Annotated in this window: 36 protein-coding genes and 2 pseudogenes (1 of these 38 running past the window's edge); 12 read left to right on the top strand and 26 right to left on the bottom strand. The window is 55.6% G+C overall.

Translation table 11 applies throughout. From position 1 onward, the window contains the following. Positions 1 to 118: 118 nt before the first annotated feature. From HEP89_RS19845 to HEP89_RS19830, 4 genes are all read left to right on the top strand, one after another. Positions 119 to 1255, top strand: coding sequence for a hypothetical protein (locus tag HEP89_RS19845; RefSeq protein WP_168692897.1), 1137 nt, complete (start codon positions 119 to 121; stop codon positions 1253 to 1255). A gap of 186 nt (positions 1256 to 1441) precedes the next feature. Continuing rightward, a complete protein-coding gene (locus tag HEP89_RS19840) occupies positions 1442 to 2620 on the top strand; it encodes a DNA repair exonuclease (RefSeq protein ID WP_286201061.1) in 1179 nt (392 codons plus the stop codon). Continuing rightward, positions 2617 to 6021, top strand: coding sequence for an AAA family ATPase (locus HEP89_RS19835; protein ID WP_168692896.1), 3405 nt, complete (start codon positions 2617 to 2619; stop codon positions 6019 to 6021). The genes HEP89_RS19840 and HEP89_RS19835 overlap by 4 nt, the downstream gene beginning before the upstream one ends. A gap of 39 nt (positions 6022 to 6060) precedes the next feature. Further along, complete coding sequence (locus HEP89_RS19830; protein WP_168692895.1) at positions 6061 to 6555, top strand: hypothetical protein; 495 nt, start codon at positions 6061 to 6063, stop codon at positions 6553 to 6555. Between the two features lie 159 nt (positions 6556 to 6714). Here HEP89_RS19830 and HEP89_RS19825 read toward each other — a convergent pair whose 3' ends face one another. Continuing rightward, positions 6715 to 6861: a hypothetical protein gene (locus HEP89_RS19825; RefSeq protein ID WP_168692894.1), complete on the bottom strand. Its 147-nt coding sequence runs from the start codon at positions 6859 to 6861 to the stop codon at positions 6715 to 6717. Positions 6862 to 7113: 252 nt separating this feature from the next. After that, a complete protein-coding gene (locus HEP89_RS19820) occupies positions 7114 to 7383 on the bottom strand; it encodes a hypothetical protein (RefSeq protein WP_168692893.1) in 270 nt (89 codons plus the stop codon). 148 nt (positions 7384 to 7531) lie between these two features. Here HEP89_RS19820 and HEP89_RS19815 point away from each other — a divergent pair, with 148 nt between their 5' ends. Next, a complete protein-coding gene (locus tag HEP89_RS19815; protein WP_168692892.1) occupies positions 7532 to 7747 on the top strand; it encodes a helix-turn-helix transcriptional regulator in 216 nt (71 codons plus the stop codon). A 1217-nt stretch (positions 7748 to 8964) separates the two neighbouring features. Here the strand turns inward: HEP89_RS19815 and HEP89_RS19810 are convergent. The 6 genes and pseudogenes from HEP89_RS19810 to HEP89_RS19800 all read right to left on the bottom strand — a co-directional run bounded on the left by HEP89_RS19810 (position 8965) and on the right by HEP89_RS19800 (position 11754). Next, positions 8965 to 9234 (bottom strand): hypothetical protein, encoded by a 270-nt coding sequence (locus tag HEP89_RS19810; protein WP_168692891.1) that lies wholly within the window; start codon positions 9232 to 9234, stop codon positions 8965 to 8967. 117 nt (positions 9235 to 9351) lie between these two features. Further along, entirely contained in the window at positions 9352 to 9585 is a 234-nt protein-coding gene (locus tag HEP89_RS29910) for a hypothetical protein (protein ID WP_286201060.1), read from the bottom strand. Between the two features lie 12 nt (positions 9586 to 9597). Then, a pseudogene (locus HEP89_RS29985) lies at positions 9598 to 9714 on the bottom strand (transposase); the annotation flags it as partial. Between the two features lie 374 nt (positions 9715 to 10088). After that, positions 10089 to 10235 carry a hypothetical protein gene (locus tag HEP89_RS29675; RefSeq protein ID WP_197923255.1) on the bottom strand — a complete coding sequence of 49 codons (147 nt, stop codon included), beginning with the start codon at positions 10233 to 10235 and terminating at the stop codon, positions 10089 to 10091. A 93-nt stretch (positions 10236 to 10328) separates the two neighbouring features. After that, a complete protein-coding gene (locus HEP89_RS29905; RefSeq protein WP_286201059.1) occupies positions 10329 to 10457 on the bottom strand; it encodes a hypothetical protein in 129 nt (42 codons plus the stop codon). Positions 10458 to 10821: 364 nt separating this feature from the next. Further along, entirely contained in the window at positions 10822 to 11754 is a 933-nt protein-coding gene (locus HEP89_RS19800) for a hypothetical protein (RefSeq protein ID WP_168692889.1), read from the bottom strand. A gap of 154 nt (positions 11755 to 11908) precedes the next feature. On the opposite strand from HEP89_RS19800, the pseudogene HEP89_RS19795 reads away from it, so the two are divergent. Further along, a pseudogene (locus HEP89_RS19795) lies at positions 11909 to 12193 on the top strand (transposase); the annotation flags it as partial. 122 nt (positions 12194 to 12315) lie between these two features. On the opposite strand, the gene HEP89_RS19790 reads toward HEP89_RS19795, so the two are convergent. From HEP89_RS19790 to HEP89_RS19735, 12 genes are all read right to left on the bottom strand, one after another. Then, positions 12316 to 17769, bottom strand: a complete 5454-nt coding sequence (locus HEP89_RS19790; RefSeq protein WP_168692885.1) for a hypothetical protein — start codon at positions 17767 to 17769, stop codon at positions 12316 to 12318. Positions 17770 to 17893: 124 nt separating this feature from the next. Next, a complete protein-coding gene (locus HEP89_RS19785; protein ID WP_168692884.1) occupies positions 17894 to 27421 on the bottom strand; it encodes a hypothetical protein in 9528 nt (3175 codons plus the stop codon). 628 nt (positions 27422 to 28049) lie between these two features. Next, positions 28050 to 28211 carry an IS3 family transposase gene (locus HEP89_RS19780; RefSeq protein WP_168692882.1) on the bottom strand — a complete coding sequence of 54 codons (162 nt, stop codon included), beginning with the start codon at positions 28209 to 28211 and terminating at the stop codon, positions 28050 to 28052. Positions 28212 to 28403: 192 nt separating this feature from the next. After that, a complete protein-coding gene (locus tag HEP89_RS19775) occupies positions 28404 to 29621 on the bottom strand; it encodes a site-specific integrase (RefSeq protein WP_168692880.1) in 1218 nt (405 codons plus the stop codon). 293 nt (positions 29622 to 29914) lie between these two features. After that, complete coding sequence (locus HEP89_RS19770) at positions 29915 to 30895, bottom strand: glycosyltransferase family A protein (protein WP_168692878.1); 981 nt, start codon at positions 30893 to 30895, stop codon at positions 29915 to 29917. Further along, a complete protein-coding gene (locus tag HEP89_RS19765) occupies positions 30892 to 32109 on the bottom strand; it encodes an FAD-dependent oxidoreductase (protein WP_168692876.1) in 1218 nt (405 codons plus the stop codon). Before HEP89_RS19765 ends, HEP89_RS19770 begins: the two co-directional genes overlap by 4 nt. Before the next feature lie 120 nt (positions 32110 to 32229). Next, a complete protein-coding gene (locus HEP89_RS19760) occupies positions 32230 to 32499 on the bottom strand; it encodes a hypothetical protein (protein ID WP_075284752.1) in 270 nt (89 codons plus the stop codon). Positions 32500 to 32565: 66 nt separating this feature from the next. Continuing rightward, positions 32566 to 32871 carry a cytochrome o ubiquinol oxidase subunit IV gene (cyoD, locus tag HEP89_RS19755; protein ID WP_168692874.1) on the bottom strand — a complete coding sequence of 102 codons (306 nt, stop codon included), beginning with the start codon at positions 32869 to 32871 and terminating at the stop codon, positions 32566 to 32568. Positions 32872 to 32880: 9 nt separating this feature from the next. Next, positions 32881 to 33474: a cytochrome o ubiquinol oxidase subunit III gene (cyoC, locus tag HEP89_RS19750; RefSeq protein ID WP_023001143.1), complete on the bottom strand. Its 594-nt coding sequence runs from the start codon at positions 33472 to 33474 to the stop codon at positions 32881 to 32883. Between the two features lie 11 nt (positions 33475 to 33485). Beyond that, positions 33486 to 35525 (bottom strand): cytochrome o ubiquinol oxidase subunit I, encoded by a 2040-nt coding sequence (gene cyoB / locus HEP89_RS19745; RefSeq protein ID WP_168692872.1) that lies wholly within the window; start codon positions 35523 to 35525, stop codon positions 33486 to 33488. Then, positions 35525 to 36457: a ubiquinol oxidase subunit II gene (gene cyoA / locus HEP89_RS19740; protein WP_168692870.1), complete on the bottom strand. Its 933-nt coding sequence runs from the start codon at positions 36455 to 36457 to the stop codon at positions 35525 to 35527. Before cyoA ends, cyoB begins: the two co-directional genes overlap by 1 nt. Before the next feature lie 159 nt (positions 36458 to 36616). Next, entirely contained in the window at positions 36617 to 37858 is a 1242-nt protein-coding gene (locus HEP89_RS19735) for a Zn-dependent hydrolase (RefSeq protein ID WP_168692868.1), read from the bottom strand. Between the two features lie 147 nt (positions 37859 to 38005). Between HEP89_RS19735 and HEP89_RS19730 the strand changes: the two genes are divergently transcribed. The 5 genes from HEP89_RS19730 (at position 38006) to HEP89_RS19710 (ending at position 44563) form a co-directional block, all read left to right on the top strand. Then, complete coding sequence (locus tag HEP89_RS19730) at positions 38006 to 39565, top strand: ABC transporter substrate-binding protein (RefSeq protein WP_035908743.1); 1560 nt, start codon at positions 38006 to 38008, stop codon at positions 39563 to 39565. Between the two features lie 280 nt (positions 39566 to 39845). After that, positions 39846 to 40790 (top strand): ABC transporter permease, encoded by a 945-nt coding sequence (locus HEP89_RS19725; protein ID WP_023001138.1) that lies wholly within the window; start codon positions 39846 to 39848, stop codon positions 40788 to 40790. After that, the gene (locus tag HEP89_RS19720; protein ID WP_168692867.1) at positions 40790 to 42727 is read left to right on the top strand and encodes a dipeptide/oligopeptide/nickel ABC transporter permease/ATP-binding protein; all 1938 of its coding nucleotides are present in this window, start codon (positions 40790 to 40792) and stop codon (positions 42725 to 42727) included. The genes HEP89_RS19725 and HEP89_RS19720 overlap by 1 nt, the downstream gene beginning before the upstream one ends. Next, entirely contained in the window at positions 42724 to 43731 is a 1008-nt protein-coding gene (locus tag HEP89_RS19715) for an oligopeptide/dipeptide ABC transporter ATP-binding protein (protein WP_168692865.1), read from the top strand. The genes HEP89_RS19720 and HEP89_RS19715 overlap by 4 nt, the downstream gene beginning before the upstream one ends. A gap of 37 nt (positions 43732 to 43768) precedes the next feature. Further along, positions 43769 to 44563 (top strand): FCD domain-containing protein, encoded by a 795-nt coding sequence (locus HEP89_RS19710; protein WP_168692860.1) that lies wholly within the window; start codon positions 43769 to 43771, stop codon positions 44561 to 44563. Here HEP89_RS19710 and HEP89_RS19705 read toward each other — a convergent pair. The 4 genes from HEP89_RS19705 to HEP89_RS19690 form a co-directional block, all read right to left on the bottom strand. After that, positions 44560 to 45828, bottom strand: a complete 1269-nt coding sequence (locus HEP89_RS19705; protein ID WP_168692858.1) for an amidohydrolase family protein — start codon at positions 45826 to 45828, stop codon at positions 44560 to 44562. The genes HEP89_RS19710 and HEP89_RS19705 overlap by 4 nt on opposite strands. Continuing rightward, positions 45825 to 48296, bottom strand: coding sequence for a branched-chain amino acid ABC transporter ATP-binding protein/permease (locus tag HEP89_RS19700; protein WP_168692901.1), 2472 nt, complete (start codon positions 48294 to 48296; stop codon positions 45825 to 45827). Before HEP89_RS19700 ends, HEP89_RS19705 begins: the two co-directional genes overlap by 4 nt. 57 nt (positions 48297 to 48353) lie before the next feature. Beyond that, the gene (locus tag HEP89_RS19695) at positions 48354 to 49229 is read right to left on the bottom strand and encodes a branched-chain amino acid ABC transporter permease (protein WP_023001132.1); all 876 of its coding nucleotides are present in this window, start codon (positions 49227 to 49229) and stop codon (positions 48354 to 48356) included. An 85-nt stretch (positions 49230 to 49314) separates the two neighbouring features. Beyond that, on the bottom strand, positions 49315 to 50502 hold the full coding sequence (locus HEP89_RS19690; RefSeq protein WP_055656609.1) for an ABC transporter substrate-binding protein: 1188 nt from the start codon (positions 50500 to 50502) through the stop codon (positions 49315 to 49317). 234 nt (positions 50503 to 50736) lie between these two features. On the opposite strand from HEP89_RS19690, the gene HEP89_RS19685 reads away from it, so the two are divergent. Next, positions 50737 to 51150 (top strand): nuclear transport factor 2 family protein, encoded by a 414-nt coding sequence (locus HEP89_RS19685; RefSeq protein WP_168688140.1) that lies wholly within the window; start codon positions 50737 to 50739, stop codon positions 51148 to 51150. On the opposite strand, the gene HEP89_RS19680 is transcribed toward HEP89_RS19685, so the two are convergent. Together HEP89_RS19680 and cysG are read right to left on the bottom strand one after the other, a co-directional pair. Continuing rightward, a complete protein-coding gene (locus tag HEP89_RS19680; protein WP_023001129.1) occupies positions 51147 to 51836 on the bottom strand; it encodes a GntR family transcriptional regulator in 690 nt (229 codons plus the stop codon). The two genes, HEP89_RS19685 and HEP89_RS19680, sit on opposite strands and share 4 nt — an antisense overlap. A 40-nt stretch (positions 51837 to 51876) precedes the next feature. Continuing rightward, on the bottom strand, positions 51877 to 52216 hold the end of the coding sequence (gene cysG, locus HEP89_RS19675; RefSeq protein WP_168692900.1) for a siroheme synthase CysG. Its footprint extends 1205 nt past the window's final position; 340 of the gene's 1545 nt are visible here — the last part of the coding sequence; the start codon falls outside the window, past its right edge; the stop codon is at positions 51877 to 51879.

Raw genomic sequence — 52216 nt, 5'->3', positions numbered from 1 at the left:
ACGCTGGCTATGGACATACAACAACGAGCGGCCCAACATGGCCATCGGCGGTATAACGCCTGCAATGAAACTGAAAACAGCAGCCTGAAGTCCAGTTTTAAAACCCACCAAAAATGGGATGATTACCCAAGAAGTAGCGCTTAAAACGCTCGATGACGGCACGATTGAAACCCCTGAGAGCCGAGAAGGTAGCGTAGTCCTGCTGTATGATTTTGCTCCAGAAAAAATAGACACGGGCGAGAAATCAGCAGATCGGAAATCCAATGCCGCGTTGTTTCGTGAAGCGCTCGATGATCTCGTTGCACGAGTAAGCCAAGATTTTCCGGGCTACGTTCAGCTAAAGCTCACGAACAAATCGATTGCTAACGATGTGGGATTTGGGCAGCTCTATCAGATATTTGATGATCGGTACTCGGAGCCTCGAGACCGAATGCGCAAAACGCTCGATAGATTGCAGTTTGATGAAATAGTTAATCTAACGACACTTCATCAGAGTTTGCCAGGGGACAGGCGCGCCTACAATCGCTTGATCACTGGTCTTCGAAAGCGGGGTTTTTCGATTTCCTCGGTCTCTGACAAAACCAAGCTTGACGAGATGCTACGCGCATTCACTGCCGAAGACCTTTCCGCTTACAAAGCTGTCGAATTCGCCGCAAAGGCCGGGTTGATAAAATTTTCAGAAAGCCACGCAGCTGTTTTAACGCGCCGTGACGAGTTGTTAACGCGTCTTAAGGCCGATCCTGTATTCGCGGCTTTTGAAACGCTACACGCTAGCGGTCACCGAACAAAAACGCAGATGCTCAAGGAAATTGAGGCTGCGCCCAAAAAGAACCTCGATGCGGATCTAATCGAATCCGAATACGACGACCGAACGAAGGAACTTAAGCAAAAGGCATTCTTCACTGCATTGTTTTCAGACGAACTTCGCTTCGATGAAGTCTTGTCCTTCTATGACTATGAGGAAAATGACGGCAGTTTCGCCACGATGCACAAGACGAAAGGGACCGGGATAGAGAACGTGCTTCTCGTAATAGACGAGTACGGATGGACGACGGAATACGATTTCGTAAATTGTTTTACGGATGAGGTCCCATCTACGAAAAGAGATATTGCGTCGAGGAAGCTTCTATATGTGGCAGCTTCCCGAACGAAAAAGAACCTTGTTTGCGTCAGATTGATGAATGATCAAGCAGAGTTAAACCGAATATCTCCATATTTTCCACAGGCAGTTCAGGTGAAACGCGCTTCTGATTAGGTGGAACAGGTCACGCCTAATGAGGTGGGTTTGGTTGGGTGCTTCGTCGGCATTAGCACTAGCGGGTTGACAATTTATCGGCTTAGAAATCTGACATACGGCTTGGACAAAAATGGTTTCACAACCTATCGTTTTAAAAACGGACTTTGGTCTGGCTAATTGATATTGGGAGATAACTGATTTTATATGCGTGTCCTCGTTTCAGCCGACATTCATCTGGGTTCGCCGATCCGCTCGGCCGCGATGCGTAATCCGGAACTCGGCGATCAACTGAAACAGGCAAGTCGGGACACGTTCATCCGCATTGTCGGTCTGGCCATTTCGGAAAATGTCGAAGTTCTGGTTCTCGCTGGCGACATCTTTGATAATGACCAACCGGACCTGAAGTCGCGGGCATTTCTGATTTCGCAATTGGCACGCGCCGCTGACGCGGGTATTCCCACAATACTGATCCGTGGCAATCACGATGCCCTTCTCGATCACAGAGCCCACGGAGACCTTGGCCCGAATATTCATCTGCTGCACAAGAACGAGCCCAGCGTGGAGATCGGTGGCGTGTGGTTCCACGGATTGTCGTTCGACGCGGCTCATGTCTCAAAGAGCTTCCTGCCCGACTACCCCGCACCGGTGACTGGCCGGAAAAACGTCGGACTGATGCACACGTCGCTCGATGGCTCGCCCGCACACGATCCCTATGCTCCCTGCTCCGAGCAGGATCTGATGGCACATGGTTATGACCTTTGGTGCCTCGGCCACATTCATGCGCCGTTCGAGCGCACATCAGGCCCGGTTCTCGCTGTCATGCCGGGCATTCCGCAGCCACGTCATTTCGGGGAACGTACCGGCGGCACCGTCGCGATTGTCGAGCTCGATGACGACACGCCCAAAATCGAACGGCATCACGTCGGACATCTGAGATTTACCGAATGCGCTCTGGATCTCAGTCAATGCTCCGATGTTCAGGAGGTTTTGAGCACACTTCGGTCTGCACTCCAAGGGGCGCAGCATCCCGAACACCACACAGCGGTGCGCCTGCAGGTGACCACAGGCCATCATACAGCCGACATGCTTACAGCCTTTGCAAACGAGCTGCTCGACAACATCGAGCGCGTGTATGTCGACAAAGTCAAAGTGGCTGCCCCCAAACAGCAGGTCGACGCAAAAGCGGATGACCTGGTGCGGCTGATGCGGGCCGAGCTCACCGAACCGGGCTTCCAGCTGGCCGCCGAAGAGATTCTCGAAGAGCTCAGAAACACTTTGCCCCGCGAAATTGTCGACGAATTATCTGAAGATCCCTTGGATGACCTTTTGGAGGAGGCCATCGCTGAAGTCACGCTGTCTCTGCACTCAGGAGCCGCGGAATGAGACTGAACCGGCTTGATCTCATTCGCTATGGCCGCTTTGACGGTGCCGAAATCGTGCTCCACCGTCCTGCCGACGGCACCCCGGATGTCACCATAATCTACGGACCGAATGAATCGGGAAAATCCACGGCCTTCAACGGGTTTCTGGAACTTCTCTTCGGTATGAAGGCGGGGACCCACCCGTACGCTTTCAGGTTTGAACGCAACGACCTTTTGGTCGGAGCGGAGCTGGATATCCCCGGGCGCGGCGTGACGGTTCTTCGCCGCAACGGCAAACGCACCCAGTCCCTGCTCGATCACCAGGACCGCCCGGTTGACGAAGCCATCCTCTCGAGTGCGCTCCATGGCCTATCCATGGAGGGTTATGTCGAAAGGTTCTCACTCAACGATGAAGGACTCCGCAAAGGCGGTGATCGGATCGCCGAGGCAAAAGGCGACCTGGGCCAGCTGCTGCATGCAGGTGTGTCGGGTCTGACCAGCATGGCGGCGACATTGGAAGACATGACAGCCCGCGCCGAAAAGTTCCATAAGAAGAGCGGTCGAGGTACGGCGCTCAAGACCGGCAAAGACCGCCTGAAAGTGATCCATCAGGCACTGCGAACAGAACGCCTCACGCCGGATCGGGAGCGTGCCCTTCGGAAAGACAAAGAGACGGCTCAAAAGGCGTTCGAACAGGCGGACACCGACCTCACGCGGGCCCGAAAACGACAGGCAGCGGGAAGTGCGGCGCAGACCTGGTACGACAAATCGGAAGAAATTCGGAAAATCGACGAATTTCTTGCCGGTTTTCCGGAAGGTCCGAGTTTGAAGAAGGGCACGGATGGGCAAGTCGCCACACTCGTGACAACCCTGTCGGAGAAAGCAGAGAGTATCGCAAGCGCCGATGACAGAATTGCACGCCATGAAGCGGTCATTTCAGAAAACGAGGCTGACCCGGCTGCCGGTCATCTCGAAGCAGAACTCACAGAGCTGGATCAAATCAGGATCGATGGAGCTTCCCTCACCTCGCGAGCGGATACGGCCAGATCGGATCTGGAAAAGCGCACCGGTGAGCGCGATGACGCGGCACGCCAGATAAAACAGATTCTGACAGCGTTGGCGGTAAGTGACGAGCCTCCAGAGGCCTTGGTCCTGACGACCGAAGAACTGGAAACGCTCGCAGATGCGGTGCAGGCGTGTCAGACCACGGAAGGCGAGCTGCGAGCTGCATCAAACGTATTGAAGACCGCACGTGATCAGTTGGGGGATGCTCCAACCGAACCGAAGGACCTGTCTCACCTGCAGATCGCGTTTGACGCATGGCAGAAAGTTTCCGACGTGTCAGGTCTTGAACACAACCTCGCATCGGAACGCGTCCGGCTAGCCAAAGCAGTGTCGGGTTTGCCTGCTTCCTGGCAGACACTTATCGAGAACGGTCTGCCTGCCCGTGAAGGTATCGAGGAGGTCCTCAGGGAATGGAACACCCTGACTGCCAACATCGCTTCCGCCACCGAAGATTTGGAAGGTCGCGAAGCGGACTACAAGGCTGCGCGCGCGAAACGCGAAGCCGACGAAACCGCACCGGATTCGATTGACGCGGCAACGACAGAAAAAACCCGTCGTCAGCGTGATACAGCCTGGCAATCCCATCGTGGCAGTCTCTCCGACGAAACCGCAGAGCGTTTTGAGGAGGCCATGTATGCTGATGATGGCGCCCGAACGAGTTATCTGATGGGCACGGAGACGCGAAAACAGCTTGCGAACTCGCGCGCACAGGAAAGCACCGCAAAAGCCGCACGTGACACGGCAAAAGACAAACTTGAAGCACTCACCGGAAAACACGACGCCTTGACCAAGCGGGTCGGCTCACTCGCGACGGCCCTGGGCTTTCCCGCCGATACGGGGCCGGCTGCGTTTGCTGCGAGACTGATCGACCTGACGGCAGCGGCTGAGATCGCAACAGATGTCACGATTGCGGAGAATGCCTTGGAAGAGCGCACCAAGCGCCGCAAGACAGCCTTTAACGATCTGCTCGCGGCAGCCCGCCTTGTCGACATCGAAGGTGAAGAAAGTGACCTTCCTGAGCGAGTCGGCAAGGCTCTCACACTTCAAGAGAACGTCCGTCAGACATGGGAGAACTGGCGTCGTGGAGAACGCAGCATTGCCGACTACGAAAAAGCCGAAACCCAAGCCGAGAAAGATCATCAGGCAGCCTTGAACCGACTGGAAACGCTGACCTCGGCGTTGTCTCTTCCTCATCGCTCGGCCACCGGCGTAAAGACAGTGCTGCCGCAGCTGCGCACGCTGCAACAGGTTCACAGCAATCACAAGAACCTGGCGGGGCGTGTTGAAGCCCTCGAACGCGCCGTTGCCACCCTGGCAAAGAGCGCCGCACGATTGTCGGAGATCCTCGGGGAGACTTTCAATCCGAAGGACGATCCCCTCCCCGTCATCACTCGCGCTCGTGCGCGTGTAACCAAAGCCGCTGAAGCGGATCGTGTGAAAAAACGAGAAGAAGAGCTTCTCGACAAGGAAGTCACAGGCCAAAAGCGTGCGATAGCTGCCCGCGACGAAGCGCAAACCCAGCTGGAAAACCTGTTTGAAGGGCAAGGCGGTGAGGGTCTTTCACCAACGGAGCGCGTGGTGACTCTGGCCGAGCGCGACGAGTTGCGCGAAGATCGGGCCAGTGCGGACACGAGCCGTCATCAGGCGCGCGACGGCGTGGATCGTACGCTCTTCGACGAAGAGTTGTCGCGATTGCCCGATGTAACGCGAGAAGCGGAACTGCAGCAAGAACTTGACGATGCGCAAACGTTACGAGATGCCGCTTTGAAGGAAATGAACGAAAAAGAACGTCTCTACGAGGAAGCTTTTCATGCCGCTGACAACAGCGATCTGATCACCGAACAGGCCACGATCCTCGAAGAGTTGCGAAACGGTGCAAGGCAGGCGGCTGTCGCAAGGCTCGGGATACTGGCTGCGCGGGGTGCCCTGAAGCGCCTGGCTGCCGAACGAAGCAGCGCAATGCTGAAAGACGTGGAAGAAGCTTTTGTCACCATGACATCCAAGGAATGGGAAAAAGTCGTTGTCTGGAGTGAAGCCGAGGGCGAAAAGCTGGTCGGCATCAAACCCGGCGGCGTCCCCGTGAAGGTCGAAAACATGTCCACCGGAACCATGGGCCAATTATATTTTGCCCTGCGCCTGGCCGGTTACCGCAGCTTCGCGCGTGAGCCGGGCCCCCTCCCCATGGTTCTCGATGATATTATGGAAACCTTCGACGATACCCGCGCGTCTGCCGCATTGAATCTCTGCGCGGAGATCGGACGGAGCGGTCAGGCAATCATTTTCACGCACCATGCGCACTTGGTGGAACTGGCTCGTAAGAGCATTCCGGGTGTTTCCGTCGTGGAGATGCCGCATTAGCATCCCGCTGTTCACTCTTTCACCTGAAGTCTGATGACTATGAAACAGCTCTTCAAAAAATTTGGACCGCTTTGGTTGTCGGCAAAGACCTGGACGATTGTCGGAGGCGCTGCCGCGATTTTCTCGCTGTTGTTGAGCGCCATGTTCTTCTACTCAGGCGCTGCATTGACAAAGCGCACGCTGATATCAGGGCTCGCACTTCAAGCTCATGAAGACGTTTACAATTTTCTTGCCCAAGTGAACGAACACTACAGCGGAAATCGCGATTCCGAAGGTCGGTTTCTTGTCAAACCGGGGGATGACATCGCGCCAGAGATTCGCATTGCGCTTGTCCAGGCAGAAGGAGCAATCGCACGGGCAAAGATTATCGACGATGCCGATATCAGTGCCTGTCTTGATGCAATGTACTATTTGATGGGGAGCTTGGTTGAAGCGCCTATGTTTCAAGGAATTGATTCAGCATTGAGGAGTACGTCTTGGAGCTGGACGGCTTTCCCGACATGGTGGGGCGCTATCTTGAAGGCAAACAGATGACTGAAGAGCAAACCCGGACATCTCGTTCTACTTCCGTTTCTGAATGTGGGCCAATGCGCTTCGACCTTCCCGGTAAACAAGAACTTGGAACGAGCCCCAATCCTTGAGCTGAACAATGGACGGTCCAGCCAGCATCATTGGAAAGTGACACGCAACGTGTCACCCTCCGATCAGGATTAAATTGTGCTCAAGTTCGGTGATGTCGCCACCTAGCACCACGTCGAGACTAAGCCGTTCGTAGTCGATGTAGAACGCAAGGTTTGGCCTGCTGTCGGTTTCGTGGACGCCGAGTTTAGCTAATCCCACATCGTTTTCAAATTCCATTGGCTTACATGGGGACTGTCCGCTTTTGGTGCCCTTCCCTGACCCCTCAAACGACTGAAATGGGGGCGCAAAGCGGTCACTTATTGAGCGGGGCATCTAAAAGGAATGGGCTTCAATCAACGTAAAAAAATCTATGGTCACCAGCGCCAACTCGTAACAGTCGATATCAATCGTAGGCGCTGACGATTTCACAAGTTTTCAAAATTTATTCCCCAGCTAGGCAGTTGCAGCAAGTCAGCGATCCATTTCCAACTGAACAGTGAAGAGTTCTTTGTACCCTTCGAGGAGTATCCAATTCGCGCGATCAAGGTGGCTACGAACCATCTTTCGTGCAATCTCTGGATCACCGTCCAGATCAAGTTCAAATATCGACTGTGCTATTTCCAGTTCGTTTGCGCCGTCCGAAGACACGCTCAACAGATTCATGAAAAGCGAAAAATGTTCCAGGTCATATTGGGTGATGCTCTCCGACCAGGGCACATCTTCCTGAATTTCCTTGCTCATCACGCACCTGCTTTCAAGCAAAAGAATGACCCTCGGCTCGGCAATCCAGCCGGCTCCTGGCCAAACCGAGTGTCAAACCATGAGCACTATAGCGAATAGGAACTATCGTTCCTAGAACGATAGTTCCACTTTTGATCCTCATGTCGCAATGGACCTCAATGAGGTTATGGCGATAAACATGCGTCGATTGCGCCATGATCAAAATTTGACGCAAGAGGAACTCGCAGCGCGTGCTGACGTCAGCATGCGCTACCTGGGCTCGATAGAACGCGCCCGAGTCTCGGCAAGCGTTTCAGTTTTGGGCAGACTTGCTGATGCACTCAAAGTCGATCCATGCGAGTTGATAAAGCGCCCGAAGCGGTAAGCCAAAAACCAGCATTCCTCATCCCAATCTTTGCGTGAGACATATAACGGCAATGACGGTTTGAGGTGGTTTGTGTCCCCTCGCCCTGTCTTGGGGATCAAACCACCGTACGGATCAGTCCGGACACGCCTCGAAAAAACATCATTGCGAAGTACAGATCTGCGCGCGCTTGGTGACCTACTTAGTCCTCAATTTGGTCGGCCGTCACCCGAAAACAGCTGCGATTGCTTTCCACCAATTGCCGGTTTTTGAAGCTCAAACTGGCTTAGGTTGAGACCCAAGATAACCTGATCGGAGGACGATTTTCGGCCACGCAAAACGATCACAATGATCATCGATCCGGCGTAAATTCCGACGAAAAAGCGATGGAGAATTGATCAATTCCTCGCGCAGGGAATGCCCTGGCTGGCCAAGAAACAGGGTACTTCGATATCTTGCATGCGCCTGAAATCCGTTGCGACGCCATCGCAATTTGAGCACGCGTAGCGCTTGGACTGCCCTATTTCGTTCATCTGATGAAGAGCGTCGGCCGGCCAAAACCAGTCTGGAAATGGGTTTTTCATCGAGCTCGGAATAGCGCGTAAACCGTCCGACCGCACAGCCCAAACCGGCCGAAAAGAGAGCCCTACTTTGGCATTGGAGAGGGAAAACGGCTGCGTGAGCGATCCAGAATGAGGAAGGATGAACCATGAAAAGTCAATGGGATAGTCATGTATTTAGGAGGGCAAGATAAAAGGAACCTGTGCAAGCCCCCTCCCCATGTCAGTTTGCACATAGGGTTTCACTTGCACCTGACCAAATGCTCGGTGTGCAGGCTTCTCGAGGTAACCCTTTGAACTGTCATCAGAATTTGTGGCGCATTCAGAAAACCTCAAGCCCGTCAACTCCTGCTGCAGGTCTGGAGAAACGGTCTTTTTGCAGATGCCATTCGTCGTTTCACAAATAGGGCTAAACCCCTTGCCTGATGCTCTCCACGTTTGCGTAATTTGGCGCACGTTCCGAGCAACAGGCTAAAGATTGTAATGATGCAATTCGACAGGTGAAGGACGAACTGTATGCCGACGAAATACGTTCGTCGGGAATTTTTTCGGATCGGACAATTACTCTCACGAGAAATTGGCGTGCGACGGGCCGCCAGAGAAAAGAAAAAATCACTGCGCACGGTTCTAGAAAGCAAGTAGATAAGTCAGCGCAAAAAACGCCGATTTGTTGTGTTCTTAGCTAAATAGAAAATCGCTCTGGTCCAGCGTGGAAATCTGGACGCCCTTAAGTCTGATGGTCGTGCCGTAGAAATGGATCAATGCGTCGTCGCCAAGAAGCTTTATTGCAAGATCCGCGAAACTGTCCGCTCCGCTCTCAATTTGGATACGATCCGTTCCGTCGGCGATGCCCGTGTCGCGGTCGGTGCCAAGTTCGTCTGCTAAGACGAAGGCATCAACCCCTGCGCCACCGGTGAGGATTTCTACGCTGGATGTACCTCGGGTCAAGTCGCTGCCAGGAGTGCCAGTGAGCGCGAGCGTGCCGTCTCGTTGACGATTGATATCGGAGAGTGTTGTCCCATCGGCAAACTCAAACCGTTCAGTATGGCTGCGCGGCCTGATTAGCTACCGGTCGCCCGACGGTGGCCGAATTCTGAAATATTCGGTCTCCAACCTGGCACTGGTTGGCACAAGGCCGTCTTCGACGAACCGCCAAAGCGCGATGGCCAGCTTCAGCGCCAGTGCGACGATGCCCACTTTGCCAGACCGTCCGGACTGCCCGGCGAACCGCCGACGATACCACAGTGCGAGCTGGCTCTGCGGCTGGTATCGGAGCCAGCACCATGCAAGTTCAACCATCGTCACCCGCGCCGGCTTGTTGCATGTTTTGCCAATGCTCTGATCGCGTGAGAGATCACCGCTAGCGTAATGGCTCGGAGCGAGGCCAAAGTAGGAGGCGAGATGCCTTCGGTTCTCGAAGCGCGGCAGAAGACTTCCGCGACCAAGGTCGACGCACCACCTTCCCCGACACTACGCAGCCGCCTCAGCATGTCGATCTTCTGGTCACAGAGCATTCGGTCAGGCTGTTCGGCGATTGCCGCGCGTTCGGTGTCCAGCGCTCTCAGTTGTGCGATCACCAGGTGGAGACGCTCGAACTGCCGCCCAAGTTTCCGCACGAGATGGCTGCCGAGGGTCCAACCGTCACTGTCCTGACCCTGTCAAGCCATGCCCGCCAGTCGGCGCCGTGAAGCCCCTGCACGCTGCGGATCCCGTACAGGTTCAGGAGCCCGTGGATGCGATTGACAATGCGAGTGCGCTCCTTGGACAGTTGCACGAGCCCCCGGGAAATCCGCTTCGCCATCCTACTCTTCCGGGCTCTGTACGCGCACGGCGCGGCAGACTGACTTGTTGCCGAGATGGATCGCCTTCAGCGTGAAGACCATCGCCTCGACGTCGATCCGGTCGGTCTTCACCCTCCGGCCACGGCGACAAAAGAAAGCTCGACGCATCCAGCACCGTCACATCGATTCCGCGATCGGTCAGAAACCGCGCCAGCCAGAACCCGTCGTAGCCTGCTTCAAAGCACACACGCGGCCAAACACTCAGATCCCCCTGCGGGCCGCCTTGTCGAAAATACTGGCGAGCGCTGCGAGGAACCCGTCCCCGCCGCCACCCGAGACGGTCACAGTCAGCACCTTCTCCTGCCCGGCAGGAGGGTGCTGAGCAGCCATTTGCTGTGGCTGAGTTCCAACGCGACATAGCAGTCAGCCGAAGCACTACGCTAGTCATGGTCTTGCGTCTGCACATTGATCCTTCTCGGTTTGAACTCCTTAAAAATCGGGCAATCGGCTCCCACGAACAAGCTGCATAGGATCTACAATGAGGATCGGCCTCATTCAGCGATCGGATACAACGTCCCGATTGCACTGCATAATCACGGTGGCATCCTCAGCCCATCACCGTGAAAGAAGCCGGAAAACTCCAACCTCCGGCGATTCAAGGTTGGGTCTCAGAGCATGAAATAGAAGGGCTCCCCAAATAAGTGATGGACCCAAGGGGCCCACAGTACAAATTGAGCTCTGTGAAGAATACCATTCAGGGAAGTATGATTGATCCCGGAGTAGTTGGTCTTGGAATAGATGTCAGTTCTTTGAGGTACATCAAGCCAGAGATCGTTTCGTCGATCTGGGTCAGGCGCGTCTGGCGAAAGTAGTTAGGGTCAGATTTCATACGACTAGCCTCTGCTTCTAGCGCAGCGGTTTCGTTTTCTAATAGCGTGATCTGATCGCGTATTCTGTTGACGTTGTGCCACGCGCGAATGGCAAGGACGAGGTCAATGCAGAAAGCAAAAGCTCCAAAAACACGGCCACTAAACTTTGCAGCTGTCGAAACTGCTTCGCCCGACGCAATAAGACTCATACGACCTGCACTAAAGCTGCTAACAACCGCGACGCCATCGCTCAAGTTTTGGGATTTGGACGCTGCGCCCAATGACAAAGCAAAAGGCACGGTCGCACTGATCACCAAGCCTGCACCTACGATGACCCAAACTGGAGCTGCGGTTACGAACAAAAGACCAAGGCTAACACCAGATATGGCTAAGCCAACGGTAGAAATCAATTTGTCGGAGTTTGCTTGCTTTAGGTCTATTGCTGCCAATTCCACTGTTTTGGTTTTCGCTTCAACTGCACCATCGTAGATAGTACTACTTAGCGTATTCAAAGCATTGTCGTTGGCTAACTGAATTTGTGCTCGAGTTTGGTTGAGCTCTGCAATCATGCCGTCGATGTCCCCGGTGCTGGCTATGTTGCCCCCCAGGTTGTCACTACCAACCCATGCAAAACTCTCTTCTGCAGAGAAAGCCGACTGGATTAGACCTGTTGTTGAGAGTACGCTTGAGGTTGCGGCTATTTGGGTGAATCGGCGACGGTCTATCATCATTTTTCCAAATCCCAAAAGTGAAAGTTTCAACTTTAAAATTATATCACTAAAAATCAAACTAACAAGTTGTTGGAAGCTGTTTAGCATGGGAAACGCTGACTTCGTAGATCCATTGGAGCGAAGGTGGGACTGAGCGCAGGGCAAAATCGGTATTATTAGTTTCAATTTTCGATTTGATCTGGTGAAGGTAAACTGCACCGGGTTTGCCGGAGGTTCCAATTCCTGGGTAGGATGGAGCACCATGAGCAAAACGACGAACAATCTTTCGCCTGATATTCGCGAACGGGCAGTTCGCCTTGCGCTGGACAATGAAGGCCAGCGCGGGCCTCGCCGGCAGCTGATCGTATCGATAGCAGCAAAGATCGGCTTCTCGGCGCAAACGCTAAACGAATGGGTCAAGAAATCCGAGGTTAATAATGGTGCTCGGGCCGGTATTCCGACGGAGATGGCCGAGAAGACAAAGGCCCTAGAGAGGGAGAATCGTGAGCTTCGTCAGGTGAACGAAATCTTGCTCAAAGCGTCCGCATAATCCCGGTGGCAATCCCAGCCCGTTACCGTGAAAGAAGCCGGATAACTCCAACCTACGGCGATCCAATTTCGATCCCAGTGCAGGGCACTTTGGCTGCCCAACAACGTATAGAATGTAATTTAACGGATAACAAAGTGAGTTATGTAAGTAACTGGACCTTCTTCTGACCAAGTACTATTCGCTTCTTCGGGACTAGCTGGTTCAACTTCGAATTCTGAACGAAGCCTCTTTTCTCTTTCTTCAACCAAAACTGTAAACTTTTCCTGCTGCGCAAATGTCTCAGGGATTTGAATACTCCCTTCAGCACCGAATTCAGTTACATTTAGTTGCTCCACCAAATCGCGGAACTGATAATTCGCCGATCCTTGGCTACCCCCATGAAGTCGAATGATGGCCGAAACTTTGGTTTCGACCCGGGGTTGCGTCCTTGGCGGCTGCATGGGCCCATTGACTTTGACGTGGATCTGGCGTTGTTCGCGGTCCAGCTTGATACTTGTCCATCTTGTCGGCAACACAGGGCAGAGCACCGCTTCCGGCGCCTGGGATACCGCAAGATCCCGCGGCGCGTGCGGATTGAAACGCACCAGGCCGAGTTGGAAATAGGGAAACAGGGTGTGATGGGGAGCCACGTCTACATCGACATACCAACACTCACGCGCCGTGTCGAAGCGGGGTTCATAAGTCAAGAGATCAACTGGAAAATAAAGTTGTGGCGGTGTTCTAGACTCATTCTTTGCGTCAGCCTTCATGGAGACAGGCTGCGGTAGATCAGGATAGATCGGCAGTTGTGCCGAGACAACATAGCCAACATCATTTCGGTTTCCACTTAGGTAACTGCCGTCCGCCGAAAAGTTCGCATCGGCAAACATCTGGAGCGGCAGCGGGTAAAACTTCAATCGTTTCTCTAGATCCTCTGTCCAAGGCTCGGGCCTATCGCCGCGTGGACAATATTGAGACAATCGGTGGATCAATGGCGCTGGCAGATGTCTTGGGTTGATAAACCGTTCTTTCATGCGGTGACGCATTTCCGGAACGGTTAGTAACGCGTCACGATCGCGCTGATAGCTGCCATCCGCGCGAAAAGTGGACGGCCGTGGCGAAAGTATGATGCCAAGACGTTCGGTGTCGCCTGAGCTGAACCATGGGCGTGCAAGAGAAATGCGCACCCTAGCATGTCGGCGGCTCGACATCCATCCACGGCTCGGGTCTCCTGCCCGGCTCTCAGGCAAAAGTGTTGGCCTGGCCTTGGCGAAGGATGTCGGCATGGCCGGGCGCCGCGACGCGGCCAAAACCACCAAGTGGCTGTCGACCGCCTTCGTAACGGCCCCCTGACCCAGCGAAGCGAGCGGCTCTGGAGGCACAAAGTCGGTGTTCTGTAATCTGGCGACCCGCGTCAGACGAGGCCCATGACGCGAAATCGCCCTGAACCGCAGTTTCAGGATCCGGCTCTGCATATGCGCTAGTATTGGCATAACATCCGGCCGGACTCCATCAACCGTTGTCTGCTGCCCGTCCTCAGAGTCACCGTCTGTTGCATTACTGGCTAGACCGAAAAGTGTATGCAAGGAAAGATACGCGACGGGGGGCGCCCATCCGCGATTCAAATCGGCGTCGGCCTCATCCGTGCTTTCGCCAGCGGCTTTGCCAAAACGATGGACAAATTCCGGAATATCCTCGAACCGTGCCAGCGTCACTTCGTGTTTTTGCAGATCAACGCGGTTATCCGTTCTGAGCCGGAATCCATAAACGCTTTGAGCACTAACGTTGGGTTCCTCTTGATAATAATCTCCGGTCCGGATCCGTGTCAGACCACGCCCGCGCTTATTGTCGATCCTCTCTGAAACCGGGGATACAACTTCTGCAAGTATCTCGACAGCACCGGTGCTGGCTGGGTCAATTTTTAGATATCCCGCCAGATCGACATCAGTACCATCGCGAATTGCGAATGCGTTACCACCGCGCTCTGTCTCATTGAAAAACCAGGACGGGACATTACCGGGTTGAGACACCAGCGCAGGTGCTCCATCGTCAATATCGCGACCGAGACTGCGGCGTGCGATCAAAGGTCCTTCCGGTTCTGTGTCAAGTCCCCAGTCGGCAGGTTGGACCGGCTGTGGTGTTATGACGGGAATATCAACTGCGTGGTGAATCTTCACGGACGAATGCCCGACCAATTCGTCAACAGGTTCGTTTTTCAATCTATTGTGAAGATAACAGCCGATCGACCAGAGTTGCTCCGGCGTAGGATTGCACTGCCCAGCAAGTCCGGCCTCTTTTTGTGTTGCACATGGACTAAAATCTGTGCCGCAATTCATCATTTCGGCCAACGGCCCAAATGGCTTCAAACGCGCCGGGAGTGTCCCTGGCCCTGTGCAGCCTTCGGCGGCCATACGGACCGCAAGGGTAGCATTCAGGTGCACAACCTCATGCACAAGCGATAGGGTGCCTTTGTCTGGCAATGGCCAGATCAAAAGTTCCAATGATAACCCCGGAGGAACCTCCACTTCAACAATGTGTTCCGGCTCTCCGGTGGTTGCGGGCCTAACGTTACGCATTCGCAGCGCTGAGCCCTTATCACCACGCCGGATCCGCATCCGAATTGGAAAGGGTTCGATGTCACCCGGATCCTCGCCGCGTGCTTCAATCACCAGGCTCTTTCCAACCCAAGCTTTTCGTGTACCTAGTCGACGAAACCTAAGGACGTAACTCTGGTGCAAAGGGTCCGGGTAATAGTCAGGAACACCCTTGTCCTGTAGGCCTTTAAGGTAAATTCCGTCGCCTGCGGCTGCCGACAAATGGGATCCCAGAGGCACTGTAGCGTGATCACTCTTAGCCGGCTGATCTTTAAAGACAATCTTCCGCTCACGCAAAATCCGGCCTTCTGGAAATGTCTCATAAGTCGAATCAAGAGTAGGCCAGCCTCCGGTTTTCCGGCTGCGTCTTGCGCGAGTGCGCAGAGCGCCAGGAGGTACCTTGATGTTCTGCTTTCTCAGGTCCGACAACGACGCGTCCCAGACACCATGCAAATGCGCAATTTCCAGATCAACTGCACCAGGAAGAATTACCAAGCGCTCGTCATCGACAATATCGGCGGCTTGGTAGGTTCCGTCTTTCTCGTCCAATTTCGAGCGAAGCGTAACTTCGGCGGTTCCGCTCGGAGGAAAGCGCCGGTAATAGAAACTGTTCTTGCGAGTCTCCTTGTTGCTTCTGCCAGCGCCATCCAAAAGCACCTGTGGCCGCGTAATCTTTTCAGTTCTGACAAACGGATGACCGCTTCGCTTGAGCGACTGAGGATCCTCGCAGCGTGGAACAGATGCCGCAGGCAGAATGTCGCGCAAATCTGCGGCGGTGTCGTCGTTGATGCTGCCACCACCAAGAAAGATGTCCCTGTCTGCCATCTGCACGCCAAACCCAAATCGCAGTGGCCAAGGCTTTTCCTGTTCGTTTTCGAGCTCGAAGTAACTGCGGTCGATATCAAGCATCACGCGCCGGTCAATCTTTGCAGTGTAAATTTGGGGTTTTGCACCGCGATTTCCTTCGACTGTATTGCAGCTGCCGACCGCGACATCAGTTCCATACTGTTCATCCGTCAGCTCGAAGGCAACTTCGTCGGAGACCGCTGCGTAACCATTGTCCTCCTCCTTAACCTGATCGAGAAAAGCAGCAGTGGCACGCTGATAGCGGCGCCGTTCGCCGCCTCGGAAAAACCTGTCAATCGCGCCCTCGATATCAAGGTCGATGTTCATACTGACCATTTTAGGAATCTGGTACCTAATCAAAGCCGCGCTTGCTGGGCGCCACTCGCGTTGTTCGCGCTGGCGTTCTCCGGGCGGCTGAAGGGCAACATCGAACAAAACGCCCAGAGACAGATCGTCCGCATCAAGCGCACGATTCTCTCCATTACCGTTGTCAGCCATGCCCAGCGCACGGCAGGTGCGGTCAAAACGATGATAATCAAGCAAACGGATTGCACGGCTTTTTGGGCTCGCCACAGGATAAGGCTCGTCCTCCTGACGACCGATTTTGAATATCGCTGAAGCGTTCTGGGCGCGTTCCTCAGAGGTTGTGCCACTAGCTGCCTGTGCGGCACTCAGCATCGCCGAAATACGATTATCTAAATCCTGGGAGGCATCACGTGGATTCACCGACGTCAGTTCGGCACCGATTTTCCGACCATCCGGTTTGGACGCCAGAAGTCGAACCCCATCAAAACGGGGCAGAATTTCAATGGATGAAGAACCGGCCTCACATGTAAAGCATTGTATAACTTCTTCGAATGTGGTGGGAACAAACGCAATCAGTTCACCAATTTGAGAAAAGCTGGCCTTAGCTAGCGACCAATAGCTTTCTTCTTCATCCAGCCAGGAATGCTTGCTCTGTGTACCTTGTGTCACGCGCACATAAAAGTAGCACGTTTTCCGCATAAGAGGATCGGTATGGATGGCGTTTGTGCGCAGAAAGCTGATCGCGGTCGGATTTAGTTCGTAATCCGCCACAAGCCGAAACAGACGGGCAAATTCCGTATTTTCTTGCAACTCCTGGAATCGTGCGGTGACGAGACGCAGTTTTCTAAGCTCCTGATCTTCTGTTGCATGCGGATCATAGCTGGTGGAACGCTTTGGCGCTGTCACCTGGGTTGAACTCGGAGGTGGCGGCTCCGAAAAGTCTGTATCTGCCCCGTCGCGCTCGTTCTTATCCTCATTCCAAGTTTTTTTGAGTTGCTCGAATTCCCGGTTTCCCATAGCCCGCGCATGCAAGTTCCTATAGTAAAGGCAAAAGAGCTGTTGTAGGATTGTTTTAAACCCAGTCAGGATGTAGTCGGGCGCGCAAGAGGCGCCCACGGCCCCCTCCTTCAACTTCTCGATACAGGCTTTCAAATTGGTGCCGCCGGCAATCGCCTCACCAAGCGCAAGGCCGTTTACCGTATCGCGCTCTGTTTCTGTTTGGCATAATTGAGCTGCCGCCTTGGCCTTGAGATGCGATATCACAGCGGAGAATTTAGCCTCCGTGTCACTGTTCTGCCAATCATTGAGGCTAGGCATTTTGAACGGTTTCCCGTCTGGGTCTTTAACCTGTTCGAGTTTCTCAAGTTCCTTTAGAGCGATCTCCATTGCCGCCAGCAGAAGTTTGTTCTCCTCTGTCGGCCCAAGCAGGCCGGCCATTTGCGCCATGGCTCGTTCTAATTGGGAGAGAAGAGCGATCTGGCCTGCGACAGAAGGCAGAATACGCTTGATGTCGTTATCGTCATTTGTGACAAGCGTTGATGATCGCAGGCTACGCAGCTGACCGTAGAGATCCCCAAAATCATCTCCTGCTTCCGCGGGCATCACATATGCCCAAAGCTTGGTGATTTCCGTCAGCTCGTTTTCCCTGGCCGGCCGGGCGACCCAGTTCTTCAAAGGAAAGATGTTGACGCCCGACGCTTCCAGCTCCTGCGGCCGTTTCAAGGCCTCGTCGGGCGACTGCAAGGGAAGAGGCAGGATGTTGAGTTCTATGCCGCCGCTGTCGGCGTCGAGACAAGTATCCAGCTGCGCCGGCCACGATTCCAATGTCAGCGTGCTTTCCTGTTTCACCTCAGGCGCCAGGGAAATGGTAAGTTTAGGTGAGGGTGTTTGGCCAGGCGCAGAGCTCCAGAGGCCTGAGGGTATTGCGCGCGCCGAAACTTTTACAGGATACCGCGTAATGCCCGACTTGGGATCAGAGAGAGCCATGTTTCACAGTCCCGAAATCTTCAGTCAAGTTGGAAAAAAGGCCAGGCGCGGCCGCGAAATTGTTGGTCCAGGCGAGAAAGTCATCGTCCTTGCGCGGCACACTAATTCTCAGCGACGCGGATCCGGGTGGTTCGACTTCGCAGCTATCGACCTCACGACCGGCATAACGCACCTCATATGGGCGTCTCAGACTGGAGACGGAATCCGTCCCAGAGAAGCCTTTGCCCTCCTGACGATAAAGAACAACCCGGAACTTAAACTTTGCGAATTTGATCGAGAATGAATAGGAGAAAACCGCCGATCCGACCATATTCCCGTAGGGATCTTGCCCCGTCGTCACCGTCAGCGATGTCGAGATACTGAAGAAGGCGATGCTGCCGGTTCCTCCAGCGAAGAAGTCACCCGCGATCTCGGTCAATTCGCCAAATTTGCGAATATAGACGCCTAGCGACACACGTGCCTGCAAAGTTAGAACGCCAGCGGTCAGCCCGCCTCCGGCAGCCCCCACAAAGCTGGCATCCATGCCCACCAGTTTTTCACCTGAAGTATAGAGGGTAAAATGACCGCCGCCGCCAAAAATTCCGGCGATCATGATGAACGGATCGCGGCGACTTGAGACACCCACCGAGAAAATAGCGCGCCTCTTATCGAAAGGCAGAACTGCACCTGCGGTCAGGCCGACATTCAGAAAGGTTACCGACCCAAAGGAGATCGCGGGCAGATTCAGCCGATACCCAACCTCAACGCCCGGCCCTCCCGGCGCGGGCTGCAGGAAAAGACCATCTCCCCCCTGACCTAGCTGTGCCGCCAGCTCCTGAATAAATTCCAACTGCTGGCCGATGGCATAGTCGACAAAGCGCACATCGAAATCAGGCTTCTGTCCGACACCCGTTACAAATCTCGCCCGGCTGAAGTATATCGTGAACGCATCGAAACTCTCCCCAAGCAGCCACACTTTGAACGGAGAGAGGGTCGCAGTGGTCTGGGCTTCAAACGCGGACTGGCTGAATACGTCGATGCTTGTCCGGCCGCTGATGGTGAACTTTCTGTCACCTTCCGGAAAGAAAAACCCACCAAAAGGTTGGATTTCCGTGCTGTAATCTAGTTCCGTCGAGATCCGCGTTGGGATCAGCCGGCTAACCTGCTTCTCGATCAAAGCCCTGATATCCGAGAAATTGAGCAGGGCGGATATGTCTGCGCGCACAAGGCTTTCAAAGGCTCCAGAGATGGTCTGTGCGATCTGCAGAGGCGAAGCAACATAACTCACTCCGTTCAACAGCGCGACGATCTCCTGGAGATCCCTGGACCAAGTTACGAAATTGTCTTCGGTAACAGGTTGCGACAGGCGCTCGAGAGCTTTTTTCTCAAAGTATAGCTTGTCTTCCGGCGCGTTCGACTGTTTGGCAGCGTCGAGAATCTCTTTCTTTCTTGTCGCGATTTCCAGAGCAGACTTGTTTCTGGGGTCTATGGCGACTAGGAGCCTTAATGGGTCGGGCGTACCTAGCAGCAAGGCCGCAATGTTAAGCAAGGTCTTGGCCGAATCTGACTTCAGTGTTTTGAGTGCATTATTGCGACTGTCTTCAAAGAAACCGTAGGTTGTTGTTAAACCTGTGGCCACCGGGGTTACCACTAAGTTGAGCCCCTCGGCAGCCGCCTCAACCAAGGCGTTTTCGACCTCCTTTTTCAGTTGTCCAGCGGCCTCGGAAAAGGTATTAGCAAGCTCCTCTTCGCCAGCGGACACAACTTCGCCAACCATTGCCAGAGCCCGGCTAAGAACGGCGTCACGCGCATCGCGCAATCTCGCTTCTGAATCTGGGACTTCCGGTAGTCCTAAGCTATCCTTCACTAAACGCGGAGCGGCTTTCGCGCGGACCAACAACTCGTTGACTTTAATTACATTTTTTGGCTGCAGCTCCCTGATCTCTAACGCAAGTTGCGATAACTCGCGTAGAGCATTCTGAGCTTTCTGATCAAGTGTAACGGCAGCAGTGAAATCATACTCGATAGCAGTTACTGCTTCAGATAGGGGCGCTAGCACAGGTAGATCCTTGAGCGGATCCCGCACTCTGTCTGCCGCCTTCCGGATTGCTTCTTCAGCGCGCGCCATCGTCGACTTACGAGTATCGCGGATCGCGCTGATGTGCGTGAGCAACTCATCGGCAATCTCTCCGCGTGCTGCCACTGTCGCCAGCAGCAGTGTATTGACGGCTTCGCCCATAGCCCTCAACGACGCGATACGGATCTCATTTTCAATTTGCTGGAGCTGTTCTCCGCTTTCGCTCTTAAGCTCGGCGAGCCAAGTGTCGAGGGCCCCGCGTTCCGTTTCAGTCAGGTCCGTCAGCGCGCCAGAGATTTCCTCGAGGAGAGCCGTCAAATTGAAGCCTAGAATATCCACAAACCGATCAATGGATCTCGAGAGTTCCTGGGTTAGCGCGACAACTCGATCAGCGTAATTCCGCATGGCTGATAACTGCAGCGCCAACTTGCCTTCAAGACTGATTTTCAGCAGATTTTGTTGCTTACGGTACGTGACGGGACACAGATCTTCGACCCCGATATCGGTCAGATCAGTAGCCTTGCTTAGCTGCATAACGGCCCGGAAAAGCGCCGAAACGGAAGAAAGAGCTTGGCGACGATAGCCGTCGAGTGCCATGTCGATGCGTTTCGCGGCCTGCTGCAGGCCCATTTCTGCGGAGTTGGCGAGTGTTTTGGTTGCCTCATTGATCGTAGCTTCTGCCTTGCGAATCTGGTTGGTCATCTCAAGGGGAAACTGTGACAAATCAAGTTTCTCCCTGCCAACGGTGATCAACAGAGCCGATTTCAGATCCTGCAGTGCTCGCTCATAAGCTTTTTCGGCAGTTTTAGCCTCGTCACTCTCTTCCTTATTGCGGTCCTTTGTCGCCAATACTTCGAATTTAGCGGCCAAGTCGCCGAGGTTAAGTTCGATGGACGAGAAATTCTTCACTCCCGAGACCAAGAGATTGGTAACTTCTTGATAGACGCAGAGCGCTTCCAGAATCAGGCCTGTTGAATCCTGTATCAGAGTTGTTGCTTTTCCCTCAGCAGCTTTGACGAATTCGTCCGTTATAGCGTTGACCTCAGCCTGAAGATTTCCTTGGTAATACAAGCGGTCAACCAGCCGGAAAACATCGTTGGCGCCCTTCAAGATATCCTTTGGCTTACCACTCTTGGCCTTTTCCAACGCTGCGTTCACGGTCTGGACAGCGCTCATTAATTCAGTAGTGCTGACGCCGAAAATCTGCCGTAGCAGCAGCGCTTGCTGCTGTTGAAGCTCAACTTCGAGCGCTGCTTTTTCCTGCTCGAGATAGGTTTTGAGTTCTGCTTTGGCGTCTTGGATATCCTTTGCGACCTTACTGATCTTGTCATCAAGAAACTTAAACGCGTCGAGATAAGGCCGAAGTATCCGTTCGCCTTGATCGGTGAGTTTAATCTGTGCCTGACCCGCCGCGTCATCGAGCAAGGCGCGTAATGCATCAAGACGACCGCGCCTGTATGTTTCCCAATCCACGCCGTCATGCAAACGCACGGACAGCTCAGACACCGTTTTCGACGGCCCAAATACCTCTCTTACCGCCAACTCTGCGCTTTCGGTAACATAGGTTTTCAGTGCGTCACTGGTCTCACCGATCGCAGTGTCTTCAAAAAATGAACGTGCACCCGCGTCAGGCCGCGCCGCGGGGGTAAAGATCAGGCCGCCAAGGCTTGCGGCCTTGATCTCTAGCTGTTGCTTGACAACTTGGAGTGCATCTTGGTCCAGCTTGTTCAGCGCTTGCAAAGCATCAGCAGCGCCAGTTGCGATGTCTTCAAAAAGCCCGTCGACTTTTTCGATGAATTCCGTATTAAGAAATTGCGACCTGAATTTCTCCTGGAGTTGGTCCTGAAGCGGCGAAATAGGGTCGCGCGCGACGTCGTCTAACGCCTTTATTAACGCATAAGCCGAGACACGAACGCTATTGAGCGAATTGTAGAATGCGCTGGTTTGCGCTGTTGCGGACACCCGAAGCGCACTCTTAAGGTCTTCCAGATTGCCGTTGACCTCAGGATAAACATCGATGAGGTCAATCCCTGACCGCGAGGTGAGTCCACCGAGTTGCGCCGCGTCCTCGAAGCGTTGCTCAATTTCGGCCACCACTTCCGTCAAAGGCCCGAGAACATTTTTCTGGATAGTATCGACTGCATCATCGACCAGATCTCGACCCACTTCGACGGTCTCTTTGATTGTTGGAATGCTGTCCGCGAAGGTTGCCGCTATCCCGCAGATCAGATCGGACAGCTTGATAAACCCCAACAGCAGCATGTCCTCGTCGCCGAGCAGGCTTTTTATGATCTCACCAAGGTCACCAGAGCACCCTCCACCGGAAACCGACACCTGTGCTGGAACAAGCAAAGACCGCAGCCATTCATTCGAACTGGAGGCGACGCGCACCTCTCGTCCCCTTTTCAGACGGACTTCTTGTCCCCCAGCGTCTGGTGGAGGAGACAAGTGTTCCGTAAAACTCAAGGGTACCACAGGGTCCCGGACGAGGTTTTTAAGCGTTTTAATAAGCTCCGTTTCCCTTCCCAGAAAAAAGGGGCCTTCGCGACGAGCGAGACCGACCAGATCCCCGGCTGGTCTGCCGATCGCGCCGACCCTGTCTCCACGCGCCTTTACTTCAAGCCGAGCCGGCTTACGAATAGCCAGAACCACATCGGGGGTCATTTCATTTGGCAGCCTTAGCGCGCTGGGTTTCTGGTCGTCTCCCTTTTTGCGCTTCAGATAACTCTTTTCGAAGGTTGCCTCGACAACGGGACCTAAGCGTGCTCCTGTCTGGCGCGCAATCCGATCGAGCCGCAGTTGAGCCATCTGCAAAAACGGATAGAACGGCGGTTGGTCCGTCTGGGCTAGCAATGGTCCATAGACAAAATTGTCGTGCTGCTCTTGGAGGGCTGTAACGCGTGCAGAGCGCAGGTCCCGACCTTTTTTTAGCGCTTGGTCCAAGTCGGTGAAGGTGTCCGGCGCCGAGGCATCGTCGCTATTTGTAAGACGTCCTTCCGCGCCCAACACCCAATAGAGCGTCTCATAACTTGAATCTCCGTCTTTGAGCTCGCGCGCGTAGCGCCGTCGGGCTTGGTTGTGTGAAATCACACGCAGAGATGCGGGATCCGGCTTCTTGTTCGCACCCGTTCCAGTGAACGCGGTGATGCTGTTATAGTAATCCGCAACGCGTTGCATGGTCCGCGCAGAGATCATTGCCTGGAAATCGACAAAAATTAATGGGACCATTACCGTGTCGGGGCTGCCTTCGAACTGCACCTCGAACTGAAAGGTGAATTCCTCATCAGCGCCTATCCTTGGCCAGAATACAAGCCCTTCGCTCCCAGGACCGAGATCTATCCGACCAGATGGCAGCACCATTTCAGACGAACTCTGAGGAGCAGTTGCGCCCTGCCCTTCGTAGCGGAGCAGCGGGTCTTCATCCGGCGCAACGAGATCAGGCGTGCGTTTGTCGAGGATCTCCAGCCTTTCAACGGGCCACTCTCGGCCCGCCAGCGGCTGGCCGTACCAAAGAGACTTTTCCGGTTCAGTGACGGCAATCCAGGTTCGCTGGATCTCGTAGGCCGCCGGTTCATTTCGCCGGTCGGCTCGCTCCGGTCGGATTACTTCCGGCTGCGTGGAGATCACTCGGATAGCTTTATTACCGAGAGGAAAGAGATATCCCTTCTCAACGACTGACGTGCGTTCGTCCTCGCCAAGGGTGATTTCGGAACGAACTGCCTGGACGGATGTGGTAGGGTAAGCCCTTTGGTTGTCATTCCTAAGAGCTGGAGCTTGAAGTTGCATAGTGGCATCAAGCGACATTGACGGTCCCATCGGCGTCAGGGTCACTTCACTAAAATTAAGTACCTGAGGACGCAGGATGGTCTGTAATACATTGACAGTCTGGTCGCCGACCGTGTCGGTTGTTTTCACATCAACAAGCCCAAACCCTTCGGGTGCTAGGAAGGCCGCAGCGTTGATGCTCTCGTCAAGCTCTGGAGAAGCAGATCCGGAACCGTTTCGCGGAGCCGTGCCACCACTGTTTACCACGTCCTGTGGATCCAGAGGCAGCGCTCCTATGCCAGGGCGGCCATAGACGGATTGCTCCACCAACGCGTGTCGCACATAAGGACTAATTGCCGCCCGGAACTTCCAGTCATCCGGCCTGTCAGATGGGTCGGGCAGGAAAAGTTGGCCATCCACGAATTTGGGACGCTGACGATACCATGGCGCCTCGTCACCACGGGTCGGAGGTAGGAAGTACGATTGCAGTTTTTTCTGTTGCGGATGCCCCTCCATTGCCAGACTAAGGAATACTTCGGGTCGGAAGTCCGGCGAAGTAATCGCTTTAAGGGCAGGCTTTGGGGCCTCGGTACCAATCGACACTGTCCAGATCGGGACCCCAGCGACATCGTCCGTTTCCCCGTCTTGATCGTAGAAAGACAAGGGCGCTGGATGAATGCGCTCGAGTGCAGCGTCCTGTGCGACTGAGAAAGACAGGCGCGACAGTAACGCAAGCGAAGTTTCATACGGCTCGATTTCTCCTCGCGCATTAGCGTAGACCTCCGCCATGCGTGAAGCGATCGTTCCCACCGGATTAGGCAGTATGCCTTGATGTCGCAACGTGGCTGCGTCATCGATAAGCTCCCGCCGTCTATTTTGGTCATCGATCTCGAACAGGCGCTGCGCTCGGCGGGGCACGGACAATTCGGCACCGCCCCAGTCAAGCAATCTGGTCAGAGAATAATCGGCGGCGTCGGTTTGTTCCGATGTTAGGTCCCAGAATAGGCATAAGCGCGATGCCCCCCCATGCCGCGATCTTGCGACTTCTGGAAATGTAACTGATCTGTAAGCCAGGTAGAATTCTTCAAGATGAGTGTGACCTAGTAAACCTTCCCGATTGGCACCTGCGAATACCGATTTTCTGGTTTTCGCATGAAATTTACTGTAGAGCGCAAAGAATGGATCTACGCGCATTTTCGCATCAGCGATAGCAAGTTCAACCTGACGACCCTGCTCCTTCGTCAGTGTTTTGCCTAGCAGTCCACGTGCCTTTAATTCATTCTGTCGCGCGCGTTGAACCTCACCAGTCGTTTCTACCTTTAAAAGTCGGGTCTTCAACCTTGCAGCGAGAAAAGGTGGTTGCGTTTCGGCGATGAGTTCGGCGATCGAGTAAACATCGCGATCGAAAAAATCCGGACCAAGATACACCGCTTGGTCCGCGGGGATTTCGGGAGCCTTGAACATACCCTTTGTAGTGACGTGCCACAGCCTCACCCAAGCACGGTGAAGAGGAGAATGATCTGCCTTCAATCCATTATTGACACTGTCGATCTCAGCCTTCAGTCGGTTCTGAAACTCAATGAACTCCTCCGCTTTTTTGCTATTCTCTGTCTTAAGTATTTCTAGCCACTGGTCCTGAAGTTCTTGGCGTAGCGTAGCTCGCTCCGCAACGTCGGCGTATCGCAATCTTTCTAGTTTTTTCTTGAGTTCGTGCTTTTGCTCACCCTCAGCTGCCTCAAACACCGCTGCCATGTCGAAGGGCGGGTAGTCGGCCGGCGTTACCAATGTTTCGGCAAAGGCTTCCTTGAGCACATGACCACCAGGAACGGTAACGCTCAGTATCGGTCTGTCCGGTGCCTGATTTAGCACCTGACTAAGCTCAGCCCCTTTTTTCGGACGAATAATTAGCTCCGGTCTGGCTCCCGCCTGACGCAGTCGAAAATTGAAAAATCCAAAAACAAGATGGAGATTGTCAGCTGGACGGCGCACTCGCAGCTCGGCATCTTCGAGACCAACATCCAGAACCTCTATTGCTTCCCCGGGGCCGTGCTCTGTGTGCCAATCGAGCAGCATTCGGTTGACGGGCCGGTCTATTTCCTTTTCGCCATCGGCAAGTGGTGGGAGGTTAGGTTGGTCTGCCAATGGAACATCGCGAAGTTCAAACTTTATTGGCGGCCTAGCCTTAGAAACCGGCCAGCTCAGGGTACTAAAAACCGGGCCAGTTGGAGCACCCGGAGGCGGTGGCACCGTTGAATTATCGGCACGGTTTTGATCTTCATTCTGCGTATCCTCTTCAGCAAGACGGACCGGAAGGTCGCACAAGACACTATCGAACCTGAATTTCTCAATAGCCTTAGCGCCAAGTACAAAAGCCAGCTTGCTGCCTTCAGGAACGATGCCGACCTCCCCAATGCCCACTGAAAAGACGGTCGCACCTAGGCTCTTGTCGGTAGTCTTCCAGCTCACATGGCACTCAACCCGACGGGGTAAGCCGGACACTTGACTTTCCGCCTGAATACTCACTTGAAGGTCTTGGTCATTCGCACGTTGGGCCGCAAAAATAGTCCGTCCACCGTGCTCAACTTCCAAGCGGACGTTGCCCCCGGTGGACACCTTAATTCTTGACTGGCGGCGCAGTGAACCTTTCTGCCCCTCCGGCTCTAAAACGGAAAATTCGACGTTGGCGTTTTCACTTTCTTCTTCCGTATGCGCCAGATCCAACATAAGTCTGGTTGAGGAGTAACCCGACCAAGTTTGTTCGCTCGGAGCTTGTACAAATGAGCTCAACACTGCGTAAGGTCGACTGGAACTCTCGCCAGAGTTTTCCATCCAATACTTTATTGATCTGAAGCGAAAACGTCCCTCGAGAATTGAGTAGTCGCGAGAATTACGACGGCCTTGTAACCAAAACGTCCATTTTCGGTTGCTGGGACCAACCGAGCCGTCAACAATCAGCGTGTCTTCAGGTCCAAAACTAAGCCATGAATCACTCGAAGCCGAAACATCCATTCCAACCAGTCGAGAAAATGTTCCTTTAATGTGTTCTTTTCCAATGGTTAGTCTTGCAGCTCTTTGACCTGAAAAAAAATCGATCAGCTGAACCGGTTTGAAGGTAAGGGAGACAGGCCCACTATCAGCAATATGAAAAAAATTGCATTCAGGAGTAACGAACCATTGCCGCGAAGACTTATTGAAACTGAATTTAAACGAGACCTCATATCGCGAGCTCGCCTTTGAACCTATACCGAGAAAATCCGCATTTATTACTTTGCAAACCGGGGTGGCATTAATATTGACAAAACCATTCCTGTCGAAATTGGGCTCTCGGATTTCATATTTCTTATTTGAACTTGAGCTTTCCTTGTATTTTGCCCAACGAAGATTTGTAATCTCAAAATACGCCTGCCCGCTCGTATTCATCGACGAGAAAGCATTTTCATTTGACTGCAAAGCAGACGTGGAAAAATCGCCGGCTTCTATCCTAAACTTCTGGATCTGCGCATGTCGCAACCCGACCACCTTGGGAGACGTTCGCAATTCCAACTCTATCGCTGCAATGCGCCCCTTCGATCTCACAGGAATGATCCTAAGATACTCGAAAAGAACGTTTTCAGCGAAAGAAGGCCGAACAACAGCGCCCGCACTCACAAGCCCTAGAAATGTTCGACGCCGCATTGAGACCCCCCAGGTCATGCACATCTCCTAGTTGCTAGGTATTACATTCTTAAAGCACTTCCCAAACTAAATAATAAATTAATGAAAACTTCGAAGCCTGATATTCCCAACTATTAACTCAGACTTTAAAAAAGAAAAACGAAGTTTTACTTAGTTAACCATGGTATTACATAAACACAACCAGTGCAAGAATTTTTTAGAAGTCCTTGACGAGGCTACAGCCCAAAATGGCAATTTAAGTAGATAAAGCCAACATCAAGTGATAAAATTCGTTTTTTGTATATTATATCTTTCAATGATCCGAGATGTAGTGAAAAATATTGCATCAATATTTAATGTTCTTACAGGCGAGCGAAATATACTTCATTGTGGTTTGTTAAGAAACATAGCGCCTTTTTAAGTCTGCTAAATTGTGTAACAAAAAAAGGGCCTAGATTACCAACCTGTTCGTAAGTGCGGCTAACACGAAACTAAATTTTTGAACCATCTAAGGACGTCGAATTTTAGTTACCACCAAGACTAATTACTGACCCTAAATACACTTTGAACTACTTTCAATGTGTACTGAAACTGTATTGACCTGACAGTTGTCGCTCGTTGGGACGGGTTATGCGGCTTTGGTTTTGCGTGTTGCCTTCTCCCTCTTCTACTGGTTTTCGGGCAGGCCGATCTTGCATGTCTGGGCCGGGGTTCTGCCGTTCATGCAGCGGTCGTTGTGCGGACGCCTGGTATTGTAGTAGACAAGGTACTCGTCGAGAACCGTCTGCATTTCCTCCACGCTCTCGAACCGTGTGCGCCAAACTTCCACGCGGATATGCTCATCCAGAAACAAACCGATTTGATGGATGGCGACCGTCGGCTGTGCAATTATTTTTGACGATATTTGTGTATACAATTTGCACACAAAGCCATTTAGGTATTTGTATTACAAAGATTTTCTGCCCACTTCATCAGGCCCCCCAAAACTTTGGTGCAAAAGCGGGAGTTTGGTGAGGCTCGTTTACGACCCTACACCAATCATCCGCTCAAGTGCGCTGCCTATGGCATCAGACGCTCTACGAGCCGGATCGTCCGCAATATGAGCATACCGCTGAGTGGTCAGTGGAGACGCATGTCCAAGCAACTTACCTACGATGGGTAAGCCGAACCCTGCCATGGCTCCAATGCTAGCATGGGTGTGTCTGAGGTCATGCAATCGGACATCCTCCAGTTCTGCAGCTGCTCGGATGTGTGTCCACGGACGTTTGAGATCGTGTCTTGGTTTGTCTGGAATATCGCCTGGTATGACGTAACTACTGGTTCGTTTCATTGATTCCAAAATTGAAATCGCCGACCGATTTAAGATCACCGTTTTCTGACCCGATTTGGAATCTGGCAAAAACAGCAAGCCTCGAACGAGATCTACTCCCTTCCATTGCAAGTGCAGGATTTCGCGAAGTCTGCAGCCCGTCATCAATAGGAGACGAATGGCGTTGGTGACATGAGTTGGATAAACAATCGTCTGATTTTCCTTGGCCACGTGCTTGCGTTTGGCACCTGTTGCTTTGATGGTCCATCGCAATCCCGCAGTTTTGGCAAGGACGAGCATTCTGCCCAACCGACCTAATTCCTCTTCGCTCAAATAGCGTTGACGTCCCTGTTCCTTGAAGCGCTTAACGGCACGGGTCGGATTGAAATTCTCAGGGAGATAGCCGTTTTCTGCCCCCCAGCTTAGAACACTGCCAAGATATGCGATAACCCTGTTTGCATGAAATGGATGTTCAACGAGGCCAATATGGATCTTATTGAGTTCCTTTGTGGTAATTGCTTCGGCCGGACGCTTTCCTAAAACTGGCAACACATGAATATTGAAGGCTGATTGATAGGCCGCCAGACTTGAAGCTTTCAGTTTCGGACCGTGTCCCGCAACGAAAAGCTCTACGAGTTTCGAAAGAGTCACGGCCTCTCGCTTCGCATCCCTCTCCGCAGCCGGGTCTTCTCCGAGCGTAACGCTCGCAAGCACCTTCTTGGCTGCGTCACGTGCTTCTTCTGCCGTCAGTGTTCCAAAGTTGCCGAGTTTGACCTGCCGGCGGACGTTGCCATTGCGGTATCTGCAAATGAATGTCTTCCGACCGCTGGGGCCAACTCTGAGACCAAAGCCACTGAGAATATCGTCCCACACAAAGTACCGCTCACCCTTGGGAACCAATGCATCAACACTGCGTTTGGAAATTTTCATTTCATGCGTCTCTGTAATTTCTATTCGCTCCAGCCGAATCCAAAGTGGCGTCCATATGGCGTCCAAGCGCAACCAAATTGACGGAAGCGTCGTCCAGAGCAATAAGGAAGAAATATCAACAGAAACAATTAGATATCAAAGATAGTCATACTTCAAGAAATTTGCGAAAACTACAAAATATAAATTTGTAATCTCGGGGTCGCGGGTTCGAATCCTGCTGCCGGCACCATTCCCCCCATTCAGCTTGAAACTCTATTGTGCCGCTCGCCGCAGGCACTGTGCTATCGCGTGCCTCAGGCGACGCGGACCATATGTTTTCGCCACGCGTTGCAGCTACCCTGGCGCTGCATCACTGAACGCCGCAGCATCTTCTTCATACCTTCCTGGCGCAGATCCAGTTCGCTCTGGCTCCAGATCGCGTCGAATGCCGCGCCGACGGCTAGCGGTCTCAACTCGCTGTTTCTGGAAAAGACCCGCTCGCAGGCAAGATCGAATATGGCCTCGCGCTGGTACTCGTCAGCCACGGACCGTGCCGCATAGAGTGCCATTTGCTGGCAATAACGCATCCAGGCGGATGCAAGGGTTTTCGCCGGTGTTTCCAGCCAGCTCGTGTGAGTGTTGCCGTCGTGGTAGAGCTTCCTGTAGAGCGGCCGGTCGAGATAAAGCATTTCTCCCTGGATCGCCTGGCGCATGATCCAGGTACTGTCGGCGAACATGTTGTCGAACCGGTTTCCGGGAACGGTCAGATCACGAAGGTTTGGTGGTGTCCGATTGACCGCCCGAAAACTGACGCCGGCATAACTCATCCCGAACACCTGCCTGACCCGCGCTTCCAGGTCTCCGCTCACGCTTTTGCTGTGGATGATGTGTTCATCCGACCTGCCGACGGTCTGAATTGCGGTGCAAGCGCTTCCGGCAGCGGGTGTCTTTTCCAGAAGATCCACAAGCGCGGCGTAATAGTCCGGCTCAATGGTGTCGTCTTGCGGCAGGATGGCAAAATACGGCGTCCTTACCCTTCTGATCAGCCAATTGGCGTTTTCCACCCAGCCGAGTCGTCTCCGCTGATGGTAGATACGCACGTTTGCCATGCGCCGGAACGGTTCGAAGGTTTCCCGTTCGAAACCGCCATCATTGGAAATGACAACACGAAAGTCGCGAAAGCTCTGCTCCTGCACCGACGCAAGCACCCGTTCCAGAAACCCGTTCGGCCGGTAGGCAGGAATACAGATTGTCAGACGAGGCCGTTTCCATGGCCATATTGCAGGAAACTTCATGAGGCGATGACTTGATGAACCCGGCTTGAAGATGCCAGCGTGTCCGCCGCTTCAAGCGCGAACATCGGTGCGGTCGTGTATTTGCCCGGATCAAGGCTGCAATAACCATCCGCCAGGAGGCTGGGGCCTATTCTGCTGCGCTTGTGCAGATCGCTTACGCGATCGTCGATATCACTTGCGCCCCTTGCGTCGATAACTCCGCCGATCAACGGTGCTTCGTCCATCTCGGGAAAGCGCAGGAACTCAGCTAACTTCGGATAGTAGGCCGCAAGTGCGGCAACGGAACTGCGCACAATTTCGGCCTTTCGGGAAGAAGCGATCTCTGGGTGCGGAAGCAAAAGGTCGCGTGTGCTGGCGAGCATCATCGACGGGTACCAGGACAGATACACCCGGCCTGACCCATACCGCACGACATCCCCGTATCGCCCCAACATGAGCGTAACATTCACCAGATCTTCGACAACATCCGGCAGCAGCACCGCCATCTTGTAGCGAAGGAACCACGAGGCATCATCAGCAAAGCCGCTGGCATGATCAAGAAAGCGGCGCTGCTCCCAGGCGGCGTTGAGCACCCGGTCGAATGGTCCGTCAGCGCGATGTGCACCAACCACTTGCCATCCGGACCGGCTTGTCTCGAAACGCGTCACCCTGTGATTGGACTGGAACTCGATTCGCGGGTGAGAAAGAACCGCTGCGCGCAGTGAAGCAGCAATGGCTCGCGTGTCGACGGATCGTTCCGGCGTTCCGAAGGCCGCCTCGATCTTGCCAGCTTCGGAGCCATAAGGATGGGAGGTCAGGCGCCGGAAGGCGGGCAGATCCACTTCGCCGAGGTAGTCTGCATTTGGTGCCGCTAGCCGCTCGCGGAGGATATCCTGCACCAGCACAAAGTGCTGTTCTACCGCACCCGCGGAAAGCTGAGACCCCTCGGGAACGGCATAATCGAATGGCTGCGTTACGGAAGAAGCGAACAGGTCTTGCCCCATCCACCGGCACACGATGGACCGAAACTGAAGCGCGCCGTCGATCATGCGCCGCGCGGTCAGACCTGAACTGTCCCCGCCGTAAACGAACCCGAGATGGATCTTGCCTTCGTTGACCAGCGACGCCGCAGTCAGCGGTTCTGCCCCGGCATCGTAAAGCACGACGCGGTTACCGCGATCAGCAAGTTCCAGAGCTGCGATCGAGCCGGCAATGCCGGCGCCCACAATCGCCATGTCCCGGCACGATTTCATCCAAGAACGACCGAAATCATGTTTCCCCACACCTGTTCCGGAACGGGTTCTCTTACCTCAAGCGCAGCAAACCGACCAGTGGAACAGATACATTATCGTTCGTCATTCCACGTCGCCGATGTATTTTGCCTGGTTGATCAGCTCCTGGCATTTTGCTTCGTTGCCTGCGTGCCGTTCCTTGTTCGCTTCCTGGAGCAGTGCGCGCATCTTCTCTGCAACAGTGATGTCGATACCTTCCCTCTCGGAGTGGGTAACGGCATTTTCAACCTTGTCGATGTCCGCCTGACAGTCGGCAAGTGCACCATTGGTAGCGGCCAGCATCAGCCCTGCGGCCAGAAGACTTCCGGCAAGCGGATTGCGATAGCATCTCATGTCATTCTCCCTTTCGGACAGGCTGGTCGTCGATTGCGGCGAGACGCCTCAATGGCGACCAGGCATTCACTGCATGCGGTGGTGCAGATCCATCATGATCCAGAGACTGCCGCCGACCATGATGAAAATGAGCACCGCGGCAAAGGCCAGAAAGAACAGGTTTTCGACCGGGGTGGATTTCAGGTCGATGTGTAGAAAAAATACCAGGTGAACGATCACCTGCAGAACCGCGGCAACGGCGATGACGAAATATACGGCACTGCCTGTGAGCAGACCGCCCCAGACCAGGGCGAAGGGAATTGTCGTCAGCACAACTGCAAGCACAAACCCGGTGAGATAGGTAGACAGGCTGCGTTCAGCGGAATGGTTCATATGTGCCCCCTATAGAACGCCCGGCAGATAGACCGCCGAAAAGATACCGATCCAGACAATATCGAGAAAATGCCAGAACAGCCCGAGCCGCATCAACCGGGAACGAACCGGCGGCGTCAGGCCCTTGACCATGATCTGGCCAATCATAACCACGATCCCGAGTGCCCCGAACGCAACGTGCAGTCCGTGTGTGCCCACCAACGTGAAGAACGCGGACAGAAAGCCGCTTACCTCCGGACCCGCACCTTTTTCGATCATGCCGGCAAATTCACTCAGCTCCATTGCCAGAAACGCGAAGCCGAGCAGCAAGGTCACAAAGAGCCATTGGACCACGCGGCCCTTCTGGTCGTTCATCAGCGCGATGCTCGCCATCCCGAAGGTCAGGCTGGAGACCAGCAGCAAGCCGGTTTCAACGGCAGTCCTGCTGAGATCAAAGAGCTCCTTTGACGTCGGACCCGCTGCGGAGTTTTCCGACAGGACAGCGTAGGTCGCAAACAACAGCGCGAAGATGACCGCGTCGGTCATCAGATAGATCCAGAATCCGAATTCCCTGGAATGAAGGGAGTGCTTCTCTTCCTCTTCAAGGATGGTTGCAGCAGACATCGGCCCCTCCCTCAAACCGTTCCGGACAACGGTGCGCCAGAGGCGGCACCGCGCGGCATAAAATCGCGCATGTCGTGCAGGTCGGCCGGCGAGATCTGAGCGAGGCGTTCACGCTCGATCCGGGCGACTTCTGCTGCAGGCAACACGAATTCGCTGTTGTCGTCGGACGCCCGGATACCGACACATACGAGGGACAGCACGAAGCTCAGGGCGACGAGCCACCAGATGTACCAGATGAAGGCAAAACCGAGCACAAAGGCCAGCGCACCAAGCACCGGGCCGATCCAGGTGTTTTTCGGCATGACGATGTCTTCGTAATGCTGCGGTGGCTGATAGGCCTCCCCCCGGATCTTCATGTCGTGGAACGCGTCGATATCGGTCACCTCGGGCAGAACCGCGAAGTTATAGGCAGCTGGCGGAGAGGACGTCGCCCATTCCAGGGTACGTCCGTTCCACGGGTCACCCGTGATGTCCCTGGCGGATCCCCATTTCCTGGCCGAAACGTAAAGCTGGATGGCGATGCAGGCGATGCCGCACAGGACGAACAGAGCCCCGATCGCAGCGACGATCAGATAGGGTTGCCAGGTGGGATCGGCATAATGCTCCATCCGCCGGCTCATGCCCTTGAAGCCAAGGACGTAGAGCGGCATGAAGGCCAGATAGAAACCGATGATCCAGCACCAGAAGGACCGCATGCCCCATTTGGCGTCCAGCTTGAAACCGAAGGCTTTGGGGAACCAGTAGTTCATGCCGGCAAAATAACCGAAAAGAGCGCCTGGGATCAGCATGTTGTGGAAGTGCGCCACCAGGAAGGTGGAATTGTGCATCAGGTAGTCGGCGGGCGGCAGGGCCAGCAGCACCCCGGTCACGCCACCGATGACGAAGGTCACCATGAAGCCGATGGTGTAGACCATGGACGTGTGAAACTCGATCCGGCCCTTGTACATGGTGAACAGCCAGTCGAAGATCTTCACCCCCGTCGGCACCGCGATGATCATCGTCGCGATGCCGAATATGGCATTCACATTGGCAGACGAGCCCATCGTGAAGAAGTGGTGCAGCCAGACTGTGAACGACAGCAGCGCGATACAGGCGGTCGCATAGACCAGGGAAGTGTAACCGAACAGCCGCTTGCGCGAGAATGTCGCCACCACTTCGGAAAAGATACCGAAGGCCGGCAAGATCAGGATGTAGACCTCCGGATGACCCCAGATCCACAGCAGGTTGGCAAACATCATCATGTTGCCGCCGTCACCGTTGGTGAAGAAATGGAAGCCAAGCGTGCGATCGAGTGTCAACTGACCGGCGACCACCGTCAGCGCCGGAAAGGCGAAGGCAATCAGGATGGAAATGCACAGTGTTGTCCAGGTGAACATCGGCATGCGCATGAAAGTCATGCCCGGGCAGCGGTTCTTGACGATGGTCACGATGAAGTTGATGCCTGAGAGCGTACTGCCTACCCCGCTGATGATCAGCGCCCATAGCCAGTAATCGACCCCCACGCCCGGACTGTATTCAGCCCCGGAGTATGGCGGATACCCGGTCCAGCCGGCTTGAGAGAACTTGCCGACCACAAGCGATATCAGCACCAGCCCGGCACCGGCTGCCGTCATCCAGAGGCTGACGGAATTCAGGAACGGAAAGGCGACATCCCGCGCGCCGATCTGTTGCGGCACGATGATGTTGATGAGCCCGGTCAGGAACGGCATGGCCACGAAAAAGATCATGATGGTGCCGTGAGAGGAAAAGATCTGCTCGAAATGCTCCGGCGGAAGGTAACCTTCGCTGTTCAGGGAAACCGCCTGTTGCGCGCGCATCATGAGGGCATCGACAAACCCGCGCACCAGCATCACCAGAGCCAGCACCACATACATGATGCCGATCTTCTTGTGATCGACGCTGGTCAGCCAGTCTGTCCAGAGAACTTTCCATGCGCGCAGCCAGGTGATCAGCAGGAACACGGCAATGCCGCCGCCAACGGTTACTGCCGCCCCACCCATGGCCACCCAGGAATAGAACGGCAGGGCCTCAATCGTAAGACGTCCCAGCATCAAACAGCCCCCCGGCAGATGAGTTCGGCGGCCTTGCTTTCGTAAGGGCCGACAATCGGCGCGTATTTGCGCAGGATGATCGAAAAGAGATCCGTCTCGTAAGACGAATAATGCCGGACTGGATCGGCAACGCTCTGCTTGTGCAGGTCCACATACGTCTTGGCGTCCAGCACATCAGCGGATCCTGTTGCCTTTTCCTTCCAGGCGGCGAAATCCGCTTCGTTCATGGCATGAGCCTTGAAGTGCTGGTCGGAAAAACCATCGCCGGAATACATTGTGTTGCGGCCGTTGAAGGTGCCTGGACCATCTGCAATCAGGTTAAGTTCGGAGCGCATGCCCGCCATGGCGTAGATCTGGCCGCCGAGTGCGGGGATCATCAATGAATTCATGACCGTGTCGGAAGTGATCTCGATGGTCAGCGGCCTGTCTGCGGGAAAGGCCAGTTCATTCACGCTGGCCGTGCCGAGTTCCGGGTATAAGAACAGCCATTTCCAGTCGAGCGCGACGGCCTGCACCTTGAAAGCAGGCTTGTCGGACGCCAGGGCCTTGTAAGGGTCAAGCTTGTGGGTCGCATCCCAGACAATGGTTCCGATGACAATCACGATTGCAGCTGGAACCAGCCAGACCACGGCTTCAATGCCCCAGGAACCATCCCACTCGGGCGCATAATCCGCGGTGTTGCCATTACGCTTGCGATATCGCCAGGCGAACAGCAGCGTTAGTATGATCGCGGGAATGGCGACGATCATCATGATGCCGAATGCCGTGAACAGCAGATCCCGTTCCGCCAACGCGATAGGCCCTTTCGGGAAGAGCACCGGCGCATCGGAAAGCGCACAACCTTGTAACAACGGGAAAAGGCATACGAGGCCGACCGTCGCGGCAGACCTCAAGGCAATACGGACCCTTAGTCCGGCAATCCGATCAACCATGGCACCCCCGTTGAAAAATGGATAGGGACTGTCTGTTTGCAACACTTGTGGCGGCGCGCCCGCCAGGAACGATATGCTTTACTTTTGAAAAGCCTAGCCGAGCCCGCGCGGCATTGAAAGAGCGAAAGTTGCAGAAGCCGGCAGACACCAGCAAACAGGTTAGCCGGACAAGTCGAGCAACGCCTGCAGCATGAGGTTCGCCCCCTTCTCGATATCCGACCAGTCGCTGTGTTCTTCGGGAGCATGGCTTATGCCGGCCCGGCTGGGAACGAAGATCAGCCCGGAAGGGCAGAAAGACTGCATTGTCTGGGCATCGTGACCGGCTCCGGAAGGCATACGCCGCGCCGGTAATTCGTTACGTTCGGCAAGGTCGGCGAGCTTGTCGGCAAGCTCGCTATCCAGCGAAACCGGTGACAACCAGCTCCTCTCGGTCTTGTTCAATTTCAGTCGGTGCCGGTTGGCGACAATGTCGGCGCTTTCCAGAAAACGCGATTTCAGCCCGACCATTATCTCTTCCGACGTGTCACGCAGAATCACTGAAAAGACTGCACGACCTGGAATCGTGTGGGGATGGTTCGGCGAAAGTTCGACATGACCAATGGTAAACCGGCTCTGGTCGGTGCCGTGCATCTGGATCAGATCCGGAATTGTCCCGGCAAGCTCGGAAAGTCCGGCAAATGCATCCGCCCGCAGATGCATGGGTGTTGTCCCGGAATGATTGGCGATTCCCGTCAGTTCCAACTCCAGATAACAGACACCGGAAACCTCCTCGGCGATGCCGATAGGAAATTCTTCGGCTTCAAGAACCGGCCCCTGCTCGATATGGAGTTCCAGAAAGGCATTTATCGAACCGGCCGGACGGGCTGCTTTCAGGATGTCCATCGGTTCGAGACCCAGACTGTTCATGGCATCGCGCAGCCGGACCCCGTCGGCATCAATCGCCTGCTCGATCCATGCCGGAGTGATCGCCCCGGCTATGGCCTGTGAGCCGAGCATGCCCCCGAAACGGCCCTCTTCTTCGGAAGTCGCGGCAACTTCGATCGCTGTCCGGGGCGTTATTCCGGCATCCTTCATCGTTCGCACGCATTCCAGCGCAACACAGGCGCCGAGTGCTCCGTCAAAAGCCCCGCCATTGACCACGGTGTCGAGATGCGATCCGGCCATGACGCACGGCCCGTCCTCAGGTCCATACCGGCCAAACAGGTTGAGTGCGCCGTCTCTCCACACCTGCAGATCGTCGGCCCTCATCTGTGCCTCGAACCAATCCCTGCACTCCAGATCGACCCGAGTGAAGCCTGGTCGCGTGTAGCCGCCGGTTTCAGGAACAAAGCCGAAGCGATTCACTCCGTTGAGAAGCGTTCTGAGACGCTCCGGGTCGATACGGATTGCGTGCTGCGGCATCCTTGTTTCCCCCTTATTTATCAGCGCTTAAGCGTTTATCTGGCATCGAGAGCACAACCCTCGAGCGAAAATAAATATGAAATAATTATTGCAGCATTGCAATTAATCATGATTAATTATTCATCAGAAACAACGAGGGGAATGGTCATGAAAAGATTCCTAGCCGCGGCTTTCGCCTCGGCCTTCCTCGCCTTTGCACCCCAGGTGCAGGCGCAAACTCCGCCCAATGTTCTGGTTGTCGGCCAGATCGCGGAACCCAAGTCACTCGACCCGCACGCCGTCACCGCGGTGAACGATTTCCGCATTCTGGTGAACTTGTATGACGGACTTGTGCGCTACAAGGACGGCACTCTGGAAGTCGAACCGTCCCTTGCCGAAAGCTGGACCATTTCGGAAGACGGCAAGACCTACACGTTCAAGCTGCGTGAAGGCATCAAGTTCCACGACGGTTCCCCCTTCAACGCGGAAGCGGTGAAGTTCAACTTCGACCGTATGCTGAACGAGGAAAACCCTTATCACGATACGGGTCCCTTCCCGCTCGCTTTCTTCTTCTCCACTGTTGAGGACGTGGTCGTCGACAACGAAACCACCGTCACCTTCAACCTCAGTGCCCCTTACGCGCCATTCCTGTCGAACCTTGCCTATCCGACGGGTTTGATCGTCTCGCCCGAGGCCGTCAAGCAATACGGCAAGGATTTCGGCCGCAATCCCTCCGGTACCGGCGCCTACAAGTTTGCGGAATGGGAAGCCAACGCCAAGGTGGTTGCCGTCAAGAACGAAGACTACTGGGATGGCGCTCCGGACCTGGAAGCGCTGATCTACCGTCCGATCACCGACGCCAACACAAGGATCGCCGAAATGCTCTCCGGCGGACTGGACGTGATGGTTGAAGTCCCGCCGGACAGCCTGCAGCAGTTCAAGGACGATTCAACGTTCAAGGTGCTGGAACAGGCCGGACCTCACGTCTGGTTCCTGATCCTGAACACCCGCGAAGCACCGTTTGACGTCAAGGCTGCACGCCAGGCCGCCAACTACGCCATCAACAAGAAGGCGCTGGTGGAAAACATCCTGCAAGGTACGGCCGACGTCGCAGCAGGGCCGACACCTCCTGCCTTTGCCTGGGCCTACAACGAGAGCCTGGAGCCCTATCCCTACGATCCGGAAAAGGCCAAGGAACTCCTGAAGGAAGCTGAATACGCCGGACAGGAAGTTACTTTCTATGTCACCGAAGGCGGCTCCGGCATGCTCGACCCGGTTGCCATGGGCACGGCCATCCAGGCCGATCTCCAGGCCGTCGGCATGAAGGTCAAGATCGAGACCTATGAATGGAACACCTTCCTCGGCAAAGTGAACCCGGGTCTGCAAGGCAAGGCTTCCATGGCGGAAATGGCCTGGATGACCAATGACCCGGACACGCTTCCGTTCCTGGCCCTGCGCACCGAAGCGATGCCCGAACAGGGCGGGTTCAACTCCGGCTACTATTCCAACGCCAAGGTGGACGAGCTTCTGGAAAATGCCCGCGAGGAAACCAACCAGGAAGAACGTGCAAGGCTCTACAAGGAAATGCAGGAAATCGTCCAGGAGGACGCCCCCTGGGTCTTCGTCGCCAACTGGAAACAGAATGCCGTCACCAAGGCATCGGTTGAAGACTTCAAGCTGCAACCCTCCTTCTTCCTGATGCTTCAGGACGTCAAGAAGCCTCAGTAAGACGACACGTCTCCCGGCGGACCTTGAATGGTTCGCCGGGATTTTCGTATTCGGACCTGCACGCAGCAAGTGCCGAAGGAAACGTAAAGGCGCACCCCGGCGACACAACACTCCCTCATCCTGAGGAAGCGCAAGGCGCTGTCTCGAAGGATGGGCCACTTGCTCCGGAGTGTGCCGCCCATTCTTCGAGACGCGCATAAATGCGCTCCTCAGGATGAGGTTGCGGAGGCGGCAAGGCTTCAGGAAATGGCCGGCCGCACTCAGAAAGAGGGAGAGACCATTGGCTTCCTATATCGCCAAGCGTCTGCTGGCTGCCATCCCGGTCCTGTTCGGGCTGACGATCATCGTCTTCCTGATCATGGCGATGATCCCGGGAGACCCGGCAACTGCCATTCTCGGCTCCTACGCGACACCGGAAAATGTCGCCAAGCTCAACCGCGATCTCGGCCTCGACAAAACCCTGTTCGAGCAATACGTCATCTGGATCGGCAACCTGTTCCAGGGTGATCTCGGCCGCTCCTACACGCTCAATCGTCCGGTGCTGGATGAAGTGATGGAGCGCTTTTCAGCGACCCTCATTCTGGCCGGAACCTCGCTCATCCTGTGCTCGATCTTCGGCCTTCTTGCCGGTATTGTCTCTGCTGTCCGTCAGTACGGCTGGGCGGACAAGATCATCACGCTGCTCGTTCTGATCGGTATCTCGACTCCGTCTTTCTGGCTCGGCCTGCTGCTGATTCTGGTCTTTGCCGTCAATCTGCGCCTGTTTCCGGCGTCCGGCATGTACGCGATCTACGGTGGCGGCGACTTGCCCGACCTGATCCATCACCTCACCCTGCCCGCGCTGACGCTTTCGGTGGTCGCGACCGGCGTCATCGCCCGGTTGACGCGCACCGCCATGCTGGAAGTGCTGCGTCAGGACTATATCCGCACCGCCCGCGCCAAGGGCCTGTCGGAACGCAAGGTCATCTACAAGCACGCATTCAAGTCGGCCCTCGTCGGCGTGGTGCCGGTCATTGGCATCCAGGCCGGCTTTGTCATCGGCGGTGCTGTCTATATCGAGACGGTGTTCCAGTGGCCGGGCATCGGATCCATGCTCGTGACCGCCATTTCCACCCGCGATCTGCTGCTGGTCCAGGGCGGGGTTCTGGTGGTCGCCGCCGCCTATGTTCTCTTCAATCTGCTCGCAGACGTGGTGCAGACCATTCTTGATCCGAGGTTGCGCTGATGAGTGACACGACCATGAGCGCCCCTTCCAAGGAGAAGGCAAAGTCCTCGCGCCCGGGGACACTTGCGCTGCTGCTCAACAATTCGCTGGCAACCAGCGGCCTTGTCGTTCTGGTGCTGATCTGTCTTATCGCTCTGGCAGCGCCGATCCTGCCGCTGGCGAACCCGGACGTTACCGCCCCGGCAGACCGACTTCTGCCGGTCCTTACCGAAGGACATCTGCTTGGCACCGATCACTTGGGCAGGGACATCCTTTCGCGGCTGATCTGGGGGACACGCATATCGCTTGCCGTCGGTCTGTCGGCAACAATAATCGCTGCCTTCTTCGGCTCGCTTCTGGGACTGGTCGCCGGATACGCCGGCGGTCGTACAGACACTCTGATCATGCGCGGCATCGATATGGTGATGGCGTTTCCCTACATTCTGTTGGCACTGGCCATCGTCGCCGTGCTCGGCCCTGGGCTGCTCAACGCGCTTTACGCCATCGCGCTCGTCAACATACCGTTCTTTGCCCGCAACATTCGCGGTATTACGCTCGGGCTATCCCGAAGAGAGTTTGTTGATGCGGCACGGCTGTCCGGCAAGTCGCCGGTACAAATCCTGTTTCTGGAAATTCTGCCTAACGTCTTGCCGGTCATCGTCATCACCATGTCGACGACCGTCGGCTGGATGATCCTCGAAACGGCCGGCCTGTCCTTCCTCGGCCTGGGTGCCCAGCCGCCACAGGCCGACCTTGGCTCCATGCTGGGTGAAGGCCGCAAGATCCTCTTCACTGCGCCGCATGTCTCCATCATTCCGGGCCTTATGATCTTTGCGCTGGTCATGAGTATCAACCTCTTCGGCGACGGTGTTCGCGATATCCTCGACCCGCGCCTGCGTGCCGGGTCTCTCACCCGGCCGGTCTCTCGAACAGCGGTGCATCGCAAGGCAGACGAGATCCCCGCGCCTTCGGAAAAGGGCGGTGTGCTGGATGTCCGTCAGATGCGCACCGAATTCCAGATCGGCAGCTCCGTTTACAAGGCAGTCGGCGGTGTTGATCTGAACCTGAAAGAGGGCGAATGCCTGGGCGTGGTCGGAGAATCCGGATCCGGCAAGTCGGTAACAGCCATGTCCATCATGGGCCTTGTGCCGACACCACCCGGCCGGATTGCAGGCGGTGCCGCCTATCTCGACGGCGAAGATCTTTTTGCGGCAAGCGACCGGCGTATCCGGGACCTCAGAGGCGGTTCGGTTGCCTATGTCTTCCAGGATCCGCTGTCGACGCTGCACCCGCTCTTCACCGTTGGCGATCAGTTGACGGAAGCGATCACCACCCACCAACCCATGTCCGGCTCGAAAGCGCGGGAGAAGGCCGTTGAACTGCTTTCGCTTGTGCGGATCCCGAATGCGAAGGAGCGTTTGTCCGCCTACCCGCACGAGCTTTCCGGTGGCATGCGCCAAAGGGTCTGCATTGCCATGGCGCTCGCCAACGATGCCAAGGTGCTGATTGCGGACGAGCCGACCACCGCGCTCGACGTCACCGTGCAATCGCAAATCCTGACGCTGATGAACGGCCTGCGCCGCGAACGGAACGCTGCAATCCTGTTCATCACCCATGATTTCGGCGTTGTCTCCACCCTTTGTGACCGTGTTGCGGTGATGTATGCGGGCCGGATCGTTGAAACGGGAACGACGGAGGAGGTTCTGGCGAACCCGCGTCATCCCTACACCGCCAAGCTGATCGAATGCGTGCCGGTTCTGGGCGAGCCGGACCGTCGTCTGGATGCAATCGAGGGCCGCCCGCCCGTGGTCAACAACCTGCCGGACGGTTGCGCCTTCGCCGAACGGTGTCCGCACGCACAGACCTCCTGCCGGACCGGTGAGATCAACCTTGAGATGTCTTCCGAAACCCGCGGTGTGCGCTGCCTCTTTCCGCTGAATTCCGGAGCGACCGCATGAACGAGATAAGCCAGAACCAAATGGACAGCAAAGCCCTTCTGACCATTCAGGATGTCGAGCGCATTTTCGGCGGCGGTCGGAAGCTCTTTGGCGGTCATCTTCCCGCCGTGCACGCGGTTCAGGGTCTCAGTCTCGATGTAAAGAAGGGAGAGACCCTGGGTGTCGTCGGAGAGTCCGGCTGCGGCAAGTCCACCCTCGCGCGCCTCGTCGTCGGTCTCGATCTGCCGACTTCCGGCTCGATCACCTTCAACGGCGAGGATCTTGCGGCACTGGCAAAAAAGGACCGCAATGCACTCGCCCGCAAGGTTCAATATGTCTTTCAGGATCCGGTTGCCTCTCTCAATCCGCGCAAGACCATCAGGACCATCCTGGAAGCGCCGCTCAAGCACCTGACAAACCTGAATTCTGATGGCCGCGAGAAGCGCCTTGCCGAGCTGCTGCAGGCGGTCAACCTGGCGCCGGAGTTCCTGGAACGCTACCCCCATGAATTCTCCGGCGGCCAGGCGCAGCGGATCGGCATTGCGCGGGCCCTTGCGGCCGGGCCGGAGCTGATCGTGCTTGATGAGCCCGTGTCTGCCCTCGATGTGTCGGTGCAGGCCCAGGTGTTGAACTTGCTGGACAAGCTGAAGGACGACTTCGGCCTCACCTACATCTTCATCAGCCACGATCTTTCGGTGGTGGAAAGTGTCAGCGACCGCGTGGCGGTGATGTACTTCGGCCGGATGGCCGAACTGGGTCCTGCCAGAGAAATCTTCCGCAAGCCGCTACATCCCTATACGGATCTGCTAATGCGCTCCGCGCCCGCCCCCGGGCGGCACGACCTGATGTCGGAAGACGCCTCTGCCGAATTGCCGGATCCCTACAATCCCCCTGAAGGCTGCGCCTTTGCCGCGCGCTGTGCGCACCGCACGGATATCTGCGTTGCCGGCAAACCGTCACCAGACGAGGCCAAAGGCGGCAACAATCACGTTGCGGCTTGCTATCACCCACTCGGGAAGGCATAGGCTCCCCAAAAAACAAGGCAATGCAGTTTAACCGGCCATGAGAATTCCCGAAGGAGCGACAGATCCCAAGACACGGAAACGCCTGCGGCGGCCCGACATGGTTGCCCAGCAGATCCGCGAACAGATCGTCGAAGCCGGTCTGCGCCCCGGTGACAGGATCCCCGCCGAATGGCTTCAGCCGGAAACGGTCAGGGTGTCACGTGGTTCACTGCGTGAGGCTTTGAAGGTACTGGAGTTCCAGGGGCTGATTTCAACACGCAGCGGCCCGGGCGGTGGTGTCTTCGTCGCATCGGTGGAGCCAGGTGAAGCCATCCGCATGCTGGACAATCTGTTCCTGTTCGACCAGCCGACGATTGCCGACATCTACACACTCCGGAAACAGCTCGAGCCGGAACTTGCCGCCTCGGTTGCCGGAACACTGACAGACGAAGGTTTTCAGGCCTTGCAGGGCTGCATCCGGCTTTACGAGGACGAGCCAAAGACGGCGGAAGAAGAATATTCGCAGCGCCTGGCCGAGCTTGATTTTCACGAAGAACTGGCCCGGCACTGCAAGAACCCGATCCTGGCCTTCACATGTTCCTTCCTGCTCAGCCTGCTACGCGACATGACGGTCTGCCGCTCGATCTACAAGGAACCGAACCCTGCCCTGCGCGAAACCGGATTGCACTATCAGGTGAAGTTGCTGCGGGCGATAAAATCAGGTGATGCCGAGCTCTGCCGCATGATCATGCGTGGTCATATGATCGAGGCGGAAAAATACATGAAGGAACGTGCCGCCATGCGCACACGCGGCAGCACGACGGCGCATGTGGTCTCGTCCACGAGCAGCTAGGGCACAAGAGCCGCTCGCCTTTCCTCGGTCCGGCCTTGCGCTGCCAATGGGCCCATCAACCTGGCCGGAGCCTGCTCGAAGGTGAATTTTCCATTCTTCATCCCCCAGACCGGCCGGATGATTTCCGAAACGATCTGATGTCCGCTCATGGCCGGTAGCGCCACGAAGGTGGCCGCTTGGCCGACTTCGATCCTGTGAGCCTTGTTGATCAGCCGCCGTGGTGCAGCCGTTACCATGTCAAAACAGGCCTTCAGGTCTTCCGCTGATCCGAGCTGGTGAACATTGGCATAAAGATTGGCCATGCGCGGCAAGGAGCAGTCGCCATAGGGCGTGAAGGGATTGAGCACGTTGTTTGTTGCGACCGTGCAGCAAACGCCGTGTTCATGAAAGACATGCGCCGGCGCGACCCCGCGCGGCACCAGGCTTTCGCTGCCGCGTCCCATCAGAAACAGATCAGTCGACGGCAGGACGGTAAGCGCAATTTCAGCGCTTTTCAGAATTTGCACCGCCTCCAGAAGGTCCTTTCGGGAAAGGGCCGACAGCTTGGTGACATGGCCGATCGCGACCCTTCCCTGCCAGCCGAAGGCGATTGTCTGACGGGCGATTTCATCAAGATGACGCCAGGATGGATCGAGATCGAAATCCAGATGGAAATCGAGATCGACATCATGGCGTTCAGCCATTTCGAACAGGCAGGCAATCTGGCCATTCGGATCGCTGTCCGTATAGGGACACCCCCCCAGCAGGTCCGCTCCGGATGTGAGCGCTTCTTCCAGCAATTCGGCAGTACCCGGGTTGTTGATCAGCCCTTCTTGCGGAAAGACACATATCTGCAGGTCCAGCGCCCAGGAGAAATCCTGCTTCAGCCGCTGAATGGCGTAAAACCCCGTCAGGCCGATGCCCGGATCGATCTCCACATGTGTCCGGATGGCGTTGGTGCCCTGGGTAATGGCCTTTTCGAGAACCTTTCGACCACGGTCGTAGACGTCTTCTTCAGAAAACCCTTTCTTTGCCTCAGCAACTGACGAGATCGCTCCTTCCAGCGTGCCTGTCTCGTTCCGACAGCGGTCGAGAATGCAGGCCTTGTCGAGATGAAGATGGCTCTCGACAAATCCCGGCACCAGGAGAACGCCGTTACCATTCAGTTCTTCCGCACTCGTGGGCAGGTCGGCTCCTATCGCCGAAATCTTTCCGGCCTTAACCGCAATATCGACAGCCGCATCAGCGCCCTCCAGCAGGACGTTCCGGATTACTAGCCCGCTCATACCCTCGCCTCCATGCGAGTTTCCTGTTCATTGGTGGCGCCAAGATAGGCCGCCGTCAGCCGCGGGTCCGAAGCCAGATCCGCAGCCTTGCCTTCAATCACGATACGGCCTTGCTCCAATACGTAGGCGTAATCTGCGACGGCGAGAGCAAGCGTCGCCATCTGGTCGACAAGCAGAATGGTGATGCCTTCGTCCCGCAACTCACCAAGGATCGCATAAAGCTCCTCAACCATCGCCGGAGCCAATCCAAGCGAAGGTTCGTCCAGGAGCAGGATCTTGGGTTTCGTCATGAGACCGCGGGCAATTGCCATCATCTGCTGCTCACCGCCCGAAAGGAGCCCTGCGCGGCTGTGCAACCTGTCACGCAGGCGCGGAAACCGCTTCAGATGAGCTTCCAGTTCCGAGCTGTTGACATCCGAATATCTCTTGTAGGCACCCAGTTCGATATTCTCGCGCACTGTCAGTTCCGGAAACACTTGGCGACCTTCGGGAACCAGCACAAGACCACGCCCGACGAGTTCATGCGGCTGCATGGCCTGTGTCTGCTCGTCATTCAGGATTATGCTTCCGGTGAACGGCCTGTGCAGACCCGAAACGGCAGAAAGAAACGTCGATTTTCCTGCACCATTCGCCCCGAGCAGAGCCACCATTTCACCTGGCCGCACCTTGAGTGATACCTCTTTCAACACCGGAGCCGCGCCATATCCTGCAGTCAGCTTCTGTGTCGAAAGAACAGGCGTTTCTTCCGTATGCAGCGGTTTTATGCGCGGGAAGGCCGTGGCGCCACCGGTGCCGAGGTAGGCTGCAATCACTGTTTCGTTTGCCTGGATCTCTGCCGGGGTGCCAAAGGCAATAGGCTTGCCGGCGTCAACTGCCTGGATCCGGTCCGAAATCCCCATGACCAGCTCCATGTCATGTTCGACGAGCACAACTGCAGGCCCCAGGTCGGCAATATCCCGCAGCAGCATGGCGAGCTTGTCCTTGTCGGCACGCATCAGTCCGGCTGCCGGTTCATCCAGAAGAAGGATGTCAGGTTTCAGGGCAAGCGCACGTGCGATCTCCACCAGCCTGCGGTCGACATGCGGCAGATCACCGGCACGCTTGTCGAAGTCCCCTTCATAGCCGCAGTATCGCAACAGTCCTGCCGCCAGCGACAAACGATCTGGCGACTGAATGTCGGACCACGGGTCGCCGAGGGCACCGCGCCCCAGCCCGGAGACGACATTTGCAAGCACCGTCAGATTCTCGAAAAGTTTGGTCGTCTGGTAGGTCCTGGCAATCCCCGATCGGGCAACCGCATGGGCCGGCAGCCCGGCAAGGTCCCGGCTTCCAAGCAGGATCTTGCCCTGCGTTGGACGGTAGAACCCGCCTATCATGTTGAGGACGGTGGTCTTGCCCGCACCGTTCGGACCGATGATGGATGTTACTTCGCCGGGCTCGATCCGGAAGCTGACACCATCGACTGCCCGAACACCGCCGAATGAAATGCCGAGGTCTTCAATTTCCAGTGCACTCGAGGTAAGCCCGCCCTTGAGGAACTGCTCGATGTCTGCGGAAGAAACCGGTGCCACGCTTCGGCTCGACCTCGGGATGTAAGACGCCACCGTGCCGACCAGCCCGCGAGGCGCAATCAGCAGCACGCCCACCAGCAAACCGCCAAAGAACAGCAGCCGGTATTCTGCAAGATCTGAAAGGAACTCCGGCAGCAGGACGGTTACCAGCGCACCGGCGAGTGGCCCCAGCACGGTGCCGGCGCCGCCGATCAGGATTGCGAAGAGAAACAGGATCGACTGCGAGAACGGGAAATTGCTCGGCGCGATGAACATCATCAACGGCGCAAACAGACCGCCCGCAAGCCCGGCCATCGCCGCCGCAATGGCAAACGCGGCTGCCTTGACCGCGAAGGGCCGATATCCAAGCGAGGCAGCTGCGGTTTCAGCATCGCGTACGCCCGTCATTGCCATGCCCCAGCCGCTTTCGGCCAATCGGCGAAACAGGTAGAGAGACAATCCGGCAAGCAGGATGGCCAGCACCACCAGTTCCCGCTCGGTGAACACGAAGCCCAGGATCTCCGGCATTGGAAAGCCCATGAGGCCATTCTGACCGCCGGTCAGCGAACGCCATTCCACCGCGCCGTGTTCGACAATGAACGCGAAGGCAATCGTGACCATTGCCAGGAACGGCCCCGCCATACGGACGGCAGGCACCGCCAGCAGAACGCCCGCGATCCCCGCCAAGAGCGCGGACAAGGGCAGTGCCAGCCAGAAGCTCAGGCCAGACAGGGTCATCACCGCCACACCATAAGCGCCGATGGCAAAGAACCCCACCTGGCCAAGTGAGACCAGACCAGTCAAACCATAAAGAACGTTGAGACCGGTCCCCAGGATGGTCGTGATTGCAACAAGGCCGATGACGAACTGCGTGTAGCCACCGCTTGTCACGGCCATCGCACAGGCTGCAACGGTCATAACGAACAACACGCTGTCGAGAAGAATTCGCTGGTTCAGAAAGGGCACGGCTCTTCCTCAGACTTTCTTTACAGCGGGACGACCGAAGAGACCGTCCGGCTTCAATGTCAGTGCAAGGATGATCAGCGCAAAGACAACGATGTAGGTGGAAGATGAGCCCAGGTAGGCCGTTACCAGGGCTTCCGTCACCCCATAGAGAAAGCCTGCCAGCATGACGCCGGCTGCCGATGTCATGCCGCCCAGGATTGCCACCGCGAAGGCCTTGAGCCCAAAGAGCGTTCCCATGTCCGAATGCACGGAAAACAGCGGCGCGATCAAAAGACCGGCACATCCGGCAAGCATGGCCGAAATCGCAAAGGAACCGGACACCATCATGGTTGTGTTGATCCCCATGAGCCGTGCTGCCTGATTGTTCTGGACGACGGCAAGCAGCGCCCTGCCCTGCAAGGTCTTGCGGAACAGGAAGTGCAGCGCCAGAGCAACACCGATGGCGGCAATCGGAATAAGCAGTTGCTGCGGATAGATGCCCGTGCCGGCGAACTGCCAGGTGGTCTGCGCCAAAGGCGAAAACAATGTCCGCGGTTCGTTGCCGAAGCTGAAGAGGACGGCGTTGTCGAGAAAGATGCCGCCCGCGACGGTCGCCATCAGCCAGGCTTCCGAATTGCGTTCCACGAAGGGACGAACCAGAAGTATTTCAACAAGCACGCCAAAAAGGCCGCAGCAGGCGATCGCAAGCGGATAGGCGATCAGCCAGTTCAAGCCGAGCCGTTCGGTAAAGACAAAGCCCAGAACCGCGCCCAGCATGACAACGCTGCCTTGCGCGAAATTGACGGTGGAAGAAACGGAATAGGTGATCTGAAAGCCGAGCGCGATCAGCCCGTACATGCTTCCAAGGCCAATGCCGGTGACAAGGGCGGCGATCAAGAGGGTCATGGGTGGGTCCTGGCGGGTGAGACGGGATCAGGGCTAATTCAAAGGAAAGAAACCTCCCGCGGGCCTGCCGCGGGAGGTGACATCATCAATCTTCAATCGGGATGATTTCGCCTTCGACGAATTGCGCGAAGACATAGTCTTCAGGCGCGATCGCATCCTGGTCTTCCGGCGAGAACGGATCGGTGTAGGTCTTGATCAGGCCTTCGATGTTCTCGATGTCGTACATCGCCTGTCGGATAGCCGGACCATCGGTGGAACCGGCCTTCTCGATGGCAGCAGCCAGCAGAAGCATGGCGTCATAGGCATTGGCGATACCGGTTGCGGGTGTCACATCGGCCATGGTCTTGATTTCGGGAAAGCTTTCCTGAAGCTTCGAGAACATGGCCTCGCCCTTCGCATCGCCCTCCCGGAACAGGTAGGTCTGGATGAAGTGGAGCTTCTCGCCGCTCTTGCCGGCCAGTTCCGTGAACCGTCCGCCTGCCGGGCCCCAGTGCGATGCCATGGCAACATCCCAGCCCATCCGGTCGAGTGATTTCACCACCTGTGCGGTCGGGGCAACGTTTGCCACAACAAACAGGCCATCCGCGCCGTTTTCCTTGAGGCGCGTGAGCTGCGGTACGACATCGACGTCATTGGACTCGAACTTCTCGATACCCGCATGCTCCATGCCGCGCTTCTCGAGCGCTTTCAAAAGCCCCTTCTCGTTGGACTCGCCCCATGGGTTGTTGATGAGGATCATCCCCGGTTTCTTGGAGCCGTATTTGGTGACCAGATACTCGGTGATCGCTTCATCGACATATTCATCAACGGCGGAAACGCGGAAGATGTAGTTCTCTTCAGCACCGTTCTTGGTGATGCCGGTGCCTGCAGCCCACGGGCCGACAAAAGGCACCTTTGACTGGTTTGCAAAGGGAACGATTGCAAAGGAGACCGGTGTGTCCAGACCGCCGATCAGAGCCGCAACGCCTTCGCGCTGGACAAGCTCACGTGCGGCGACAAGCCCCTTTCCCGGGTTGCTTTCGTCATCGCGGCTTACAAGTTCAAGCGGTTTGCCCAGGACACCGCCCTTCTCGTTGATCTCGTCAATCGCGATGGTCAGGCCACGTGTAATTGCCTGTCCGGACTTGGCGGACTGACCGCTTAGCGCGGCAACAAGGCCGATCTTGATCGTATCGGCGGCGAAGGCCGGCAGGCTGGTGGCCAGGGCGAGGCCGACAGCACCTGACATCAGGACGCGGCGTGTCACCTTCGGAAATTTGCAAGCGGATTTCATGAACGGCTCCTCTGGTTTTCCGGACGACACGTCCGAACGACACATCAAGAGCAAGTCAGATGCCAGTTCAGCGATCGCTATACATTTCAATTACTTACCAAATTTCGGCCTTTACAAACCTTCGATGACATCAGAATTTCGCTTAAATTGCATGCAATCTTTGCATACAAAACTTGCATGCAAAAAACCGGACAGGATTTATGCTCCGGAAGGCCATTTTGAAAAGGACGACCCATGCAGGACGAAAACAAAGACACTCTTCCCGAGGAAGCGCAGATCGTCAGGGAATATCTCGACGCTTCCATGAAACCCGATCCGGATCTCGCTGCGACATACGTTGCCGACGATGTGACGATCACGTTTACGGGCGGACGGGTATTCAACCATCCCTCAGGTCCGACCGGCTTTAACGCGAAGCGGTACAAGTGGGTAAAGAAGAAGATGGACCGTTTCGACGTTGCTCGCGGGGCGGACGGGGTTGTCGTCTACTCTGTCGGGACGCTTTACGGTGAATGGCCGGACGGAACCGCCTTCGAAGGCAACCGGTATGTCGACCGGTTCGAAGTGCATGACGGCAAGATCACAAAGATGGATGTCTGGAACGACAGCGCGGAGCGAATTCTCACCCGCATGGGCATTGAAGCCTAGTCGTCTCCTCGAACGGCGCGAACGTAAGGTTCCAGGGCATCGAGATAGATGCCCTGCCCCTTGTTTTCGGGCTTGATCAGCGCCCGGTCCGCCACGGCCCCCAGGTGGTGTCGCATGAGATCCCTGGCCCGATCCTCATCGCCCTTGGAAAGAGCATCAATAATTTCCCGGTGCTCCTGGATCCCGCAATCAGTGGAATGCGGCCGTGAGTAAAGCGCCAGCGTCAACCCGCATCTATAGCCGACATCTTCCACGTAGCGGATCAGAACCGGACTTTCCGTGAGCTGCGCCATGAGAATGTGGAATTCCGTGGCAAGCCGGATGGAGACAGGCTCTGGTCCCTTTTCAGCGGCAATTTCCTTGTCGAGATGCGCATTCAGCGCATCAAGGTGCTTCTGGGAGAATTCAGCGCTCAGCCGGGACACCACGAGGTCTTCGATCTGGCATCGCAGATCAAACAGATCCCGCGCCTCTTCCAGGCTGGGGGTTGCGACAACGGCTCCCCTGTTCCGCCGCAGTTCGACAAGGCCTTCCGCTGCGAGCCGTTCCAGTGCCTGGCGCACGATCGTCCGGCTCGACCCGAAACGCTCACCCAGCGAATCTTCCGGCAGTTTCATGCCCGGTAACAGGGCACGCTCAAGGATGGCACTGCGCAGGGCTGCGCAAATTTGTTCGGAACGATTCATCAGTGCTTCGGATCACCAGCTGATTTGCCGCTCAAACAAATCAAATAGCTGCAGATTTGCCAAGTGTCCGAATGCCTCGATTTTCAGCTCCGGCTATTTCCCCTCGCACAGAGAAGACCTGATGGAATTCAAATCCTTCACCTTGCCCGGCCTGACGGCCTGCTGCCCGGAAGACCTGCCCCACTCCGATGAGGACCGGACCTTCCAGTCCGAGCAAATCGACACCGCGTTCAAGTTCGTCCAGTGTTCCCGACCAACTCTTTTCGTCGGTGCGGGATATTCCCGAAACGGCAACGACGGGGGTCGTTGCGGACAAACCCTCGGCAACAAGCCGGTCTCTGATACGGCCGGCCATGCGCGCCCCCATGTAGAAAACGGTC

It is taken from the genome of Labrenzia sp. 5N, from assembly GCF_012395805.1.
GTDB classification, from domain to species: Bacteria; Pseudomonadota; Alphaproteobacteria; order Rhizobiales; family Stappiaceae; genus Roseibium; species Roseibium algicola.
Note: the sequence above shows the minus strand (reverse complement) of the source record. Positions and strands in the feature narration are given on the sequence as shown.

Bases quoted from the DNA above. Each gene is read 5' to 3' on its own strand.
- HEP89_RS19845 (WP_168692897.1), top strand. From the start codon at position 119: ATGATTACCCAAGAAGTAGCGCTTAAAACGCTCGATGACGGCACGATT.
- HEP89_RS19840 (WP_286201061.1), top strand. From the start codon at position 1,442: ATGCGTGTCCTCGTTTCAGCCGACATTCATCTGGGTTCGCCGATCCGC.
- HEP89_RS19835 (WP_168692896.1), top strand. From the start codon at position 2,617: ATGAGACTGAACCGGCTTGATCTCATTCGCTATGGCCGCTTTGACGGT.
- HEP89_RS19830 (WP_168692895.1), top strand. From the start codon at position 6,061: ATGAAACAGCTCTTCAAAAAATTTGGACCGCTTTGGTTGTCGGCAAAG.
- HEP89_RS19820 (WP_168692893.1), bottom strand. From the start codon at position 7,383: ATGAGCAAGGAAATTCAGGAAGATGTGCCCTGGTCGGAGAGCATCACC.
- HEP89_RS19815 (WP_168692892.1), top strand. From the start codon at position 7,532: ATGGACCTCAATGAGGTTATGGCGATAAACATGCGTCGATTGCGCCAT.
- HEP89_RS29910 (WP_286201060.1), bottom strand. From the start codon at position 9,585: ATGGTTGAACTTGCATGGTGCTGGCTCCGATACCAGCCGCAGAGCCAG.
- HEP89_RS29675 (WP_197923255.1), bottom strand. From the start codon at position 10,235: ATGCGTCGAGCTTTCTTTTGTCGCCGTGGCCGGAGGGTGAAGACCGAC.
- HEP89_RS29905 (WP_286201059.1), bottom strand. From the start codon at position 10,457: ATGGCTGCTCAGCACCCTCCTGCCGGGCAGGAGAAGGTGCTGACTGTG.
- HEP89_RS19800 (WP_168692889.1), bottom strand. From the start codon at position 11,754: ATGCTAAACAGCTTCCAACAACTTGTTAGTTTGATTTTTAGTGATATA.
- HEP89_RS19785 (WP_168692884.1), bottom strand. From the start codon at position 27,421: ATGACCTGGGGGGTCTCAATGCGGCGTCGAACATTTCTAGGGCTTGTG.
- HEP89_RS19775 (WP_168692880.1), bottom strand. From the start codon at position 29,621: ATGAAAATTTCCAAACGCAGTGTTGATGCATTGGTTCCCAAGGGTGAG.
- HEP89_RS19770 (WP_168692878.1), bottom strand. From the start codon at position 30,895: ATGAAGTTTCCTGCAATATGGCCATGGAAACGGCCTCGTCTGACAATC.
- HEP89_RS19765 (WP_168692876.1), bottom strand. From the start codon at position 32,109: ATGGCGATTGTGGGCGCCGGCATTGCCGGCTCGATCGCAGCTCTGGAA.
- HEP89_RS19760 (WP_075284752.1), bottom strand. From the start codon at position 32,499: ATGAGATGCTATCGCAATCCGCTTGCCGGAAGTCTTCTGGCCGCAGGG.
- cyoD (WP_168692874.1), bottom strand. From the start codon at position 32,871: ATGAACCATTCCGCTGAACGCAGCCTGTCTACCTATCTCACCGGGTTT.
- cyoC (WP_023001143.1), bottom strand. From the start codon at position 33,474: ATGTCTGCTGCAACCATCCTTGAAGAGGAAGAGAAGCACTCCCTTCAT.
- cyoB (WP_168692872.1), bottom strand. From the start codon at position 35,525: ATGCTGGGACGTCTTACGATTGAGGCCCTGCCGTTCTATTCCTGGGTG.
- cyoA (WP_168692870.1), bottom strand. From the start codon at position 36,457: ATGGTTGATCGGATTGCCGGACTAAGGGTCCGTATTGCCTTGAGGTCT.
- HEP89_RS19735 (WP_168692868.1), bottom strand. From the start codon at position 37,858: ATGCCGCAGCACGCAATCCGTATCGACCCGGAGCGTCTCAGAACGCTT.
- HEP89_RS19730 (WP_035908743.1), top strand. From the start codon at position 38,006: ATGAAAAGATTCCTAGCCGCGGCTTTCGCCTCGGCCTTCCTCGCCTTT.
- HEP89_RS19720 (WP_168692867.1), top strand. From the start codon at position 40,790: ATGAGTGACACGACCATGAGCGCCCCTTCCAAGGAGAAGGCAAAGTCC.
- HEP89_RS19715 (WP_168692865.1), top strand. From the start codon at position 42,724: ATGAACGAGATAAGCCAGAACCAAATGGACAGCAAAGCCCTTCTGACC.
- HEP89_RS19710 (WP_168692860.1), top strand. From the start codon at position 43,769: ATGAGAATTCCCGAAGGAGCGACAGATCCCAAGACACGGAAACGCCTG.
- HEP89_RS19705 (WP_168692858.1), bottom strand. From the start codon at position 45,828: ATGAGCGGGCTAGTAATCCGGAACGTCCTGCTGGAGGGCGCTGATGCG.
- HEP89_RS19700 (WP_168692901.1), bottom strand. From the start codon at position 48,296: ATGACCGTTGCAGCCTGTGCGATGGCCGTGACAAGCGGTGGCTACACG.
- HEP89_RS19695 (WP_023001132.1), bottom strand. From the start codon at position 49,229: ATGACCCTCTTGATCGCCGCCCTTGTCACCGGCATTGGCCTTGGAAGC.
- HEP89_RS19690 (WP_055656609.1), bottom strand. From the start codon at position 50,502: ATGAAATCCGCTTGCAAATTTCCGAAGGTGACACGCCGCGTCCTGATG.
- HEP89_RS19685 (WP_168688140.1), top strand. From the start codon at position 50,737: ATGCAGGACGAAAACAAAGACACTCTTCCCGAGGAAGCGCAGATCGTC.
- HEP89_RS19680 (WP_023001129.1), bottom strand. From the start codon at position 51,836: ATGAATCGTTCCGAACAAATTTGCGCAGCCCTGCGCAGTGCCATCCTT.